This is a genomic window from Agrobacterium fabrum str. C58 (genome assembly GCF_000092025.1).
GTDB lineage: Bacteria > Pseudomonadota > Alphaproteobacteria > Rhizobiales > Rhizobiaceae > Agrobacterium > Agrobacterium fabrum.
This window is the reverse complement of sequence record NC_003062.2, coordinates 1531020-1587667: the sequence shown is the minus strand read 5'-3', so window position 1 is coordinate 1587667 and position 56648 is coordinate 1531020. Positions and strand designations below refer to the sequence as shown.

Below are 56648 nucleotides of genomic sequence, written 5' to 3'. Positions count from 1 at the left end.
CTCCAGATGTTTGGCGCCACGTTTGGTGGCTGTATCAGGAAATTCGGCAAGACCCTTCTCGCGCATGAAATGCACGTTCTTCACTTCCACATAGGCATCCGGCCGACCAGGTTCCGACAGCAGGAAATCGATGCGGGAATTGCGGCCGTATTTCTGTTCGCGGCGGATTGTCGAATAGCCGGCCAGTTCCGGGATGCGGCCATTCAGGATCGCTTCTTCCGCCAGCCGGTTCGGCATGCCGGTATTGATACCGACCACGGTGCCATCGGCCTCGACCATTTCAAACATGTGCCGGTACTTGCGGGTCGGGCTGTCATGCTCGGAGAGCCAGATACGGGAGCCCGGTGTCGTCAGCCCACGCATGGAGCCGGTATTGGGGCAGGAGCCGGTAATCGCGGTGCCGTCCTCCAGAACGGCATCGAACAGGAAACGCTTGTAGCGGGAAATCAGTGTGGCGGGAATGAGCGGAGGCGTGAAGAGCATGTGGCCTGAAAAATGAGAGTGGCGGATGAGATCAGGAAAGGACGTAGGTTCCCGGCGCGTCGCCGAGCACCGGGCGCTTGCCGTCTCCCGGCTTACGCGCCTTCACCTTCTCGGTGCTCTGGCTTTCGATCCAGTTCTGCCAGTGCATCCACCAGGAACCCTTATGGGCCGTGGCGGCCGCCTGCCAGGCCTCGAAGTCTCCTGATGGTGACGGGCCTGTCCAATATTGGTATTTCTCAAGCTGCGGCGGGTTGATGACACCGGCAATGTGGCCTGACGCGCCGAGCACGAATTCCACCGTTCCGCCGAACAGGGCAGCACCCGTGAAGACCGATTTCGCCGGCGCGATATGATCGTCGCGGGTGGCGAGATCGTAGACGGGTATCGTGATATCGCCGAGATTGATGCGCTTGCCGGCAACGCGCATCAGCCCGCGGGCGAGATTGTTCTCGAGGTAACAATTGCGCAGATAGAAGGAATGACTGGCGGCCGTCACCCGGGTCGAATCGGAATTCCAGTAGAGGAGATCGAAGGGGAGGGGCTCGGCGCCGCGCAGGTAATTATCGACCACATAGGGCCAGATGAGGTCGGAAGCGCGCAACATGTTGAAGACGGTGGCCATGATCGAGCCATCGAGATAACCGACCGCCTGCATGTGCTTGTCCAGCGCCGCCAGCTGGCCTTCATCGATGAAGACCTTGAGATCGCCGGCATGGATGAAATCGGTCTGGGCGGCGAGCAGCGTGGCGCTGCGGATACGCTCATTGCCCTGCTGCGCATGCAGCGCCAGCGCCGAGGATAACAGCGTGCCGCCGACGCAATAACCGATGGCGTTGATTTGCTTCTCGCCGGTGCGCTCCTCGATGGTGTCGAGGGCAAAATCGATGCCCTCATTGATATAATCGTCCCAGCCCTTGTTGGCGAGGCCGGCGTCCGGGTTGATCCAGGAGACCATGAACACGCTGTGGCCCTGCTCGAGGCACCAGCCGACGAAGGATTTCTGCGGGTTGAGATCGAGAATGTAGAATTTGTTGATCCAGGGCGGCACGATCAGCAGCGGCGGTTTGAAGACCTTTTCCGTCGTCGGCGCATAATGGATGATTTCGCAGAGCGGGCTTTTCGCCACGACCTTCCCAGGCGTGACGGCAATGTTCTGGCCGATGACGAATTTGCTGTAATCGGTCTGGCGCAGTTTCAGATGGCCATTGCCGGCCGCGACATCCTCGGCCAGCTGCGCCATACCCTTGACAAGATTGGCGCCACTGGAGGCCACCGTCTCGCGAAAAACCTGCGGGTTGGTGAAGACGAAATTGGCCGGCGAAAGCGCCTCCGTCACCTGCCGCATGTAGAACAGCGCCTTGGTGCGGGTATGCTCATCCAGCCCATCGGCTTCCGTCACCATCCGGTCGGCGAAACCGACGGTGGTCTGGTAGGCTTTCAGCAGGAAATCGAAGAACGGATTGGTCTGCCAGTCGGCATCGGCAAAACGCTTGCTTCTGCGCTGTGCAGGGCCGCTTTCGGCCACATTTTCCGGGGGCGAATCGGCGTCATTGGAAAATTGCGCCAGCGATTTCGTCCAAAGATCGTAATAGCTGGAGAGAAGATGGGTCTGCGCCTCCAGCGACCGCTTCGGTTCGGCCATCCAATATTCGGCGACATCCGACAGCGTCTTGACCAGATCGGTTACCGGATCGGCGCTTGCCTGTGGAATTTCGCCGCGTTCGCGCGGCGCCAACCATTCGGAGGCGGCCTTGCCGAGGTTTTCGAGCGCGCGGGCGACATTGATCGCGAAGGTTTCGGGGTCGCGGATCAGGTAGGCCTCGGCGGTACTGGCGTCGAAGCCGGGCGTTTTGCCACCCTTTTTCCCAGCCCCGCCGTCAACACCTGCCATGCACGATCCTCCACCAAATTTGTGTTTGCACATTCTGCATGAAAACGAATACAAGTTCCACCAGCAAGGGGAGGCTCGTAAAGCGCCGAACCGCAGTCGAATTCGATATCGGAAGATATCCTTACAGGCGGAACATGACGATGGGCAAGCAGATGGGCACATTCGGAACATATGCGGAAAATGCCGCGAGAATCGCTGTGCTTTCGCTATCCTGCGCCATGCTCGCCACCACGCTTGCGGCCTGCAAAGCCCCGGAGCCGATCGTCGCACCCGCCCATATGCGCCGCCCAACGACCGAAATCGTTGGCCCGCGCCCCGTCAGCGACAACGCAGTGAGCCAGAAGCGCGATACGGGCACCTATCCGACCTTTTCCCAGCCGCTGACGGCCGCAGGCAGCCAGATGGGCGATGACGAGGCCTCCAAGATGGAAAAAAGCCTTTCGAACCTTGGTGCGGCACGGCGCAACGGCCAGATTTCGGAAGCCGAATATAAGCGCCGGGTGGCCGAATTGCGGGCGCTCGTCGAAAACCAGAAGCCGGTTGCGACGCCTGCTGCTTCGCAGTGAGATTTGACTGCGCATTTTGAACGGTTCCCGGGACTGCTCCTTGCCGTCCTCCAATACCCAAAACGGACCCTTTGTCATGAGCAAGGGGCTGCATATGAAGCGAGCGGGTGCATCCTGTTTCTTCTCCCCGGCGGGGAGAAGAAACAAGCGGCGATGCCGAGCCTGCCATAGCGACATTAAAGGCTAAGGGTGCTGCCGTTCTCGGCAATCCTAACACCTTCTTTACCCTGCCTCTGAACCATCCGCTTACCCAAGATGTTAAGCGGATGGAGGCGGTTTGCCGCTTAGGATGCGGCCATAACAAACAGGCCGCTGAAACAGCGGGGCACGGGGTGAAATATCATGAAATGCATCGCCGCTTTGCTGGTTCTTGCCGGTTTTGCGCTCGCACCCGCTCAGGCGCGGGCGCCACACATCAATTTCGGGGCATCCGCACTTCAGGGGCGGTGAAAGGGCTAATTTCCTCAGTCGTTACCAGCGGCTTCGCTGAGAACGTCGAGATCCGGCACCGTGATATGGCGGTTGTTCTCGATGCGGATGGTGCCTTCCTTGCGCAGCTTAGTCATTTGCCGGCTAACGGTCTCGATGGTGAGGCCGAGGAAGTCAGCGATATCGGCGCGTGAAAGCGGCAGATCGAAGCATGACTTGTCGTCATTTTCCGGGTCGATATGGGTGGCGATCATATAAAGGAAGCTGGCAACCTTTTCCTGCGCCGATTTGCGCCCCAGCGTCAGCATCCAGTCGCGCGCCTCGTCCAGTTCCTTCAGGGACTGGCTGTGCAGCTTGCGTTCCATGTCAGGCACTTCGGTGACCATACGGTCGACGATACGGCGCGGAAAAAGGCAGATCTCCACATCGGTCGCAGCTTCCGCCGTCATCTTGCTTTCCGCCATAAACGGGCGGCCAAGAAAATCCGGGGCAAATTGCAGGCCGACGATCTGCTGGCGACCGTCCGACATCATTTTCGAAAGCTTCACCACGCCATTGAGGATGTTGCCATAGGAGGTGACGAGCTCCCCCTGGCCAAGCAGCTCATTGCCGGCTTCCAGTTTTTTGCGGCTGGAGTGACGGTTCAGGTCGCAGAGCTGCTGCGGCGTCAACGTGCTGCAGAGACCGCCGTGACGCGCCTCGCAGGAGCGGCATACGACGGGGTATTCCGAATTGTGGATGGTCTTCTGCAGCGTGTCCATAAGCCTTTTCCAATGCTGGCTTTTAGGGACGAAATGCGACCGTGGATATCAAATCCGGTCTCTTTAAGGGCGTGAGCCATGTAGCCGTCGTCCCCGCGTCTACTTTAGCAAGAACTTATGGCGCAATTTGATTGAAGTCAAAGTTGCAAACTGTCGCAGCCGCTACTGAAAGGAAGGAAATCGACATTTTCTTGATAAAAGGCAAATACGGTGATGAATACGGAACTTCTTCGCAAATATTCGGGTGCAGTGCCGCGTTACACCAGCTATCCGACCGCTCCGCATTTCCACGCGGGAATCGATGACACGACCTATCGCGGCTGGCTCGGCGCGCTCAACCACAGGAACCGGATATCGCTTTACCTGCACATTCCCTATTGTGACCGGCTCTGCTGGTTCTGTGCCTGTCACACCAAGCACACGCTGAAATACGAGCCGATTGCCGTTTATCTGGAAGCACTTAAGCAGGAGATTGCTGCCGTTGGCGCACTTGTTTCGCCCGATGCGGTGGTGAGTGCCGTGCATTTCGGCGGCGGCTCGCCCACCATGCTGAAGCCTGATGACATGGTCAGCCTGATGGACTGTCTGCGGCGCCATTTCACCTTCGGGCTAGACCCCGAAATCAGCGTTGAGATGGACCCGAACGATCTGGATGACAGCCGTTACGATGCGCTTGCCGCCGTCGGCATGTCGCGGGCAAGCCTCGGTGTGCAGGACTTCGATGACAAAGTGCAAAAAACCATCAACCGCATCCAGTCCTTCCAACAGACGAAATCCGTCGTTGATGCGGTGCGGGCGAGGGGCGTGCACTCGGTCAATTGCGACATTCTTTATGGCCTGCCGTTCCAGACCTGCGAGACATTGAAGAAGACGGTTGGTCAGATCGTCTCTCTCAATCCGGACCGGGTGGCGCTTTTCGGTTATGCCCATGTGCCGTGGATGAAAAAACACCAGTCGCTGATCCCCGAACACGCGCTGCCTGATATTGCTGAGCGTTACCGCCAGATGACGATGGCGGGCGAGATGCTGAAGCAGGCGGGATATCGCGCAGTCGGCATCGACCACTTTGCCAAGCCGGCGGATACCTTATGCCAGGCCGTCGAGGCCGGGGCCCTGCGGCGGAATTTCCAGGGCTATACCACCGATACGGCCGATGCGCTGATCGGGCTTGGTGCATCATCCGTTGGTCGGTTGCCGCAGGGCTATGTGCAGAACATGGTGGCAACGCGCGAATATCAGCGCATGGTGGGTGAAGGCGGTCTTGCCGCCGTGAAGGGTATAGAATTATCGCAGGACGATCATTTGCGCTCGCATGTCATCGAAAGGCTGATGTGCGATTTCTCTATCGATCTTTCGGACATGCAGCACCGTTTCGGCAAGGTGAGCCATTCCGTGAGGGATCAGGCGCAACAGTTTGCCGCAGGCGACAGGGATGGTGTGGTGCGTCTGGACGCCGATGTTTTTGCCGTGACCGAGGTCGGAAAACCCTTCGTGCGTCATATCGCGGCAATCTTCGACACCTATCTCGGCAATGGACGCGGCCGTCATTCGGTTGCTGTTTAGGCAACAGTTTTGGGGCAAATTTCAAAGTTACGTCACGAAACCATTGGCTTTTTTGTGCGACTTGCCTATGTGGTGCGTCAGAAAGAACAATTCATACGAACGACAATAAGGATTATGGGCGTGACAGCTACATTCGACAAGGTTGCCGACATTATCGCCGAAACCAGCGAAATCGACCGCGAAACCATTACGCCGGAGAGCCACACGATCGACGATCTGGGCATCGACAGCCTCGACTTTCTCGATATCGTTTTTGCCATCGACAAGGAATTCGGCATCAAGATTCCGCTCGAGCAGTGGACGCAGGAAGTCAACGAAGGCAAGGTTTCCACCGAAGAATACTTCGTGCTGAAGAACCTCTGCGCCAAGATCGACGAATTGCGCGCCGCCAAGGGCTGATCTGACAATGCCCGCATCGAGCGGGCATTTCTTTTTCCGGACCCGGCCCTGTTGGGCGGGTCGCAACCGACCAGAGACAGGCCGGACCGATGCTGCTTGAATATTTTCAGATGATCGACAAGGTCGAATCCGTGGATATGGCGACGCGCACGCTGAAGGCGCAGTCGGTCGTTCCGGACCATAGCCCGGTTTTCGAAGGCCACTTTCCCGGCATGCCGCTGGTTCCGGGTGTACTCCTGATCGAGACCATGGCGCAGGCTTCCGGCATGATGGTTCTGGCATTTTCCGATTTTGCGTCCATGCCGTTCCTGATGTCGGTCGATGGCGCCAAGATGCGCACCTTCGTGGAGCCGGGCGCCGTTCTCGACATCGAGGCGGTGCTGGAGCATGACGGTTCGGGCTTTGCCGTTACCAAGGCGAAGATCACCTCTGCCGGCAAGAAGGTCTGCGACGCGCAACTGAAACTGCGCACCATGCCGTTCAGCGAAATTCCGCTCGGTCCCATCGTCAAGAAGCGGGCCGAGGAAGTTGGCCTGATGGCGGCCATTGCCGCGGACGCGCAGAAATAAGCGCTTCCGCCCGTTTCAAAAGAGGGCGTTTTTTCCGTCGGCCCGGTTTCGATGCATGAAAATCGTGGGCTCGCGACGGCGGATCGGGCCTTCGCCATTGCCAATCCGCATCGCGCGCTTTATTCCGCAACGCATGAAGTGGTTGTTCGCAACCGCTGTGGATAGCCGTGACCGTTTCGGCGGGGCCGGCTGCAAAGGATGACAGACGATGAAATCTGACAATGATGTGGTGATAACAGGGGTCGGCATCGTGACCTGTCACGGCGTTGGCAGCCAGGCGCATGTGGCGCTTCTTTCTGGAGCCGCCGTGCCGGAGCCGGTTGTCGAGACCGAAAAATTCAAACCCTACCCGGTCCATCCCATGCCGGAAATCGACTGGTCGGCACAGATTGCCAAGCGCGGGGACCAGCGCCAGATGGAAAACTGGCAGCGTCTCGGCGTTTTCGCCGCCGGTCTTGCGCTTGATGATGCCGGGCTGAAGGAAAATACCGAAGCCTGCGCCACCATGGACATGATCGTTGCCGCCGGCGGCGGCGAGCGCGACATCAATGTCGACACGCTGATCGTCGATGAGGCGCTGAAGCGCAACGACCGTGAAAAGCTGCTGAACGAGAAGCTGACGACGGAACTGCGCCCGACGCTGTTTCTCGCCCAGCTTTCCAACCTGATGGCCGGCAATATCTCCATCGTGCACAAGGTCACCGGTTCGTCGCGCACCTTCATGGGCGAAGAAGCGGCCGGCATTTCCGCCGTCGAAACCGCGTTCCATCGCATTCGTTCCGGTGAATCGAGCCACGCCCTTGTCGGCGGCGCCTTCTCGGCTGAACGTCCCGACATGATCCTGCTGTTCGAAGCCATCGGCGCACATGCACAGGGCGGCTGGCAGCCGCTTTGGTCGCGTGGCGACCAGGACGGCGGCGGCATGATTTCCGGTTCGCTCGGTGCATTCCTCGTGCTGGAATCGCGCAAGCATGCCAGCGAGCGTGGCGCGCGCATCTATGCCCGCATCGACGCCATCGAGGGCGACCGTGGCAGCCGCGATGACGGCAAGATGGAAAAGCGCATGGAGCGCCTGCTTGCGCCTGCAAAGGACAGCGCTGCGACCGTCGTGTTTTCCGGCGCGAGCGGTTATGACGAGGTAACGGTTCGCGAGAAGGATATTCTCGAAAAGGTGCTGCCAAATTCGGTCATTCGTGGTTTCGGCGGTGTCACCGGTCATGGACTTGAGGCGCAGTTTCCGCTCGGGCTCGCTCTGGCGGCGTTGACGCTTGAAAGCGGCGCGAAGGTTCCTACCTTCGATGCGGCTGCGGAAAAGCCGATGGGCGAAGCGGCCACAGAGGCTGTCGTCACCACCGTCGGGCATGTGCGCGGCGAAGGTGTCGCCGTCCTGTCCCGTGACGTGTGAGGAGAAGAGACCATGACCAATTTTAAGGATCATCTCGGTCGCCCGATCGTTGCCGTGACCGGCATGGGCATCATCACCTCGCTCGGTCAGGGACTTGCCGACAACTGGGCAGCGCTGACATCAGGCAAGTCGGGTATTCACAAGATCACCCGCTTCCCGACTGAAGGGCTTTCGACCCGCATCAGCGGCACGGTGGATTTCATCGATATCCCGGTTCCCAACTCCGTCGAGCGTTCTTATGCTTTCGCGCGTGAAACCACCATCGAGGCGCTGGCGCAGGCCGGTATATCGGGTGATTTCGATGGGCCGCTGTTTCTCGCAGCGCCACCGATTGAGCCGGAATGGAGCGCCCGTTTCGAGCTTGCCGACCGGTCTCCGCCAGCCGCAAAGCCGGGTGACGCCTATGAGCGGTTCATGACGGCGTTGCGCCAGCGTCCCGATCCGGCATTCCAGGAAGCCGCATTGTTCGGCGCGATTTCCGAACGTCTTTCCGACCGTTTTGGCACGCGCGGCCTGCCGGTCACGCTGTCTACGGCCTGTGCTTCGGGTGCGACTGCGATCCAGCTCGGCGTCGAGGCGATCCGCCAGGGCCGCACGGAGCGCGCTCTGACGGTTGCGACTGACGGTTCCGTCAGCGCCGAAGCCCTGATCCGCTTCTCGCTTCTGTCTGCGCTTTCGACCCAGAACGATCCGCCCGAAAAGGCCTCCAAGCCGTTCAGCAAGGATCGCGATGGTTTCGTGATCGCTGAAGGTGCGGCGACGCTGGTGTTGGAATCGCTCGAAGCTGCCGTTGCCCGTGGCGCCAAGGTTCTCGGCATCATCAAGGGCGCCGGCGAAAAGGCCGACAGCTTCCACCGCACGCGTTCTTCGCCCGATGGCGGCCCGGCGATCGCGACGATCCGTGCGGCACTTGCCGATGCGGGCGTGGCCGAAAGCGATATCGGCTATATCAACGCTCACGGCACCTCGACGCCTGAGAATGACAAGATGGAATATGGCTCGATGCTGGCCGTCTTCGGCGAAGGCCTGAAGAATATTCCGCTGTCGTCTAACAAGTCGATGATTGGCCATACGCTGACGGCCGCAGGCGCCGTGGAAGCGGTGTTCTCGCTGCAGACCATGCTGACCGGGACCCTGCCGCCGACGATCAACTACAACAATCCCGATCCGACCATCACCCTCGACGTGGTGCCGAATGTGAAGCGGGATGCGCAGGTGGGTGCGGTTCTCTCCAACTCCTTCGGGTTTGGCGGGCAGAATGCAAGCCTTGTCATGACGCGGGAACCGGCTTAACCGGTTCCGCCACAACAGGAGCGTTTCCAAAAGCACTGCGGAAACGCTCTCGTCTCTTTGATTACGCATTCCAGCCGCAAAACCGTTACAGAGTTTTGCTGGAATGATTTTTAGATAACGCCCTCGGGCGAAGGACTGAAATATGCGCGCTCTTCAACTCGTGGACGACCGGAAGCTCGAAAAAGTGGACCTGCCTGAACCCGATGCTCCGGGTCCGGGCGAGGTGACGCTGCGCGTCAAGGCCGTGGCGCTCAACCACATCGACGTTTGGGGCTGGCGCGGCATGGCTTTCGCCAAGCGCAAGATGCCGCTCACCATCGGAGCGGAAGCCTCCGGCGTGGTCGAGGCCATTGGCCCCGGCGTTTCGAATGTGCTGCCGGGCCAGCTCGTTTCGGTCTATGGCGCGCGCACCTGCGGGCTCTGCAAGCCCTGCCGTGAAGGCCGTGACAATCTGTGCGAACATGTCCAGGGCGTACACGGTTTCCATCTCGACGGTTTCGCGCAGGAAAAGATCAATATTCCCGCCCGCCAGCTCGTGCCGGCCCCGCACGGCATTGACGCCGTTGCTGCGGCGCTCGCCCCGGTGACTTTCGGCACCGTCGAGCACATGCTGTTCGACAATGCCAAGCTTGAGCCCGGCGAAACCATCCTCATCCATGCCGGCGGTTCCGGCATCGGCACGGCGGCGATCCAGCTTGCCAAGAAGATGGGCTGCACCGTCATCACCACGGTCGGTTCCGACGACAAGATCGAACGGGCGAAGGCGCTCGGGGCCGATCATGTCATCAATTACCGGACCGATCGTTTCGAAGGCGTCGTGCGCAAGCTGACGAAAAAGAAGGGTGTCGACGTTGTCTTCGAACATGTCGGCAAGGATACCTTCGTCGCCTCGATGTTCTCGCTGAAGCGCGGTGGCCGTCTCGTCACCTGCGGCTCCACCTCGGGCGTTTCCACCGAAATCAATCTGATGATGCTGTTCCAGCAGCAGTTGAAGCTGCTCGGCTCCTTCGGCTGCCGCATGGAAAACATGGCCAATGCCATGCAGAAGATGGCGCGCGGCATCGTTCATCCCGTCATCGACACCGAAGTCACCTTCGACGATATCGACCGGGCACTGGAGCGCATGGAAACGCGCCAGGTGTTCGGCAAGATCGTCCTGCGGATGGATTGACCACCTTGAAATTATTTCTGACGCGGATCGTCCTGAAACTGGACCACTTCCGGCAGTGGCTGATCGCGACATTCGCCTTTGGCCTTCTCAACCTGCTGAAGCTTTTTCCGGCCGATGCGGGCATTCGCGCCACGGACCGGCTGGCGCGCTTGATAGGGCCGAAAACCGGCCGCCACAAGCTGATGCTCTACAATCTGGCGCGCGCCTTTCCGGAAAAAACCGAAGAGGAGCGGCTGGCGATCGCCATGGACAGCTGGGCCAATATGGGCCGGCTTGCGGCGGAATATGTGTTTCTCGACCGGCTGTTCGATTTCGACCCGGAAAAGAACGAACCCGGCCGCATCGAAGTCGAGGGTACCTCGACCTTTCTCGAATTGCGCGACAATCCGCGGCCCTTCATCGTTTTTACCGCCCATAGCGGCAATTTCGAACTGCTGCCGGTAGCAGGCTCGGCCTTTGGTCTTGATGTGACGGTGCTGTTCCGGCCGCCGAACAATCCCTATGTGGCCGACAAGGTGTTCAATTTCCGCAAGGAACGCATGGGCAATCTCGTGCCGTCGCATGCCGGCTCCTCCTTCGCGCTGGCGCGGCAACTGGAAAAGGGCGGCGGTGTGGGTGTGCTTGTCGACCAGAAGTTCGGCAAGGGGCTGACGACGAAGTTCTTCGGGCTTGAGGTTCGCACCAACCCGCTGCTTGCCAAGCTGGTGCGGCAGTTCAATTGCGATGTCTATCCCGCCCGCTGCATACGCCTTCCGGACAATCGCTACAGGCTGGAAATAGAGCCGAAGGTTGAAATTCCCCGGGATCAGAAGGGCAATGTCGATATTCAGGCGACGGCGCAGCTTCTGAACGACAAGGTGGAAAGCTGGGTGCGAGAATATCCCGGCCAATGGCTTTGGTATCATGATCGCTGGGACGTGAAGCACCAGATTTGAGGCGATTGCCGTGCGGCCGGGTCTTTTGCTATTTCACAAAAATCGACCGCGAATTCGTGCATTTCGGTATTTTTTTATATTGGTGGAACCTCATTTCTCGTTCATGGATTATCGAAATTGAAAAAATACCCGTGGATGTGATATTTTGAGCATCAATCCTCACGGCGTTCCTGCATTTCGTTACGTCATTTTTAAGCGCGCAGACGCTATAAACAGGGGTAATGGGCTAATCCGTTCGCATTGAGAGCGGGTCATATGCCCGTTCAGGGAGAGTTGGGTTGAAAGATTTGATTGAGTTGTTCTGGTTGCGTTATACGGAACTGCAATCTGCCGTTGGTAAGAACGAATCCGACAAGATTGCCGTGCTGGAGCGTGAACTGGAGCTGCTCCTCGAGCGGATTGTTGGACGCAAGACCGAAAGTTCCGAAGATATTCGCGAGCAGTTCCGTTTTGCCATCGATCTCCTCAATCATGAGGCGGAAGATCTTGGCTGCGTGCAGCGCAACTCCGAGCTGCTGCGAACTCTGGTCGATCGTTATGTCGGCATGCCGTTAAAGGCAAAGGTCGTGGGTGACGAGGACGAGGATACGCTGGCGTGGCATCACCGGCATCTGATCCTCGATGAGGACATGCTCAACGATCTGGACGAGCCGGTGGTTATCGTGTCTCCCGGTTACCGTGTTTCCTTCGCCAATGCTCTCGATGCATTTCAGCGCAACGCGCCGGAAGGGCTTATCGGCTGCCACATCGCCGAGCTGGTCGGCGTTCACCGGTTCCAGAACATTCTCAGGGAAAAGCTCGACAATTGCTTCAAGGGCGATACGTCGAAATATACCTATGCGGAAGACGAGAATGGCCGCACGGTCGTTAAGTCGCTGGAAATGTCGCCCTGCTACTCCTCCGCCTACAAGCTCGTGGGTGCGATGGTGGTGATCCGCGAAATCGCCGATCGCAGGCGCCGCGCCGCAGGCTGAGGCAGCGGGCGCCTGTCTGTTGCCTGACTGACGGAGAAAAGGCGCTCTACCATCCCTTATTTCGGGAAGATGGTTTCCCAAATCGTGGCGATCGACCAGGCGGAAGATGCATCGACAAGAAGCTTCGTCGCCATGGCGAGACAGGAAACAACAAGAAGCGGGCGGATGATCTTCGCGCCGTTTTTCATTGCGAAACGTGACCCGACCTGCGCCCCGATGAACTGGCCAAGGCCCATGGCGAGGCCGAGCTTCCACAAAACCGCTCCGCCCATCGCAAACACGACAAAACCGCCGAAATTCGAGCCGAGGTTTAGCAGCTTGGTGTGGGCGGTTGCCTTCAGCATGCCGAAACCTGCCAGCGCCACGAAGGCGAGCATGTAGAAGGAACCGGCACCGGGACCAAAAACGCCGTCATAAAAACCGATCAGCGGCGCGACCATCAAGCCGAACACGAAGGGTGTGATGCGACGGTGGCTGTCGATGTCGCTGAGCTGCGGCTTCAAGGCGAAATAGAGCGCAATCGTGATCAGCAGAAACGGCATGATGGTGCGCAGGAGATCGGCCGGTACGAAGGCGGCTGTCAGCGCGCCCAGCATTCCGCCGGCCATGGCCATCAGCCCCATCGGCAATTGCTCTTTCAGATTGACGTGACCGCGTCTGGCATAAGCAAGTGTTGCCGAGGCCGACCCGAACTGTGCCTGCAGCTTGTTGGTGCCGAGCGTATCGAGCGGCGCAATGCCCATGATCATCATCGCGGGAATGGTGATGAGGCCACCGCCGCCGGCGATGGAATCGATAAATCCGGCAAAGATGGCGACGCAGAAGAGGACGATAAAAACGTTGAGGGCGATGTCTTGCACTTGATATGTCCGGGCAGGCGGAAGGAGAGGGCTTCTTCTTTCACCGAAAGTGCGACCAAGCAATCTCTTTCTGTGCGTTTGGCTGCGGGCAGGGGGATTGCGGTGTGGCCGCTTATCGTTATGTTTCCGTGGCGCGTCGCCGGAAGAACGGATGGCGCTCGAGACATATGGATGAGGGCATTATGCATAAAGTGATATTCGATACGGACCCCGGTGTGGATGATGCCATGGCGCTTCTTTTCCTGCACCGTCACCCCGATATCGATCTGATCGGTGTCACCACGGTTTTCGGTAATGCGCCCATCGACATCACCACCCGCAATGCGCTTTTCCTCAAGCGGGAATGGCAGATGACCGCGCCTGTTGCGAAAGGCGCTGGCGTGACCTTTGATCCCGCCCGCAAGGAAGGCCACTGGCCGACCTTCATTCATGGCGAAAATGGCCTCGGTGATATCGATATTCCCGAGACCATCGACCTGCCGCTCGATCCGCGTCCCGCGCATCGCTTCATTATCGAGACCGTGAAGGCCAATCCCGGCGAGGTGACGCTGATCGCCGTTGGCCGCATGACCAATCTGGCGCTGGCATTGCGCGAGGAGCCGGATTTTGCAGCATTGGTGAAGCAGGTCATCGTCATGGGCGGCGCCTTCGATATCAACGGCAATGTTTCGCCGGCGGCCGAGGCCAATATTCACGGTGATCCGGAAGCGGCCGATCTCGTCTTCACCGCCCCGTGGCGCGTGGTGGTCGTCGGTCTCGATGTCACCACAAAAACGGTAATGACCAGCGCTTTCATGGCGGAGATGGCTGAAGCCGGCGGCAAGCCCGTACAGCTGCTTTCTGACCTGTCGCAATTCTACATCGATTTTTACAAGACCCGCACCGGCGATGGCATGGTGGTGCATGACAGCTGCGCCTGCGTCTATCTCGTGGCGCCTGAGCTGTTTACGACCCGCAGCGGCCCGGTGCGCGTCGTCTGCGGTGGCCTTGCCGATGGCGAGACGATCCAGAAGCCGGATGGCCGCGCCTTTCCACCGGGTGACTGGGATGGGCATCCAAGCCAGCTCATCTGCACGGATATCAAGCCGGAGCGCGTGCTTTCGGTCATCCGCGCGGCAATTGTGAAGGGCGAGCGCGGCTGAACGACAGGAATGGCCGTTCTTGAGCATGGCCTGCCTTGCATTTTCCCAGAATCTGGCGTTATGCAAGTTCCTTGATCCCATTACGTGATCCGCCTTGCCGAGGGGGCTGAAAAGGCTGTGCCGGAGGCACTGGCGGATGATTGTGATGCCGCGTGGGCCCGAGAAAAGCCTTGTAGGTTTTCGCGTGCTTTGCGCTACAATGAATAACGCCTGCCGGGTCGGTTCGTGTCGGCGGCGTTTAAAAACAAAAAACGAACCTTCGTTATGGGCCGGCAGAACCGGTCCATTCCCATGAGGAAAGTGATGGAAGAGTTTCATAAGGTCCGGCGTCTGCCGCAATACGTCTTCGAACAGGTCAACCGTTTGAAAGCGAGCGCGCGAGCGGCCGGGGCCGATATCATCGATCTCGGCATGGGTAATCCCGACCTTCCGACCCCCAAGGCCATCGTCGACAAGCTCTGCGAAGTCGTTCAGGACCCGCGCACCCATCGTTATTCCTCGTCCAAGGGCATTCCCGGCCTTCGCCGCGCACAGGCCGGCTATTATGCCCGCCGTTTCGGCGTGAAGCTGAACCCCGATACGCAGGTCGTCGCCACGCTTGGCTCCAAGGAAGGTTTCGCCAATATGGCGCAGGCCATCACGGCACCAGGTGACGTGATCCTGTGCCCGAACCCGACCTATCCGATCCATGCCTTCGGCTTCCTGATGGCGGGCGGCGTTATCCGTTCGATGAATGTGGAGCCGGATGAGAGCTTCTTCGGGCCTTTAGAGCGGGCGGTGCGTCACTCTATTCCAAAGCCGCTGGCGCTAATCGTCAACTATCCGTCGAACCCGACGGCGCATGTCGCATCGCTCGATTTCTACAAGGATGTGATCGCGTTTGCGAAGAAGCACGAAATCATAGTGCTCTCCGATCTTGCCTATTCGGAAATCTACTTCGACGACAACAATCCGCCGCCTTCGGTTCTCGAAGTTCCCGGCGCGATCGACGTTGCGGTGGAGTTCACCTCCATGTCGAAGACCTTCTCCATGCCCGGCTGGCGCATGGGCTTCGCTGTCGGGAACGAGCGGCTGATCGCGGCGCTGACCCGCGTGAAGTCCTACCTCGATTACGGCGCCTTCACGCCGATCCAGGTGGCGGCGACGCATGCGCTGAACGGTGACGGTTCCGACATCGCCGAAGTGCGCAGCGTCTATCGCCGCCGCCGCGATGTCATGGTCGATACGTTCGGCAAGGCCGGCTTCGAGGTTCCGCCGCCGGCAGCGACGATGTTCGCCTGGGCGAAGATCCCGGAAAAATTCCGCCATCTCGGCAGCCTGGAGTTTTCCAAGCTTCTGGTCGAGAAGGCAGATATCGCCGTTGCTCCCGGCATCGGCTTTGGCGAAATGGGCGATGATTACGTCCGTCTTGCGCTTGTGGAAAACGAGCATCGAATTCGTCAGGCAGCGCGCAATCTGAAGCGTTTCCTGTCGAGTGCTGACGAAACGATGCACAATGTCGTTTCGCTCAACGCCCACAGATAAGGGCAACCGAAGGCGGCCGGGCCTCGGCCGCCACCATCACCAGCAAATCAGGAACATACCCATGGCAGATTCATTGAGAATCGGCATAGCGGGGCTCGGCACTGTCGGCGCTTCGCTCGTGCGCATCCTCCAGCAGAGAAGCAACGAACTTGCGATTACCTGCGGACGCGCGATTGAGATTATTGCGGTGAGCGCGCGCGACCGTTCGCGCGACCGCGGCATCGATCTCAAGGGTATTACCTGGTTCGACACGCCCGAGCAGATGGCGAGCGAAGCCGATATCGATGTGTTCGTCGAACTGGTCGGCGGTGCTTCCGGACAGGCAGAAAATGCGGTGCGGGCAGCGCTTTCGCGTGGTCTCCATGTAGTGACAGCCAACAAGGCACTGCTTGCCAAGCATGGCGTCGAACTGGCGACCATTGCCGAGGACAAGGGCGCGCTGCTCAATTTCGAGGCGGCGGTGGCTGGCGGTATCCCGGTCATCAAGGCGCTGCGTGAATCCTTGACCGGCAACCATGTGTCGCGCATCTACGGCATCATGAACGGCACCTGCAACTACATCCTCACCAAGATGGAGAAGGAAGGCCTGTCGTTCGAGGTGTGCCTGAAGGAAGCGCAGCGGCTCGGTTATGCCGAAGCGGATCCGGCCTTCGATATCGAAGGCAACGACACCGCGCACAAGCTCTCGATTCTGACCACGCTTGCCTTCGGCAATAAGATCGCTGCCGACGACATCTATCTCGAAGGCATCACCAATATCTCCATCGAGGATATTCAGGCGGCTGCCGAGCTTGGTTACCGCATCAAGCTTCTCGGCGTGGCGCAGGTGACGGACTCCGGCATCGAACAGCGCGTGCACCCGACCATGGTGCCGCTCGACTCCGTTATCGCCCAGGTGGATGGCGTGACCAATGCGGTGGCGATCGAATCCGACATTCTCGGCGAATTGCTGATGGTCGGCCCGGGTGCCGGCGGCAACGCCACGGCGTCTGCCGTACTTGGTGACATCGCCGATATCGCCAAGAGCCGTCCAGGCACCCAGCAGGTGCCCGTACTCGGCCGTCCGGCCAAGTCGCTGACGGAGTACCGCCGCGCCAAGATGAAGAGCCATGAGGGCGGTTATTTCATCCGTCTGACGGTGAAGGATCAGGCGGGCGTCTTCGCCTCCATCGCCACCCGCATGGCTGACAATAACATCTCGCTGGAATCCATCGTGCAGCGCCAGCGCGTGCATGTGGAAGGCGCGCCGCAGACCATCATCCTGGTCACCCATGCGACGATGGAAGATGCGATCCGCAAGGCCGTGAAGGCGATCAAGAACGAGAAATATCTCGTCAGCGAACCGCAGGTCATCCGCATCGAGCGGACCTGAAACGCCTGACGATTTGTCCAAAGCCGAGGGCCGTGCTTCCGTAGGGATGCGCGGCCTTTTTTCATCATGAAACCTCGCGGGGATATCAAAAACTATTTAGAGGGACGATGTTACAGCTGTCATAAAATTTGAGGACATGGCTTCAGAACCGCTGGAATACGACACGATTCGGCCCTATGGTTAATCATGTTCACCAAGCGAGGGAGGCGTGGCCGTGACATCGATCATCCTGTTCAAGGACAATAAGCGCGCAGGCGTTCTGGCTACCCATCACCGGGCGCGGCCGCACACTGCCAACGACAATATTCGCAGCATGGAATTCGACATGGCCGAGCATGAGCGCAACTGGTGTTCGCTCGCTGTCTTCTCGCTGCTGCTGCTGGTCGGCGCTGTGTCGATCGTCAGCCCGTTTTTCTCGATTTTTTCGGTGTGACTCCATCAAGGCGCGTTTTTGCTTGAAAAACGCGCCTTTGCCATTTAGCCCGTTCTAACCAAGGCGCGAAACGCGCGTGACAGGATGAAGGGACAGGATGGCAATGTTGGAGCCGGCCGATACCGTGGCCCGCGCATTTCTAAGCGTGGAGCGGTCGGCGACAGAACAGCGCTGGGTGTCGCGGTTGGATCAGGCCGGGCAGAACCGCGCGCTGGCCATGTCCCAGATACATGCCATTCCCGAATTGATTGCGCGGGTGCTGGCGGGGCGCGGCGTCGGTGTCGATGACGCCCTGGCGTTCCTTGATCCGACCATTCGTTCCCTGATGCCTGATCCGCATATGCTGACCGATTGCGAAAAGGCCGCCGAGCGGCTCGTGCGCGCCATCGAGACCGGCGAGAAGGTGGCGATCTTCGGCGATTACGATGTCGACGGCGCTGCCTCTTCGGCGCTGACGTATCGCTTTCTCGCGCATTTCGGGTTGACGCCGGAGATCTATATTCCCGATCGCATTTTCGAGGGCTACGGGCCGAACCCGGCGGCGATGCAGCAGCTTGCCGCCAATGGGGCGACGCTGATCGTGACCGTGGACTGCGGCTCCACCAGCCATGAGTCGCTTCAGGCCGCGAAGGACGCCGGAACGGATGTGGTGGTGATCGATCACCATCAGGTCGGCACGGAACTGCCGCCGGCGGTGGCGCTGGTCAACCCTAACCGGGAGGACGATCTTTCGGGGCAGGGGCATCTCTGTGCCGCCGGCGTGGTATTTCTTGTGATGGTGGCCACCTTGCGGCTGTTGAAGGACAGACGCAACCGGCAGGCCTTCACGCTCGATCTGCTGTCGCTGCTTGATATCGTCGCGCTTGCGACGGTCTGCGATGTGGTGCCGCTGAAAGGGCTGAACCGCGCTTATGTGGTGAAGGGCCTGATTGCCGCGCGGCATATGAACAATGCGGGACTTGCGGCGCTGTTCAAGAAGGCGGGGCTGGGCGGGCCTGTTACCCCCTATCACTTCGGCTTCCTGATCGGGCCGCGCATCAATGCCGGCGGCCGCATTGGCGATGCAGCCCTCGGCAGCCGTCTGCTGACGATCGACGATACGACGGAGGCGGAAGTCATTGCAGAGAAGCTGGACGAGTTGAACCGCGAGCGGCAGGCCATGGAAGCGGCGATGCTGGCGGAGGCGGAAGCCGAGGCGCTGTATGAGTATGGCGACGGCTCGGGTGCGGGTGTCATCGTCACGGCGCGTGAGAACTGGCATCCGGGCATCGTCGGCCTGCTTGCCTCGCGCTTGAAGGACCGTTTCCGTCGTCCGGCTTTCGCCATTGCCTTTGATCCTTCCGGCAAGGGTACCGGTTCAGGCCGCTCGATCAACGGCTTCGACATGGGCCGCATGGTGCGCGCCGCCGTGGAGACGGGATTGCTGGTCAAGGGCGGCGGGCACGCCATGGCGGCGGGCCTGACGGTGGAGCGTGCCAATCTCGGCAAGCTCAGGACTTTCTTTGAAGAAGCGGCCGCAAAGACGGTGAATGAGCTGGTGGAAAGCAGCGTGCTGAAGATCGATGGCGCCATCGGCGCTTCGGGCGCGACATTGCAGCTTGTCGATCAGCTGGAGCAGGCCGGTCCCTATGGTTCGGGCCATTCGCAGCCGATCTTTGCCGTGCCGGCGCATCGCCTGCGCGATGTGCGGCTTGTGGGCACAGCACACGTCAAGATCACGCTGGAGGCCATGGATGGCTCGCGGCTGGACGGTATCGCCTTTCGCGCTGCCGAAGCGCCTCTGGGGCAGATGCTGTTGAATGCGCGCGGCAGGAACATCCACGTTGCAGGCACAGTGGGTGCCGATCTCTGGCAGGGCCAGAGGCGCGTCCAACTGCGCGTGCTGGATGCGGCTTTCGCGCCCTGACGGGGCTTCCAAACAGTTCTGAATTTTACTGAAACAATGCTGGATGGGCACATCAAATGTGCTCCGGCGTCTTTACGCGATGCGTGAAGATCTCGATGCAGGCTATTGATTTTCTGGGAGAAGCAAGTGGCACGCCCTAGGGGAGTCGAACCCCTCTTTTCAGAATGAAAATCTGACGTCCTAACCGATAGACGAAGGGCGCGTGCGCTTGTGGTGTGGCGCCCTTATAGTCAGGCTCCCGAAGGTCTGCAAGCGGAAAAATTGATTTTTTCCGCTTCGAGACGAGTTTTTTTATAGACGCTGAAAGGGCTGTGGAAAACTGCGGCGGACCTGGTCAAGACCTTGAAATATCGCCCCTATCGCCGTGAACCGGCAATGCGCTTGCGTCTCGTACGACACCGGGGAGGCGGCTTCCCAACCCTTAGCTGGCATCAAGCTGCAGTCCGAGACGAACAGGCGCTGTGATCGAGGTGAGGGGAAAGGCAAGCCGGTTGATTTGACCGATGGCATTTCGTCCGGCTTGCCTTCCATCGGGGGGGACTACAATCTAACGTGTCGCCCGGGAATCGGTTCCGCAGCAATGTTGACGCGCGACAAATTCGCGACGTGGAAGGTTGGGTTCAAATCTTTTAAGATGGAGGACACGAAGGCAAGTGGCACGCCCTAGGGGAGTCGAACCCCTCTTTTCAGAATGAAAATCTGACGTCCTAACCGATAGACGAAGGGCGCGTGCGCTTGTGGTGTGGCGCCCTTATAGTCAGGCTCCCGAAGGTCTGCAAGCGGAAAAATGCATGATTTGACAAAAAAATGACATGGGTGGCCGGAAGCCTTGGAAAACAAGGATTCTTGTTGCGTAACAAATGGTTAAATGGTTGGGCTGCGTTTTTTCTTTTGCAATATGGCGCGGCTTCGACCGCCTTGTGAAACATGTCGTTTCTCACGAGGGCAGCTCGCGAAAATCAAGTCAGGTATTTTCCATATATCAGCAGGCCCGAGAGTATTATTATGAGTGCATTGATCGCGTATGCTATCCACCGCACGAAATTTGATTTTGGGGGACTGCCGGATACCATGCCACTCAATACATCCCCCAGAAATACAAGCAAACTATCCATCGCAATATGTCCAAAGCAGCGATCAAGTTTTCGCCATGAATATATCAGGTTGACCAATTAGAAATTCAAGCATTGCTGCTTCGGTCAGGAATAAAATAATCAATATCTCCGTTTCTACTTTCGGCTCTCTGTTTCAGTCTCAAAAAAGAAACGGGACCGTGAGGTCCCGTTTCTGAGTTCGCAATTGAAAAACGTCCGCCCCAGACGCCTGTCTACGATCAATGCAGAATCTGGCTGAGGAACAGCCGTGTGCGCTCGTGCTGGGGATTGTCGAAGAATTCGGCGGGCGAATTCTGTTCGACGATCTGGCCCTGGTCCATGAAGATGACGCGGTTTGCGACCTGGCGGGCAAAGCCCATTTCGTGGGTCACGCACAGCATGGTCATGCCGTCTTCGGCAAGGCTGACCATGGTGTCGAGCACTTCCTTGACCATTTCCGGATCGAGCGCCGAGGTTGGTTCGTCGAACAGCATGATCTTCGGCTTCATGCAGAGCGAACGGGCGATCGCCACACGCTGCTGCTGACCGCCGGAGAGCTGGCCGGGGTACTTGTGCGCCTGCTCGGGGATCTTGACGCGCTTCAGATAGTGCATCGCCACTTCTTCGGCTTCCTTCTTGGGCATCTTGCGAACCCAGATCGGCGCCAGCGTGCAGTTTTCGAGGATCGTCAGATGCGGGAAGAGGTTGAAGTGCTGGAACACCATACCGACTTCACGACGCACTTCGTCGATCTTCTTGAGGTCGTTGGTAAGCTCGATGCCATCGACCTGGATCGAACCCGACTGGTGTTCTTCCAGCCGGTTGATGCAGCGGATCATGGTCGACTTACCCGACCCGGAAGGACCGGCGATGACGATGCGCTCGCCCTTCATGACCTTCAGGTTGATGTCGCGCAATACGTGGAAATCGCCATACCACTTGTTCATGCCGGTGATTTCGATTGCGACGTCCGTTGTCGAGACGGCCAGTTTTTTTGCTTGGTTTTCTGCCATTTTGAGCGTCCCTTATCGTTTATGCCCGGTGTCGAGGTGCCGTTCCATGAACAGCGAATAACGCGACATGCCGAAGCAGAATATCCAGAATACGAAGCCTGCGAAAATATAGCCAGTCATGGCGGTGACCGGCGTCGCCCAGTTCGCATCCGCTTGGTTGAGTGTGACAATACCGAGCAGGTCGAACATGCCGATGATCGAGACCAGCGACGTGTCCTTGAACAGCCCGATGAAGGTGTTGACGATGCCCGGAATGACGAGCTTCAGCGCCTGCGGCAGCACGATCAGCCTCGTCTTCTGCCAGTAGTTCAGGCCGAGTGAGTCAGCACCTTCATATTGCCCCTTGGGAATGGCCTGCAGACCGCCGCGGATCACCTCCGCCATATAGGCAGACGAGAACAGCGACACACCGACAAGCGCGCGCAGGAACTTGTCGAAGGTCCAGCCGTCGGGCAGGAACAACGGCAACATGATGCTGGCGAAGAACAGGACGGTGATCAGCGGGATGCCTCTGATGACTTCGATGAAGAGCACGCAGAGCATCTTGATGACAGGCAGGTTCGATCGCCGCCCGAGCGCCAGAAGAATGCCGAAGGGCAACGACACCGTGATCCCGAAGAAGGACAGGATGAGCGTCACCATGAGGCCGCCCCAGAGCTGCGTTTCAACCTTAGGCAGGCCGAAGACGCCGCCGATAAGCAGGAAAAACGCAATGAAAGGCAGGATGATGAAAAGCGCCAGCGCGTTGAGGCGCTTGAACGGCGCTTTGGGGATAAGCATGGGCACGAGCAGGATGGCAAATGTCACCATCACAAGGATGGGACGCCAGCGCTCATCGATCGGGTAGCGGCCAAAGACGAACTGCCCGAGCTTGGCGGACACGAAAGCCCAGCACGCGCCGGACTGGCCATCCGGTAGTGCGCCACCTTGCGAAACGGTCAGGCAGGCGAAACGATCGCTGCCGGTCCACACCGCATCGATGAAGAGCCACTTGATGATGGGCGGAACCAGATAGGCGAGCAGGGCAAGGGCGATCACCGTCAGGACAGTGTCCTTGGGTGTGGCGAAGAGTTTGGTGCGCAGCCAATGGCCGAAGCCGACCGCACTCGAGGGCGCGGGTCTGGCGTCCTCGATGGTCTGTCGCACGAAAGCGTGATTGCTTATTGTCATCGTTATCTCTCCACCAGGGCCATTTTCGCGTTGAACCAGTTCATGACCAGGGCCGTGAGCAGGGACAGCGAGAGATAAATGACCAGCCAGATCGCGACGACTTCAACCGCCTGACCCGTCTGGTTCAGGATCGTGCCGCCGACGGAGACGATGTCGGCGAAACCGACAGCGACTGCAAGCGAGGAGTTTTTCGTCAGGTTGAGAAACTGGCTTGTGAGTGGCGGGATGATGATGCGCATTGCCTGCGGCACGACGATCAAACGCGTCGTGGTGCTCGAGCGAAGTCCTAGCGCGTCCGCAGCCTCCGTCTGCCCCTTCGCCACGGCCTTGATGCCGCCGCGAACGATCTCGGCGATGAAGGAAGCGGTGTAGAAGGACAGGGCCAGGAACAGCGACATGAATTCCGGTGCCACGACTGAGCCGCCAGAAAGGTTGAACCGTCCGGCAATCGGGTAATCGAATGTCAGCGGTGAACCGAGCGCCAGAAATGTCGCGGCCGGAAGGCCGATGATGAGAAGTGCGGCCGTGATACCGGTGCGGAATTGCTGGCCAGTTTGTTCCTGTCGCGCCTTTGCCCAGCGATAAACGAAAAAACTGATGACGATTGCGACCAGAAAGGCGAGCGGTATCAGCCAGGTGCCTTCTCCCCAGAGTGGTTTGGGAAAAAAGAAGCCGCGATTGTTGAGATAGCTTCCAAGCGGCAGCTCCAGCGAATCGCGCGCCTGCGGCAGAACCGAGATGACGCCCTTGTACCAGAAGAAGATGACGAGCAGCGGCGGGATGTTGCGGAAGATTTCCACATAGGCCTGCGCGAGCTTCGAGATCAGCCAGTTATTGGACAACCGCGCGATACCGACGATAAAACCGATGATCGAGGCGGCGATGATGCCGAAAAATGCGACCTGGATCGTGTTGAGAATACCAACGATCAAAGCCCGGCCATAGGTCGAGTCGCTCGTATAAGCGATCAACGACTGGCCGATATCGAAACCGGCTCTTCCATCGAGGAAGCCAAAGCCGGACGAAATGTTTGACCGTTGAAGATTGGTGATCGTATTCGTCACGATGACCCAGACGAAGGCGGTCAGGATGACGACTGTCAGGACCTGATAGAAAATGCCGCGAATGCGTGGATCGTAGATAAGTGACGACGCGCTTTGCGCGCGCGATCGTTGCGAACTGACCGCGTTGCCTGCCATAGGCACCTTTCCCTTTTATATGCTCTTTGCGAGCTTATTTATATAATTCTAAAATGGAGGCCGGGCGTTGCCCAGCCTCCCGTCGTGATCTAGCCGATGATGGGGCCGATCAACGGACCGGCGGTGCGTATTGCAGGCCGCCCTTGGTCCACAGCGCGTTCTGGCCGCGCTCGATCTTCAGCGGAGAGCCTGCGCCGACGTTGCGGTCGAAGACTTCGCCGTAGTTGCCCACCAGCTTGACGATGTTGTAGGCCCAGTCATTGCCAACGCCGAGATCGGTACCGATCTTGGTGCCTTCTTCCGTGCCGAGCAGACGCTTCACGTCCGGGTTGGCGCTGGTCTTCTGTTCGTCGACGTTCTTGGAGGTGATGCCAAGTTCTTCGGCGTTGACCATGGCGTAATGAACCCAGGTCACGATGTCGAACCACTGGTCGTCACCCTGGCGGACGGCTGGGCCAAGCGGCTCCTTGGAGATGACCTCAGGCAGAACGATGTTGTCGTCAGGGTTCTTCAGCTTCAGGCGGATTGCATAGAGACCCGACTGGTCGGTGGTGTAGACGTCGCAACGACCAGAATCATAAGCAGACGTCGCGTCGGATTCCTTTTCGAAAACCACCGGATTGTACTGCAGATTGTTGGTCTTGAAATAGTCGGCGAGATTGAGTTCGGTGGTGGTGCCGGTCTGAACGCAGACGGCGGCGCCGGAAAGCTCAAGGGCGGACTTCACGTTGAGGCCCTTCTTGGCGATGAAGCCCTGGCCGTCATAATAGTTGACGGTACGGAAGTTGAAGCCGAGCGACGTGTCGCGGCTGATGGTCCAGGTGGTGTTACGGGTCAGAACGTCGACTTCACCGGACTGGAGAGCCGGGAATCGGTCCTTGCTCGAAAGAGCGACAAACTTCGCCTTGGAAGGGTCACCGAAAACCGCTGTGGCAATACCACGGCAATAGTCCACATCGATGCCGGACCATTCGCCCTTGTCATCGGGATTGGAGAATCCCGGAATGCCGGCGCTGACGCCACAGGTGACGAAACCTTTGCCCTTCACATCCTGAAGCGTCGCAGCCGAAGCGACCGAGGCTCCTCCCAAAACTGCTGCGCCGATAGCGGCCGACAGAATTGCCTTTTTCATTTTTCCCAACCTTTTGTTTGTTATCGTCGATGGAAGAGGACCGGCATGTTTTCTTTTACCCCAGCTCCCCCTTCAGCAAGACCTTTTCGATCCGCTTTTTCTATCACAATCGCAATTGGCAGCGGGGTCAAGACGTGGGGACAATAATTGTGCCTATAAAACGGAATTTTCCAAATTTTGGTCGGGAAGTGTGCAAAGGGTGAAAATATAAGCATATTTTTGCGAGAAAATGCACTTGCACGAATTTTGTATACTTCTTGTATGCTGCTCCATGATGGATCAATTTGCCCGCCTCGAGGCTCTTCGCGGGACTTGACCTTGCGGTGTGCTCTCAGCATTGTCGCACGCGTCACTGTTCCTTCGAAAGCTGATCTGAAATGACCAAGACCAATGACCTGCGTTCCGCCGCAGGTGTGAATACGCGCCTGACCCATGGCGGCAACGATCCCGCGGACTGTTTCGGTTTCGTCAATCCTCCCATCGTGCGTGGCTCGACCGTGCTTTTTCCCGATGCGGAGACGCTTTCGACCGAAGACCAGAAATACACCTATGGCACCCATGGTACGCCGACGACGGACGCGCTCTGCAATCTGGTCAACGAGCTGGAAGGTTCTTTCGGAACCATTCTCGTCCCGTCGGGCCTTGCGGCGATTACCGTGCCGTTCCTTGCCTATCTCGGTGCTGGCGATCATGCGCTGATCGTTGATTCCGTCTATTTCCCCACCCGCCGTTTCTGCAACACCATGCTGAAGAAGCTGGGCGTGGAGGTGGAGTATTACGATCCCGCGATCGGGGCTGGCATCGAGGCGCTTATCCGACCAAATACGAAGCTCGTGCATCTGGAAGCGCCGGGTTCCAACACCTTCGAGATTCAGGATGTCCGGCTGATCACTGACATCGCTCACCGGCATGATTGCGTGGTGACCATGGACAATACCTGGGCGACGCCGCTTTATTTCAAGCCGCTCGATTTCGGCGTCGATGTCTCCATTCACGCCGCCACCAAATATCCCTCGGGCCATTCCGACGTGCTGATGGGCTTCGTTTCGGCCAATGAAAAGTACTGGAAAGCGCTTTATCAGGCCAACACCAATCTCGGCATCTGCGTCACCCCCGACGATGCCTATCAGATCCTGCGCGGCATGCGCACCATGGGGATCAGGCTGGAACACCATCAGAAGAGCGCGCTGGATATCGCGCAATGGCTCGAGGGTCGCGACGACGTTGTGCGCGTGCTGCATCCGGCCTTGCCGAGCTTTGCCGGGCATGAACTCTGGAAGCGTGATTTCAAGGGCGCGAGCGGTGTCTTCTCCTTCGTATTGAAGGCGGAAGAGGGCAAATACAAACAGACGGCATCTGCCTTCCTTGATGCGCTGACGTTCTTCGGGCTCGGCTATTCCTGGGGCGGCTACGAATCGCTTGCCGTATCGGTATCGCTCGTCGACAGAACGATTGCGAAGGGCCCGTCGGAAGGACCGGTCATCCGTCTGCAGATCGGGCTCGAGGATGTCGCCGATCTCAAGAAAGACCTCGAGGCCGGTTTTTCAGCCGCGGCCGGGGTCTGAGCCCAGCCCTCAGCCCCTGGCGTGATAGCCGTAGAGCCAGTCGAAGTCCTTCAGGAAAGCTTCCGGGGGACGGGTGGAAAATACCAGGTCCCGTGCGATGCGCACCGGGCCTCTGGCATGATAGGCAAAACGATTGAGAGAGGCCCGCTTGCGGGCCTTTTCTATGCGCGGCAGGCGCAGCGCCTCGAAGGCGGCGAGGGCCTGCGGCACGGGCAGGGGCTTTTCGCCGTTACTACCTGCCATCGTTCCCGCAAGTTCGAACGCATCCTCTATTGCCATGGCCGCACCCTGGGCGGCGAAGGGCATCATGGCGTGTGCGGCATCGCCGATCAGCACCGTGTCGCGGCCATTGTGCCAGCGGCCGGGGCCGGCCTGGTAGAGCGGCCAGAAGGTCGGATTTTCAGATGAATCGAGCAATCGGACGATGTCAGGGCTGAAGTCGCGAAATTGCTCCAGCAAAAGGGCTTTCTGCCGCCCGCTTGATTCCGCCCGCCACGTCGCACCGGGATCGGCGCCGAGCGCGATGGCGACGATGTTGAAGCCACCGACTTCCTTCAGCGGATAGGCAACGATATGGCCACGGGAGCCGAGATAGGCCGTGACGGTGGTTTTGTTGAAGGCGGACGGCACCTCTTCTGCGGCGACGGTGAAGCGCCAGGCGACATTGCCCGAGAAGGTGGCGGTGGGTGCCGCCGGCACGGAGAAACGGGCCGCCGACCAGACGCCGTCGGCGCCGACGATCAGATCGTGATCACGAAACGTCGTTGCGGCAATGACATCGGCGGTGGCGTTTTCGATACGTTTGCCGAGATGCAGCCGGCAGAGGGGATTGCGTGTCACCGCCTGGAGAAGCGCGCTTTGCAGCGTCGAGCGGTGTAGCACCCCATAGGGTGCGCCCCAGCGGCTGCGGGCGACCGCGCCCATTGGCAGAGAGAGCAGCGTGGTCAGCGATTTTCCGGAGGCGAGGTCGACGCTGACCGGTTCGGTCCAGCGCGCCTCGATGTCAGGCAGGACGCCGAGCGTGGCCAGAATGCGGGCGGCATTGGGGGAAAGCTGCAGGCCGGCGCCGACTTCCGCCAGCTCGCCGGTCTGTTCGATGATGTCGCAGTCTATACCGTGCCGGGCAAAAGCAAGGGCAGCGGTGAGACCGGCAATGCCGGCACCGATAATGGCTACGGATTTTATGGGCATGATGCGCCCCGATCAGGAAGAGTGGAAGGTCAGGCGGCCTTCACATGGAAAACACAGCCCGGAGGATTGGTCTGCTCGGCCTTCAGCGACGGGTTGTAACGGTAAAGGGTGGAGCAGTAGGAACAGACCTTCTCATTGTCGTCGCCCATATCGATGAAGATATGCGGATGATCGAAGGGCACGGAAGCGCCGGTGCACATGAATTCCTTGACGCCGATCTCGATTACGCTGTGTCCGCCATCGTTCTGGAAGTGGGGAATGGAATGCCCGGCCATGTTCGTCTCCAAATGCAATATCGTTATCGAGCCGCAATCCGTCTTCTCGCATCGGCTCGTCGTTGCGGATATGTAGCCTCAAACGCATTGCATCTCCATAAAAATCGTCAGCAAAACATGTTCAATCTTGCGCTTTCCTGCCATATGGTCCGGCAAAAAGGATGTCCTTGATGAATCTCAACCTGCCGCAATTTTCCGATTTTTCCCATGACGGCCTTCGCCTTGCCTATTTCGATGAGGGCGATCCGGCGGGTGATCCGGTTCTACTGATCCACGGCTTCGCCTCCAGCGCCAATGTCAACTGGGTGCATCCCGGCTGGGTGAAGACGCTGGGAGAGGCGGGCTACCGGGTGATTGCCATCGACAATCGCGGCCATGGTGCAAGTGACAAGCCACATGATTCCGAGGCCTATTACCCGTCGGTCATGGCAGGGGATGCCGTGGCGCTGCTCAATCATCTCGGCATCGCGGAAACGCATGTGATGGGCTATTCCATGGGTGCGCGGATTTCCGCCTTTCTGGCCATGGCTCATCCGGAACGTGTGCGTTCGCTGGTGTTCGGCGGGCTCGGCATCGGCATGGTGGAAGGTGTGGGCGACTGGGATCCGATCGCGGAGGCGCTGCTTGCCCCTTCGCTCGATGTGGTCACCCATGAGCGCGGCCGCATGTTCCGCGCCTTTGCGGACCAGACCAAAAGTGACCGGCTGGCGCTTGCCGCCTGCATCGAGACATCGCGGGTTCTCGTCACGCGCGAACAGGCACAAAAGATCGATGCCCCGACGCTGATCGCGGTTGGAACGAAGGACGACATCGCCGGATCGGGTGCGGAGCTGGCCGCGATCATGCCGCATGCGCGGGCGATCGACATCCCCGGCCGCGACCATATGCTGGCCGTTGGCGACCGGGTGTTCAAGGCGGCGGTGCTGGAGTTTTACCGCTCGCTTTGATGTGGGGCATGTCCAGCAAAACCGGAGCCCGGTTTTCCGTCCACAAATGCGGCAACGCGGAGGATGGCAAGAAACGGTTTTTTATGCTGCATGAAGAAAAACTGAAGCATTGCCGTCTTTAAAGTCGTCATTCGAATCCCATTTCTAATGCGCGTCTTTTTTTGTATAAAGAACGACCAATGCAAACGAGGAGACCATTCATGGTCGCACGTACTGAGGCCCGTCAGCCTGAACAGCTGGCGATCGTTGATCCGATCTGGGGCAGCCTGCTGAATGAGGCCCGAAGCGCTGCGGCGCAGGACCCGCTGCTGTCAGCCTTTCTCTATTCGACGATCCTCAATCACCGCTCTCTCGAAGAATGTGTGATCTACCGTATCTGCGAGCTCCTTGATCATCCCGACATGCAGGCAGTTCTTCTGCGCCAGACCTTCCAGGACATGCTGGAGGACTGGCCGGAATGGGGAAGTGTGCTGCGCGTCGATATCCAGGCCGTTTACGACCGCGACCCCGCCTGCACGCGCTTCATGGAGCCGCTGCTTTATTTCAAGGGGTTCCAAGCTATCCAGACGCATCGCCTTGCCCACTGGCTGCTGCAGAAGGGCCGCAAGGATTTGGCGCTTTATCTGCAAAGCCGCTCGTCGAGCATTTTCCAGACGGATATCAATCCGGCCGCGCGCATCGGCAAGGGCATCTTCCTCGACCATGCCACCGGACTGGTGGTTGGTGAGACCGCCGTTATCGGCGACAACGTTTCGATCCTGCATGGCGTGACGCTTGGCGGCACCGGCAAGGAGGGGGCAGACCGCCATCCGAAGATCGCCAATGGGGTGATGATCGGGGCAGGCGCAAAGATTCTCGGCAATATCGAGATTGGCAGCTGCTCGCGTATTGCCGCCGGATCGGTGGTGCTGAAACCCGTTCCGCCGAAGACCACGGTTGCCGGCGTGCCGGCGCGGGTGGTGGGAGAAGCAGGGTGTTCGGAACCCTCGCGTCTGATGGACCAGCTCATCGGGGCCGATATCTGAGAGGCCGTGAATATTGCACTCGTCCATGGGAAAGACATGGGCGATGTGCCGCTTTCACTTTACTTTCGCCTTTGTCCCATGCCAAAAGCGGCCCAACCCGAACCGCACAGGAGAATAGTGGTGAAAGCCGACGAAATCAAAAAACTCGACGCCTATTTCAAGCGCACCTTCAACGAGAAGATGATCGTCAAGGCGCGTCCGCGCAAGGATGATTCCGCCGAAGTGTATCTGGGCGAAGAGTTTCTCGGCGTCGTCTACATCGATGACGAAGACGGCGACCGCTCGTACAACTTCTCCATGGCGATCCTTGACGTCGATCTCTGATCGGCACCATCCGGTGACGGATGGGTTTTCGCATTAAAACAGTCGCCCGTGGTGGTTACACCGCGGGCGATTTGTTTTGTCGCTGGGTGATTTTCATCATCAGCCGCTCCTGCGGTCGCAATGTCACCCGCATCAGCGGTTCCGCCGACGCCATGGTTCTGTTTTCGAGGTGGTTCTTCTGAAGGATGACGGCAAGGATCGCCACGGCCTCCATCATCGCGAAAGCATTGCCGATGCAGACGCGCGGCCCGGCGCCAAACGGCATATAGGCGTAGCGATGGCGCGCTTTCACCTTTTCGGGTTCGAAGCGTGACGGGTCGAAGCGTTCTGGCTCGTCCCACAGCGCCGTGTGCCGGTGAACGGCATAAATCGGAACGTACAAAACGGTTCCGGCCGGGATATCGTGTTCGCCAAGCCGGAAGTCCTGCAGCGCGGTGCGCGTGATGACGGGGGCAGGCGGGTAAAGCCGCATCGCCTCCGAAAACACCTGTCTGACGTAGGCGAGATTGGCGATATGTTCGGCCGCGACCGGCTCACCGCCGGTAACGGCCTCGATTTCCTCGACAGCTTTTCTTTCCGTTTCCGGGTTCTGCGACAGAAGGTGGAAGGTCCAGGCAAGGCCGAGCGCCGTCGTTTCATGGCCGGCGGTAATGAAAGTCAGCAGATTGTCGATGATTTCCTCATCGCTCATCATGCGGCCGGTTTCCGGGTCTTTGGCTTCCAGCAGCATGGAGACGAGATCGGGTCGGTCGGTCGGGTTTTTCCGCCGGCCGGTGATCACCGTCGCAAGGCTGGCGCGCAGATAATCGACAGCGGCGCGGGATTTTCGCCGGCCGGGATGCGGCAGCCATTCCGGCGCACCCAGCATGGCGAGCGCGAAGGTCCAGCCTGTCGGCTTCAGATAATCGGTAATGCTCTGTTCGACACGCGCAATATCGATGCCATATCCGCCGGACATCATGGTTTCGACGATGATGTCAAAGGTGGTCCGCATCATTTCATGACCGATATCGATGTCGGCGGTGGAAGACGAGCGCCAGCGTTTTTGCGTGCGCCGCGCCGTCTCGATCATGACGGGTAGCAATTCCAGCAGCTTTTCATGGCGGAAGGCGGCGGCGACGGATTGCCTTTGCCATTTCCAGTGATCGCCATCAGCCGTCAGAAGCCCCTGGCCAAGCGCGGGGCCGAGTGCCCGGCGTACATCTTCACCCTTGCCGAGGAGAGCGGCATTCTTCACCAAAGCCTCGTGGATCAGCACCGGATCGGCCAGATGAACCCGCATGACACCGCCGAGGCGGGTAAACACCGCCGGTTCGCTGAAAATCTCCGGCGGCAATGCCTTCAAAGGGTTGCGGATAAGGGAAAGGGCGAGACGTGCCGTGGCGAGTTTCGATACGGGTTGCGCCCCGGTCGTATCGGTGGACGGGGTGCGAAAGCCGATTTCGGTCATCTTCAGGTCCTTTATGCCCGTTGAACAATGGCAACTTGCTGTTAAGGTGCATACCTTATTTTGACTGATTTAAGGTGAGTACCTTAAATTTCAATAGCGGGATGCGATTTCGATAATGAGCAATGATGCGGAACGGCCGGCGCGCGCTCGATCCTCCACGCGCGACAGGATTCTGGACGCCGCTCTCGATCTCTTCAACGGGCGGGGGCCAGACCGTGTGACAACGGCGGAGATTGCCGAAGCGGTGAAGATCAACGAGGGCAATCTCTATTACCATTTCCGTACCAAGGAATTGCTGGTTCTTGCCCTGTTTGCGCGTTTCGAGGTCGATGCGGTGGCGTTGGTCGCAAGTGTCGATAGGGCGGATGAAGGGGCGGCGGAAACCTATGCCGGTTTCCTGCGGCAATGGTTCTCGCTGGTGTGGAATTACCGCTTTCTGTTTCGTGATCTCGTCGGTCTGCTTGCGCTCGCGCCGGGGCTGGTGGAGCCGGTGAGGACGATAAGTGCTGCGATGCGGCTTGCCGTCGGAGACATTATCGGGCGCATGCAGAAAGCGGGGCTCATAACTATTCCCGAAAGCGAGCGCGATGCGGTTTTGACCAATCTGTGGATCGTCTCGACCTATTGGGCCGCCTATCTCGCTCTGCAGGAAGGTGTCAGCGAATTTGGGCCGCAGCAACTGGAGTGGGGCTTGCGGCAGGTCTCAAGCCTGTTCAGGCCTTACCTCTCGGCGGACGCCATCGCCGCGCTCGAAGCGCTTGCCACAAGCGAAGCGTAATATCTCCAGTCGGAGACAGGAGACAAAAAACACCCGCGGCGAGATTGCCGCGGGTGCCTTCATTCCCTGGAAAAATTGTCGGTTATATCAGGCTGCCTTCAGCAGATCGCCATGCGGATCAAGCACGAACTTGGTGGCCGCGCCCTGATCAAAGCTTTCATATCCCTGCACGGCATCATCAAGGGCGATGATCTTGGCGTTGACGATATCGGCAATCGGCAGGCGGTCGTGCAGGATGGCCTGCATCAGCTGACGATTATATTTCAGCACCGGTGTCTGGCCGGTGTGGAAGGATTGCGCCTTCGCCCAGCCAAGGCCGAAGCGCAGCGACAGGGCGCCCTGCTTTGCCGCATTGTCAACCGCGCCGGGGTCTTCGGTGACGTAGAGACCGGGAATGCCGATGGAGCCGGCGGCGCGGGTAATCTCCATCATCTGGTTAAGAACGATGGCCGGCTGTTCGCCGCCGGAATGGCCGCGGGCTTCGAAGCCGACGGCGTCGATGGCGCTGTCCACCTCATTGGTGCCGACGATCTCAGCGATCATGTCGCCCAGCCGGTCGCCCTTGGAAAGATCGACGGGTTCAAAACCGACTCTTGCCGCATGGGCGAGACGATCCTTGTTGAAATCGCCGACCATGACAACGGCCGCACCCAGAATGCGGGCGGAGGCGGCGGCGGCAAGACCGACCGGGCCGGCGCCGGCGACATAAACCGTGGAGCCGACGCCGACGCCTGCCTTGACCGCGCCATGGAAGCCGGTCGGCAGAATGTCTGATAGCATGGTAAGGTCGCGGATCTTCGACATCGCCTTGTCGCGATCGGGGAATTTCAGAAGGTTGAAATCGGCATAAGGGATCGTGACATAACGGGCCTGTCCGCCGATCCAGCCGCCCATATCGACATAACCGTAAGCGCCGCCGGCGCGTGACGGGTTCACCGTCAGGCAGACGCCGGTATCCTGCGACTTGCAGCAGCGGCAACGGCCGCAGGCGACGTTGAACGGCACGGAGACGATGTCGCCGACCTGCAGCATTTCGACGTCGATGCCTTTTTCGATGACTTCGCCGGTGATTTCATGGCCAAGGACGAGGCCCGGCATCGCGGTGGTGCGGCCGCGCACCATGTGCTGGTCGGAGCCGCAGATATTCGTGGAAATCACCTTGAGAATGACGCCGTGCTCGATGCGGCGGCCATCCGGCGCCTCAAGCTTCGGGTCGTCGATGTCGCGGACTTCGACCTGGCCTGGTTTCAGGTAAACGACGCCTCTGTTCCTGCTCATATCCATCTCCTCCGTGGTTTGAACATCAATGCCGGCCCGCTCCTCCGCGGGCATAATTTTATCGAAATGCACTTCAACCGTTCCGACGCGAAATCCCGCGTCGAAGGATGTGCGAGATTTTGAGCTGTAAACTCAGTTACCCGGATAGCCTCTCAATCATCGCATCGCGGCCACCGAAATGTTGCGGAGGTCGGCTATCTGGCTGACAACTCCTCCTCGGCCCGTACATCGCCAACAAACCATGGGAAACGCAGTTTGTCCTTCGGAAATACGACACGCCGTGTGGTCGCAACGACACGTAATCCGACATATTCGTTCTTCACTCAGCAGACGAAAGCCTTCATGATAATTTGTCTGGATCGATGGCGAAATCGGCTACCGGCAGGAATAACCCAAAGCAGCAAAGAGGCTTGGGAAGAATGGCGGCCGCTCTTCGCATAAAATTTATATTGTAGTCGATAAATTGCACTGTGTGTTTTTGGAGTTTAATATGTCTGTATTTAAGAAAATATATTTTGCTTTATCCGCATTTATTGTTGCTCCGCATATTTTTTTACTTATGTCATCGCGGCATGATAATCCAATATTCAGAGACATAGAAGTGTGGAGCGAAAAACTTCTTGGAAAGAAGATAAGTGGGCGATCAGGCCTCGTCGCAAGTGTGGTAGAGTTGTTGTCTCTGGCGCCGGAATTTCGTAATCTTTTTTATTATCGCGTACCGCGAGCGCGTTTTTTTAAGTTCCTGTCCCGCCCTGAAAATACGCTGCACATTCACACCCGGACCATCGGCCCCGGCTTTTTTATTCAGCACGGCTTCGCCACAATTATCTCTGCGGAGTCGATCGGCGCAGATTGCTGGATTAACCAACAGGTAACGATCGGCTATGTCGACTCGACCGGGGCGCCTAAAATAGGCGACAACGTAACGATCAACGCAGGCGCGAAAGTGCTCGGGAACATCGTTATTGGCGACAACGCGAAAGTTGGTGCCAACGCTGTTGTCGTCAAAAATATCCCGGCAGACTGCGTTGTTGTCGGGGTTCCCGCCCGTATTATAAGGCGTGCCGGAGCAAGGGTCGACGAAGCGCTGTAGAGCGCCTATCTGTCGAGCGGTTTCCTGAGGCGGCCGGCGGCATCCTGGATATATTGCCATGCCACGCGACCCGAGCGCCCGCCACGGGTCGTCGCCCATTCCAGGGCTTCGTGATGGAGGGTGTCGCGGTCGAGACCCAGATCGAAATGCTCTGCATAGCTGTCGATCATCGTCAGATAGTCTTCCTGACTACATTTGTGGAAGCCGAGCCACAGGCCGAAACGATCCGACAGCGACACCTTTTCCTCGACCGCTTCCGAGGGATTGATGGCGGTTGACTGTTCGTTCTCCATCATATGGCGCGGCAGGAGGTGACGGCGGTTGGAGGTCGCATAAAAGAGGACATTGTCGGGCCGCCCTTCAATACCGCCATCAAGGGCCGCCTTCAACGATTTGTAGGCCGTGTCGTCATGATCGAAGGAAAGGTCGTCGCAAAACAGAATGACGCGCTGATCCGAGATTTTCAGTATGTCGAGCAAAGCGGGCAGGGTGTGGATGTCCTCGCGGTGCACTTCCACCAGCTTCAGGGAAACGCCGCTTGCGGCGCGCACATCTTCGTGAACGGCCTTCACCAGCGAGGATTTTCCCATGCCGCGCGCGCCCCACAGCAGCACGTTGTTGGCGGCAAAACCTTCCGCGAAACGCAACGTGTTTTCGTGGAGGATGTCACGCACATGATCGACGCCGCGAATGAGTTTCAGTGCGATGCGGTTGGGGCGGGGAACCGGCTGAAGGAAAGAGTTCAGCGGCGCCCAGACGAAACAATCCGCCGCATTCCAGTCGTTTGCAGCGGGTGCCGGTCCGGCAAGCCGCTCCACGGCGTTGGTGAGCCGGCGCAGTTCTGAAAGAAGCAGGGAGGCCGTTTCTTCTCGAATCATGGTGTTTCTTCCGCTTGTCTGGTGTTCAAAACTCTGTTTTGCGCCCGGCCTAGCATGGTGTTTCCGGCCCATAAAGGCTAAGAGGTCCGGAATCGGTACGGCGAGGGCCCTGCATCTGTTGCAATCCCGGCGTTCCCCACTATATTCCGGCGGCTTGAAAGCTGGGGCGGCATACGAGGTCGTGCCGTAATCGTTGAGGAGTTTTATATGTTTTTTAGTCAAGCTTTTGCCCAGGACGCATCGGGCGGCGCATCGGGCTTCGGTTCCGGCCTTGAGATGCTTTTCCTGTTTGCGCCGCTTATGGTCGTCTGGTATTTTTTCCTCATCCGCCCGCAGCGCGCGCAGATGAAGAAGCGCCAGGAGACGCTGACCAGCATTCGCCGTGGCGATCAGGTCGTTCTTGGCGGCGGCATCGTTGGCAAGGTGACCAAGGTCATTGACGACAATGAACTCGAAGTCGAAATCGCCGAAGGCGTGAAAATCCGTGCTGCCCGCGCTTATATTGCCGAAGTGCGTGTGAAGGGCGAAGTGGTCAAGACGGAAGCCGCTTCCTGATCCTGCCGGACAACCGGATGCCCGATTGCGAATTTTGACGGGTTGCGCTGTCCGTGCAACCCCAACCCTGACCGAGATCGAAATGCTTCATTTTTCCCGTTGGAAAACAGTCTTCATCTGGCTGCTTGTGCTGGCAAGCGTCTTCATCGCCTCTCCCAACCTGTTTTCGGAAAAACAGCTGGAGAGCATGCCTGCCTGGTACAAGGACAACAAGGTAACGCTCGGTCTCGACCTTCAGGGCGGCTCGCACATCATGCTCAAGATCGAGCGTTCCGACATCGTCAAGGAACGGCTTGAGACGATCGTCGGCGATGTGCGCACACAGCTTCGCGACGCCAACATCCGCTATTCGGGGCTCACCGGTAACGGCCAGCAAATTCAGGTTCGCATCAGCGATCCCGCGCAGATGGAAGCCGCCAAGACCGCACTTCGTGATCTGACGCAGCCGGTGTCTGCCGGAACGCTGGTCGGCGGTTCCATTACAGAAGTGACGATGAATGACGGCGGCGACAGTCTGCTGCGCCTCAACCTGACGGATGAGGGCATCGATTACCGTCTGTCATCGGCCGTTTCGCAGTCGATCGAAGTCGTGCGCCGCCGCGTTGACGAAGTCGGCACGACCGAGCCGCTCATCCAGCGGCAGGGTTCCGACCGCATCATCGTGCAGGTGCCGGGTCTTCAGGATCCGCAGCGCCTGAAATCGCTCCTCAACCAGACTGCAAAGCTGTCCTTCCGCATGGTAGACACGACCATGCCGGCGCAGGACGCCATGAACGGCCGTCCGCCCGCAACCTCGGAAGTTCTCTACTCGCAGGACGATCCGCCGGTTCCCTATCTGGTGGAGCGTCGCGCACTCGTGTCCGGCGACAATCTCGTCGATGCACAGGCAAGCTTCAACCAGCAGACCAACGAACCCGTCGTCACCTTCCGCTTCGACAGCCGCGGCGCGCAGCGCTTTGCGCAGGCGACACAGCAGAATGTCGGCAAGCCTTTCGCCATTGTGCTCGACAATCAGGTTATTTCCGCGCCTGTCATCCGCGAGCCCATCATCGGCGGTTCGGGACAGATTTCCGGTAGTTTCTCGGTGCAGGGTGCGAATGATCTCGCGGTTCTGCTGCGAGCCGGTGCACTGCCGGCCACGCTAACGGTCGTTGAAGAACGCACCGTCGGTCCGAGCCTCGGTAACGACTCCATCACCGCGGGCCTTACGGCCAGCGCCATCGGCGCCGTTGGCGTCCTCATCTTCATGTTCGTCTTCTACGGCTTCTTCGGCCTGCTGGCGAATATCGCGCTTATCGTCAACGTCGTAATGTTGATCGCGGTGTTGAGCGTCATCGGGTCAACGCTCACCTTGCCCGGTATCGCCGGTATCGTCTTGACGATCGGTATGGCGGTGGATTCCAACGTTCTGATCTATGAGCGAATACGCGAAGAGGTGAAGAGCGGCAAACCGCTGATCCAGGCGCTGGATAATGGTTTTACACGCGCCTTTGCGACCATCATCGACGCCAACCTGACGACGCTGATCGTGGCGAGCGTGCTGTTCTACATGGGCACTGGTCCGGTCAAGGGCTTCGCCGTCACGCTTGCGGTCGGTATCATTACCACCGTGTTCACGGCCTATACGCTGACGGCCTGGATGTTCGGCTACTGGGTTCGCCGCAGCCGTCCGAAACATCTGCCGAAGGGTGTACGCACGGCCATGTTCGATGGTCGCGATATTCCCTTCATGCGTTATCGCCGCGTGGTTTTCATGATCACCGGTGTGATCATGCTCGCCTGCGTCGGCGGTTTCGTCGCCAAGGGTCTGAACCTCGGCATCGATTTCCAGGGTGGCTCGGTCATCGAAGTGCGCGCCAAGCAGGGTGAGGCAGATCTTGCTGACATCCGCGAGCGTCTGAACCAGCTCAACCTCGGTGAAATCCAGGCTCAGAACTTCGGCTCGCCGCAGGATGTGCTCATCCGCATTCAGGCGCAGGACGGCGGCGAAAATGCCGAGCAGTCGGCCATCACGCTGGTTCGCGGCGAACTTGAGGACAAATACGACTTCCGTCGCGTGGAAGTCGTTGGTCCGGCCGTCTCCGGTGACCTGACCGTTACTTCCACGATCGGTGTCCTGCTCGCCATGGCGGCGATCATGGTCTACATCTGGGTTCGCTTCGAGTGGCAGTTTGCACTCGGTGCGGTCATCTCGATGGTGCATGACGTGGTCTTCACCATCGGCCTTTTCGTCTTCCTGGGTATAGAGTTCAACCTGACCAGTATCGCGGCGATCCTGACGATCATCGGTTATTCGCTGAACGACACTGTCGTCATCTACGACCGTGTCCGTGAAAACCTCCGGCGATACAAGAAGATGCCGCTTTCGATGATCATCGACGTATCGCTGAACCAGACCCTGTCGCGCACGATCCTTACCGGCCTGACCGTGCTTCTGGCACTGCTGGCACTGTATCTCTTCGGTGGCGAGGTCATCCGTTCCTTCACCTTCGCCATGTTGTTCGGCGTCGGTATCGGCGTGTTCTCCTCGGTCTATATCGCGGCTCCGGTGCTGATCGCCTTCAAGCTGCGTCCTGACAGCAAGGATGCGGAAGACGAAAAGGACGACAAGAAAGAAAACAACACCGGCGCCATTGGCGGCAAGCCTGCCGTCTGATGGCCGGCGGGATCGAAATACGCCCGGCCCACTTTCCCGGCCGGGCGCCCCTCGATGCTTATGGCAATGGCGGCTTCCGCTTTGCCGACATGTCGCATCGCGGCTCTCTTCTGCTTTTGCCCTCGGGCATTTACGGGTGGGAACCCATTGATGCGAAAGAATTGACCGTCGAGCATTTCGAAAAGGTTCTGGCGGAAGCGCAGGATATCGAAGTGCTGCTGATCGGCACGGGTGACGGCATGCGGGTCCTGCCGAAAGAATTGCGTGCGGCTTTTAAGGAGGCTGGCATTTCGATCGATCCGATGAGCACGGGTGCCGCGGTCCGGACCTATAATATCATCCTTTCGGAATCGCGCGCCGTAGCCGCGGCGCTGATTGCCGTCGAAGGCTGAGGGCGTTTCGCGCGCGGGGAACCATGGAACCCACAGAAAATCTCGACGTCTGCCTCGCGACGCTGCGCGACACCGATCGTGACCGTTATCTCGCCTGCCTTTTGTCGCCTGCCGACAAGCGCAATGCTCTGGCTGCCCTTTACGCCTTCAACGCCGAAATCGCCCGTATCCGCGATTCCGTGCGCGAGGCGCTGCCGGGTGAGGTGCGTATGCAATGGTGGCGTGACCTTGTCGACGGCAATCCGCACGGTGACAGCCAATCCCATCCGGTGGCCGCAGCGCTCCTGACGACGATCGAACACTATCGCCTGCCGCGCCCGGTGCTCGGCAATATGATCGAGGCGCGTATCTTCGATCTCTATGACGATCTGTTCGAGGATCGCAACGCGCTTGAGGGATACGCCGGCGAAACCGCCTCGGCCCTGATCCAGCTCGCAAGCCTCGTGCTTTCCGCCGAGGATGCCGCTCATAGCGCGGAAGCGGCGGGACATGCTGGTGTGGCCCAGGCCATGGCCGGCATGCTGCTGCTCATGCCGCTTCACCGGCGTCGCGGACAGGTCTATATTCCCGCTGACATGCTGGCCGCGGCTGGTCTTGATCGTGAAACCTTTCTTGCAGGTCAGGACAGGCAGCGTATCGGCATCGCCGTTGAAATTTTCGCCGCTCATGCGCTCGATCATATCGAGAAGGCAAGACGCGCGACGATCTCGAAAAACCTCTTTGCCGCCTATCTGCCCGTCGCTTTGTCCGGCCCGGTCATCGCTGCCGCCAGGAAGGCGGGGGCAGGGGTGTTCGACGGCGACCTGCAATTGTCGCAGCTTCGCCGGCAATGGTTGCTTGCGAAGGCCTCTTTCCTCAAGCGTTTCTGATCACAGGGCGCCTGTCACCAGGAGCCACACTTCACGCAAGCCTCGAGCTTTATGAATCCAGATTGGGTTCGTGTCGTTTCGAGTCGCGAATCGAAGGGTTTCGGTACTGAGGGAGCGTCCCGGATGAATTTGGCGATCTGGATTATCGTTTTCGTGCTGCTTGCGGTCTTTGCCGTTTATGCCTGGCGCATGTCGCGGGCGACCGAAGACGACAGCAGCCATGATGTGGGGCAGGCGATCATGGATTTCGCCCGTGCCTTTCCCAGTGAGGCGATCAGAAGCCTGCATATGACGGCGGATGGCGGCGCGGCTTTCGTGCGGCTGCATGATAACAAGGCCGGTTTCATGCGCAATATGGGGTCCCACTATGTCTGTGTGATGATCGATCCCGAGCGCATCCGGGTCGAAAGTCTGGAAACCGGTGATGGTTTCGTTGTCACCTTCTTCGATATGCCGAAATATAGCGGCTCATACCGCTTCAAATCTGCCGGAGAGGCGGCCGAGGTTTCGCTGTGGCTGCTTGGCAGCCTCGTGGAGGCGCAGGATCATCACGATGAAGGGCCGCTGCCCTCAGGCGTGTGAGCCCGCCTGCGTCATTGCCCTTCGAGCGGCGGGGTGGAGGCGGGCTGCTGGCGCTCGCGCCAGATGATGAACAGGCCGGATGCGACGATGATGAGGATGCCGAGCCATTTCGATGGGGTGGGGAAGTCCGAAAACAGCGCATAGCCGAGAATCGTCGCCGAGATGATCTCGAAATACTGGAATGGCGCCAGCAAAGACAGCGGTGCCAGCCGGAAGGCCCTGACGATCAGCAGGTGCATGTAGCCGGATAACGATCCCAGCAGAACCAGCAGGACAAGCGCAAAAGCGGATTGGGGAAGCGAGACAGCGAAGTCCTTGTCTCCCAGCGCATCGCCGGCAAAAAGTGCTGCCGCCATGAACAGCGTGCCGGCGATTCCGGACATGGTCTGCATGACAAGCGGGCTGTCGGCATCACCGATGGCGCGGTTCAGGAACAGATAAAGCGTATAGAAAAAGGCGCAGGCGACCGGCAGGAGCGAGGTCCAGCCGAAGATTTCGAAACTCGGCTGGATGACGATCAGCGCACCGCCAAAACCCACCACGATCGCCGTCCAGCGTTTCCAGCCCACTCTGTCGCCGAGGAAGAGGGCTGACATCATCGTCAGCATGAAAGGCTCTACGAAATAGATCGCGAAGACATCGGCAAGTGGCATGTATTTGACGGCGGCGAAGAACATCAGGCTGGCGGACGCATGCAGCACGCCGCGCAGGCAGTTCATCCATGGTCGTTTGGCGCTGAACAGCGCCCCGGGTGACACCACCAGCAGCAGCGGCAGGGTGCACAGGACCTGAAAAAAGAATCGGTAGAAAGTCACCTGCGCCGGCGACATGCCGACGCTCACCGCCATGTATTTGGCGATCGCATCCATGACCGGCAGCACCAGCATGCAGCCCGCCATGATGGTCATGCCCTTGGCGATGTCGTTGAAACCGGTCTGGCTTGTCATGGGTCAGGCTACGCTTTCGACCAGAAGGTCTAACGGGAGGGGACGTCCGCAAGGCCGCCCCCTTCCAAAGGTCAGGCGGCCTTCTGGCGCGGCAGGCTCTTCATATCAATGACGAAACGATAACGCACATCGCTTTTTATCATGCGTTCATAAGCGTCATTGATCTGATCGATATCGATCATCTCGATTTCGCCGGCGATGCCTTTTTCGGCGCAGAAATCCAGCATTTCCTGAGTCTCGGGAATACCGCCGATCATCGAGCCGGCAAAGGTCTTGCGGCCGGGGATGAGGCTGAAGGCCATCACCGAAAGTGGCTTTTCCGGCGCGCCCACCTGCACCAGCGCGCCATCGCGTTTCAGCAGCGCCAGATAGGCGTCGATGTCGTGGTCGGCGGCGACAGCATCGATGATGAGATCGAGGCTCGAGGTAGCCTTCTTCATCTGCTCCGCATCGCGGGAGATGATCACCTCGTGTGCGCCGAGTTTTTTGGCATCCTCCGCCTTGCCGGGCGAGGTGGTGATCATCACGACAGTCGCACCCATGGCATTGGCGAGCTTGACGGCCATATGGCCGAGGCCGCCCAGACCGACGACGCCGACGCGTTTGCCGGGGCCGGCATTCCAGTGGCGCAGCGGCGAGTAGGTGGTGATACCAGCGCAGAGTAGCGGTGCTGCTGCCGCCGGATCGAGCCCTTCGGGAATATTGAGCACATAGCGGTCATCCACCACCACATGGGCGGAATAGCCGCCAAGCGTATGCGCGCCGCCGCCCATCGCCTTGTCAGGGGAGTTATAGGTGCCGGTCATGCCGTTTTCGCAATATTGCTCCAGCCCTTCGGCGCAGCTTGCGCATTCGCGGCAGCTATCGACGATACAGCCGACACCGACGCGGTCACCCGTCTTGAACCGGGTGACTTGCGCGCCCACCCGACCGACACGGCCGACGATTTCGTGGCCGGGGACGCAAGGGTAGAGGGAGCCCGGCCATTCGCTGCGGGCCGTATGGATGTCCGAGTGGCAGACGCCACAGAATTCTATCTCGATTTCGACATCGCGCGGACCGGGATCGCGGCGCCTGATGGTCGCGAGCTTCATCGGCGAAGAGCCGTCATCGCAGGCATAGGCGGACGTTGTGAACATGGTCGTTCCTCCTCTTATGGTGATCGATGCATCAAACACCGGCCTGCGACAACGGTTGCGGTGGGATCAGCCGCCTGCGCCGGTTTCGGGCACTGCCGGGCCAAAAACCTCCTCAAAGGCCTCGCGCAGCAGAACGTCGACGTCGCCGATCATAACCGGCAATCCAAGATCGACAAGGCTGGTGACGCCATAGGCACTGATGCCGCAGGGAACGATGCCCGAGAAATGCGAGAGGTCGGGATCCACATTGATCGACAGTCCGTGAAAGCTCACCCATTTGCGCAGACGAATGCCGAGCGCTGCGATCTTGTCCTCTGCCATGCCGCCATCCGGCAAAAGAGGTTTTTCCGGCCGCCTGACCCAGACACCGACGCGATCCTCACGCCGCTCGCCACGGACATTCATCTTGTCGAGCGTGCGGATGATGACATCCTCCAGCGCCGCCACATAGGCGCGCACATCCTGCCGCCGCCGTTTCAGGTCGAGCATGACATAAACAACCCGCTGGCCGGGGCCGTGATAGGTATATTCGCCGCCGCGACCCGTGGCGAAGACGGGAAAACGGTCCGGCTCGATGAGGTCGGCTACATCGGCACTGGTGCCGGCGGTATAAAGCGGAGGATGCTCCAGCAGCCAGACGAGTTCGTCGGCCTCGCCGGCGGCGATAGCGGCCACCTCACGCTCCATCTCCTCGACAGCCTGCCCGTAAGCGACGAGGCCTTCCGAGATTCGCCAGCGAACGGGTGGTGATCCGGCGGCGGGGAACATATTTGTCTCGATATCCGTGCGTGTGAGCATGAAAAAGTCCTTTCCACAGCCTTCTCGCAAAATGGCGACAAGGCCGCAACCCCAGCATTTCCGGGCTTCCTGCATATAGGATGGTGCAGTGCGATTTTTAATTTCAAAAAACTGTCACGACGCTCTTGTGCACCCAAAATCCTTTTGCTACATGCACCCCCGTCGGCGCAAGTCGACGCCTACCACGATGCGGTCGTGGCGGAATTGGTAGACGCGCAGCGTTGAGGTCGCTGTGGGGCAACCCGTGGAAGTTCGAGTCTTCTCGACCGCACCAAAGAAACCCGCTTCGGCGGGTTTTTTCTTTTTTGGCCAATCGGTTAGCTTCCTGCTTTCTGGAAGCGTGCACGCTCGTTGCACTGAACTCCAAGCCACCGTCATGCCGACGAGACATTCTCCGCAGCTGTGTCGGGGCGGCAAATCATTGGGATTGCCGCCACCCCGGCCCGTCGTGGGCTAGCGTCGAATAATATTAGGTGACGTGCCGTTTTCATGATGGTTGCCATCGCCAACGCGATAAGGATCGCCGTCCATAACCTGATCCATCCGCCATCCGCTTCCGCGATATGGGCTCTCCCACGTTTGGCATCCCGTGAGAGCGACAGTCACAACCATCAATCCGAGAGCGAGAGTGGCTTGTCGCATATTGACCTCCTTTGAAATTCTTTCGCTCGATTATGTAGGAGCAGGTTTCTGACTTTGCGATATCTCTTCGAAATTTATCGGTGGTCGAACGGCCATGCGGATCAAACCGCGAATAAATTTCGGTGGATATCGATGCACGCTGCAGTAGTCGGACGGTTCCCCCTACAAAAACAAGGGGTGGAATATTAGAGGTCTGATGTTAGCTTTTGTCAGGAAAAAATGTCTGGAGGTTTTCGTGCTGGGGGACAAGACGGATTCAGACAATGCGCTCGGCTATTACATGTGGAGCATTTCCGACAACCGGCTGATCATGGATGCGGTCACCGCGGAATGTCATGGGTTTTCCCAAGAGGTTGCGTCACGCGGGGTGACGATCGAAGAGATTCTCGAGAGAATCGATTTCGAAATGCGCGATCAGGTGGCGCAGGCAATTTTTGAGAGCATCACGAGAGGGGTATTTTTCGATCAGCGTTACAAGGTTCATCTGCCTGATGGTTCGAGCCGGTGGATCGTGGCGAAGGGCAGGGCGATTTTCGATGCTGACAATACGCCGTTTCTCGGCATTGGCAGCGTCCGGGATATTACCGTCAAGAAAGCCTTTCAGTTCGAGCCCCGCCAGTAGAGATCAGGCCGGTGACGAATGCGCAAAAAAGGCGGCTTTCGCCGCCTTTCTCGTTTCGCTCCGCCGGGACATCAGAATACGGCGAGATATTTCAATAGCGAAATAATGCCGATGATGATGACGATCACCTGGGCGATCTGTTTTGCGCCGCCGCCGACCGGCAGTCGCGCGATGAGCCACAAGACGAGCACGATCACCAGGAAGGTGATCAGAATGCTGACGAGCGTAGATGTAACCATATGTCCCAGCTCCCTGTAAAATAAAGGTTCAACGGTCGTTCACCGTCGTGTGAATAAAAAGCGCCAGACGGTTTTTTGTTCCATACGGTTGGTTGCGCGCGATTAAATTTGGATTCTGTTGATGGTGGATGGTGCAAAAGTGAAATTGAGGCCGGTGGGCGCCAGGGCCAAAGTCGGACGGATTGGCCGGCCGATGATGTCGACGGTGACCGGCGGTGCTCTGGAGATCGTGACCGGTGTCTCGGAGCCGGGCTTCAACCCAATCGATCTTCTTTATTCGTCGCTTGCCGCGTGCCTTGCACTGAGCGCCCGGATTGCTGCAAGCCGGTTGGGGATGCTTGACCGCTTCGAAGGTGTTGCCGTCGACGTGTCAGGGGAAAAATCCGCAGACGAGCCGTATCGTATTCTCCGTTTCGATATCAGGATCGAGATTACGGGCGATTTCGATGAAGCGACCCGCGCCGCAATAGCTCATGCGGCGGAGGATATCTGCACCGTCAGCAACACGCTGAAGGGCAATGCGGAATTTGCACTGTCGACAACCGGCTGACGGTCACGGATTTCGGGATTTTTCCCACTTCTTCACCAGCCGGTCGCGCTTGAGCCTGGAGAGGCGCTTCAGCCAGAAGATACCGTCAAGCTGGTCGATCTCGTGCTGGATACAGATGGCGTGGAAGCCTTCGGCGGTCTCTGTCTGTTCAGCGCCAGTTATATCCTGAAACCTCACCTCGACCGTAGAAGGCCGTTCCACCTCGTCGGTGAAGCCCGGCATCGAGACGCTGCCTTCCACATGCCGCATGGTCTGCGGAGAGTGGCTGGTGATTTCAGGATTGATGTAGGTCAGGATGGTTCCCGGCGTCAGTTCAAGCACGAAGACACGTTGCAGCACGCCGATATGGGCCGCAGTGATGCCGACGCCGGGGGCAGCGCGCATCGTGTCGATCAGATCTGTTACCAGTTCCCGCAGATGATCGTCAAAAACCGTAACTGGCGCGCAGATCCCGGAAAGACCGGCATGGGGGTAGGGCAGGATCGGCCTGATTGCCAAGGAATGCTCCTTCGTTTCAAATCCGCGAGGATGAGGCGGCGAGCGCCTGTCCTTCCCCGGTCGCCTCCAGAAAGCTGCGCTGGGTACGGGCGTCGCGTTTCGTCACCCGCAGGAAGCTGGGCGACAGGCTCGTGATTTCGCGCAGAACGAGGGCATGTGCAAGCCCCAGCCGGTTGGCAATGCTGCGGCTATCGGTGGCGATGTCCTGATGGATCGCAACCAGGATTGCTGCTCCCGTCACCGTCAGCGCTGGAGACGATTGCTGGAGTTTTTCCACGGCCGCCAAAAAAGCGGCTGCGGATCGTTCCTCATCTGTCAAGCGGGCATCCGGCTCATCTGGCATCGGCGAGCAGGCGGACGGAAACCAGCACCGATTTCGATGTCGGCGTGAAGCTGCCTTCGCCGTAGCTCGACAGCGGCACCAGCACGTTCAGCTCCGGATAATACCCGCCGACGCTGCCGCGCGGGATATTATAGGGCACCAGACGGAAGTTCCTGGCGATGCGCTCCACCCCGTCGCCATATTCTCCGATGACATCCACACGCTGACGGGAATGGGCGCCAAGCGCCTCCATATCCGCAGGGTTCATGAAAATGACCTGGCGCTCGCCATAGACGCCGCGATAACGGTCATCCATGCCGTAGATCGTGGTGTTGTACTGATCGTGGCTGCGGAAGGTCTGTAGCACGAAAAGATTGTCGCGGGTCAGAGCCTGCTGGTGCTCGGTTTTCTCGGGCAGGGGGCCGCTATAGAAGGTGGCCTTTTTCGCCGGCGTGTTCCATTGCCGTTCGGCAGCAGCGTTGCGTAGATGAAAACCACGGGGAATACGGACACGCTCGTTGAAATTGTCGAAACCCGGAATGACGCGCTCGATCATGTCGCGGATGAGATCGTAGTCATCGGCGAGCGCCTTCCAGTTCACATTGACATTGCCGAGCGTGGCTTCAGCGATGCCGGCGACGATGGCGACTTCCGAGCGAAGTGCATCCGAGGCTGGCGGATTAATGCCGCCGGAACCATGCACCATGCTCATGGAATCCTCGACGGTGACGATCTGCGACCGGCCGGCCGAATTGCGGTCGATTTCCGTCCGGCCGAGGCAGGGCAGCACGAAGGAGGTTTCGCCCGGCACCAGATGCGAGTGGTTGAGCTTGGTGGTGATGTTGACGGTGAGCTTCTGCTTTTCGAACGCCTTGACGATCAGCGGACTGTCTGGGGTCGCCCGCAGGAAATTGCCGCCGAGTGCGATGAAGGTCTGAGCCTTCCCATCCAGCATGGCGGCCACGGCCTCAACGGTATTGTGGCCGGGCTTGCGCGGCATGGGAACGCCGAGTTCTTTTTCCAGTGCGTCGAGAAGCGCCGGCGGCGCTTTTTCGTCGATGCCGACGGTGCGGTCGCCCTGCACGTTGGAATGGCCGCGCACCGGGCAGAGGCCGGCGCCGGGACGGCCGACATTGCCCCGCAGCAGCATGAAGTTGGCGATTTCGCGAACGATCAGGACCGAGTGCCGGTGCTGGGTGACGCCCATCGCCCAGGTGGCGATGACAGAGCCGGCATTCATGTAGATGCCGGCTGCTTCTTCGATCTCGGCGCGGGTCAGGCCGGACTGGTCGAGGATGCTCTCCCAGCTGGTTGCATCGACCGCGGCGCGATAGGCTTCGAATTCGGCGGCATGGTCGGCAATGAAGTCGTAGTCGATAATGGCGGGCTCGCCCGCTGCCCTTGCGGCATCGTCTGCCGCGAAGACCGCCTTGCTCATGCCGCGCACCGCCGCCATGTCGCCGCCCTGGCGCGGCTGATAATAGTTGGTGGCGATCTTCGTGCTGCTGCCGGTGATCATTTCGATCTTGTCCTGCGGGTCGGCGAAGCGTTCCAGACCCTTTTCCCGGATGGGATTAAAGACGGCGATACGGGCACCGCGAAGGGCGGCGCGGCGCAGGTCGCCCAGCATGCGGGGGTGGTTGGTGCCGGGATTTTGCCCGATGACAAAAATGGCGTCCGTCTGTTCGAAATCCTCGAGCAGCACCGTGCCCTTGCCGACGCCGATCGATGCATTGAGGCCAACGCCGCTCGCCTCGTGGCACATGTTGGAGCAATCGGGGAAATTATTGGTGCCGTAAAGCCGCACCATCAATTGGTAGAGAAAGGCCGCCTCGTTGGAGGCGCGGCCGGATGTGTAGAATTCGGCCCGGTCGGGGCTGTCGAGGCTATTGAGGATACGGCCTATCTCGGCAAAGGCATCGTCCCAGGAAACGGGCAGATATGTGTCGCTCGCCCGGTCATAGCGCATCGGATGGGTGAGGCGGCCCTGTTTTTCCAGATCGTAGTCCGACCAGCTGCGCAGTTCGGAGACCGTGTGGCGGGCGAAGAAATCCGGCGGAACCCGTGCCTCCGTCGCTTCCCATGACACCGCCTTGACGCCGTTTTCGCAGAACTCGAAGGAGGAACCGTGTTCGGGGTCACCCCAGGCGCAGCCCGGGCAGTCGAACCCGTCCGGCTGGTTGGTCTTCAAAAGGGTGCGGGCGCCGGAAATCGGCGCCCCGGATTCCAGCAGGCGTTTGCCAACGCTTTTGAGTGCGCCCCAGCCGCCCGCGGCGGTCGACGCCTTGCCTATGAAATCCGTCTTGCTCATGGTTCTTTTTCCCGGAAACTGTCTTCTCGTGCCTGGCTGTCGGCGTTTGCCGTTTGTCAAAAACATCTTCAGAAGCCCCGATCCGGGCCGGCTGTCAATGTCTTAATTGTGCATTGCGGCAGAACCCTTATTCGCTGTTCGACAATTGAAATGGGAACGGCGTAAAGGGGGTGGACGTTGTCGCAAAACAAGCCGCAAAGATTGGCTAAACATGCTTGTTGCCGCCGGCTTAGGCCCTCCCGGCGGATAGGAAGAGGAATGTTGAATGGATTTTTCGCCGCAGCCGGGAAGCTTGTGTATCTGCAGCTATCCGGTTGTTGACAATATGCTTTTTAACGCCATTCTGCCTGCGCATCCGTGCACTGCGGCATTTGAATACGAAGGGACGCCAGATGACAGACCGTGACGACGATCCTGTCGCGCCCGACGACGTAAAGCCGGCAGAAGCGCTCTCCGATATTTACGCGGAAGATGGGTCCGTCCGCTCCGATTTTCTGGCGATGGTTGGCGCTGCGATCGCCGATCGCGACCTGCTTTTCCTGCGTAAGAATGTTGCGCGGCTGCATGAGTCAGAGCTCGGCGACGTGCTCGAATCCATCCTGCCGGAACAGCGCCACGCGCTGGTTAGGCTTCTGGGTTCCGATTTCGACATGACGGCGCTGACCGAGGTGGATGAGGGCATCCGTCTCGATATCGTCGACCAGATGTCGAACGAGCAGATCGCCGCCGGTATCGGCGAACTCGATTCGGACGACGCGGTCTACATTCTCGAGGACCTCGACGACGAGGACCGCGAGGATATTCTCTCGCAACTGCCGTTTACCGAACGCGTGCGGCTGATGCGGGCGCTGGATTATCCGGAAAGCTCGGCCGGCCGCCGCATGCAGACGGAATTCGTCGCCGTTCCGCCGTTCTGGACCGTGGGGCAGACCATCGACTACCTGCGCGAAGAAGAGGAACTGCCCGAATCCTTCTCGCAGATCTTCGTCATCGACCCGACCTTCAAGCTGGTCGGGGCGCTCGATCTCGACAAGGTGCTGCGCGCCAAGCGTCAGGTGAAGATCGAAACGATCATGCACGAGACCAACCACTCCATTCCAGCCGAGATGGACCAGGAAGAGGCAGCGCAGCTTTTCGAGCAATATGACCTTCTCTCCGCCGCCGTGGTCGACAATAACGGCCGGCTGGTCGGCGTTCTCACCATCGATGACGTGGTCGACGTCATTCAGGAGGAGGCGGAGGAGGACTTGCTGCGTCTCGGCGGTGTGGGTGACGAAGAACTGTCGGACAGTATCTTCAGCACCTCGCGCTCGCGCGTGCCCTGGCTTGCGGTCAACCTGCTCACCGCCTTTCTCTCCGCTTCCGTCATCAGCCTGTTCGATGCGACGATCCAGCAGATCATTGCGCTCGCAATCCTGATGCCGGCGGTGGCAGGCATGGGCGGCAATGCCGGCTCGCAGACCATGACCGTATCGGTGCGAGCACTCGCCACCAAAAGCCTCGATATTCACAATGCCGCCCGCATCATCCGGCGTGAGGCGGGGGTGGGTATCCTGAACGGCATGCTGTTCGGCTGCGCCATCGGCATCGTCGCCGGGGTGTGGTTTCAGGATATCCATATTGGCGGCATCATCGCCACGGCCATGTGTCTCAACATGCTGGCGGCGGCGCTGGCAGGCATTCTCATACCGCTGGTTCTCGACAAGTTCGGCGCTGACCCCGCCGTTTCCTCCGCGGTCTTCGTGACGGCGGTGACCGACATTGTCGGCTTTTTCGCCTTTCTGGGAATCGCGACCTGGTGGTACGGTATTTCCGGATAGGTGAAGTGGGCAAAAATTGACTTTTACGTGAAGGTCAAATAATATCTTCCGACCATGAATCGGATAGGCCTTTGGACAAGTATTATAGCATAACCGAACTGACACGCGAATTCGGTGTTTCCACCCGCACCTTGCGATTTTACGAGGACGAGGGGCTGATTCACCCTGAGCGTCGCGGGCGCACACGTCTGTTCAGGTCTGCCGACCGCCGTCTCATTCAGGAAATCCTGCGCGGCCGCCGGATCGGCTTCACCATCGCCGAGATTCGCGAGATTATTCATGTCTACAAGGAGCCGCCGGGCGAATCGGGTCAGCTCGTGTTGCTGATGAAGAAGGTCGATGAAAAGCGTGCCGATCTCAGGCAGAAACGCAAGGACATCGAAGAGACGCTGGCTGAACTCGACAATGTCGAAGAAGCCTGTCTGACGCGGCTTGCCGAAATCGGCGTGGGGACTTGAGCGAAGATTTCGTGAGATATTCGCAGTCATCGGTTAAGAATTAATATTTCTCCTCCGTCATCCTCGGGCTTGTCCCGAGGATCTGCAGCGGTATGATTTTATGCAACGTGGATAGATCCTCGGGTCAAGCCCGAGGATGACGCCGAGTCTGACGGGAACGCTCGCCGGTCTCGCAGGCCAACGGCTACTGCGCCTCAACCGTACACTGCTGCGCCACTTCGCTGACCTTCGTCTGCTGATCCGCGCTGAGCTTGCCTTCCATCATCGTGTCGAACAGATTTTCCGCCTGCAGCTTTTCCAGCGTGCAGCCGCAGAAACGCTGGCAGAGTTCCGCCCCGTTCGGCTGCTCGACGCAGCTTTTTTCGCAGCTTGATTTATAAAGCTCGACCTGATCGACCGGCGGAGGCGGGGCGACGAGGGAGAGCGTATAAACGAGGCCGATCAGCACCGGCTGGTGGATGAGGTAGAAGGCGAGGCTATGGCGGCCGGCGCTGGCGACGAGATTGCGCGGCGCGCTTGGATTGCGAAAACGATCAAGCCAACCGCGTGGCGTGACGAATTGGGAAACCGCAAGGCCGCCGAGGAAGGGTGCAAGCCAGGGCAGCAGCGGCACGTAGTCATTCGAGCGCGGCGGCATGGTGGAAAAGCCGATCCAGGCCAGCCATTTTGCGTTGAAGATATCGGACTGCAGATATTGCGGCAGGATGAACGCAATGACGGCGAAAAGCAGCGTCACGGGCGCGGGCGCCCGCAGGAACAGTAGCCCGACGAGGCTTGCGGCGGCGATATTGTGCAATATGCCGAAGAAGATGAAACTGTCCGGAAAAGCGAAATAGGTGGCGACGGTGATGAGCAGGGCTGCGCCGGCCACCATCGCAAAACGCTTACCGAAGGACTGCCAGTTCAGACCCCTGCCATGGGCGAGAAACAGGCTGAAGCCTGCAAGAAACAGGAACGAGCTGGCGATGCCGCGCGCATAAAGCTTCCAGAGACCCGTGGTTGCCGTACCGGGTTCGAGATAGCCGAAATATTCCAGATTCCATGTGAAATGGTAGGACGCCATGGCGAGGAGCGCGAGCCCCCTGAGGGTATCCAGCCCGCCGATGCGACCTTTGCGGCGGTTTTCATTTGCGGCTGCGTCTGTGTCCATGTTTTCCGCTTTTTTTCAGCTTTTCGAGGGGCCGGCATTCACTTGGATATGCTTGAAATGACGTGTGGGCTTGGCCCTTTAAGTGCGGCTATTTCAAGGCCGGTTTTCTTCCATGATGGCGCGGCGGGCCTCTGAAAAGAACTGGCGGCGCAACAGCGCCACGATGATGATGACGGTGCTGGCGATGAAGACATAGGGGCTGATGAACCAGCCGAGATAACCGATGGACAGAAAGATCGTCCGCAGGCCGTCATTGAAGTTCTTAGCAGCGATGATGTTCATCTTTATGACGTTTTCGGCCGCACGCTCTGCTGCCTCACGGTCCGTACTGACATCGTGGACCATGGGAATGGCACCGAACAGGATGGTGCAATAGTTGAACAGGCGATAGGACCAGCCGAATTTGAAGAAGGAATAACCGAACAGGCAGGTGAGCCCGATGACCTTCAGTTCAAAGGCCGTGCGCCCGGCATAATGCACGAAGGGCATGTCGCGAAACACCGATTCGACCTGGTCAGTGGCGCCCAGCAAGGCGAAACATCCGCCGATGGCGAAGATGGAGGTGGAAGCGAAAAAGGCGGTGCCGTTCTGCAGGCCGGCCATGATCTGCGTATCGATCATCTTCAGGTCGCGTTTCAGCGAATTCAGGATCCAGTCGCGACGGCGCTCGGCCATGGCCTGATTGAGGCTGGCGCGCGAAAACAGCCGCTTTCTCGTCGTGATATGGCTGTAGGTAACCCACAACAGGATGAAAACGACGATCGAAATATAGTCCATGACGGTCATCACGGGCAGGGCACCTTGCTGTTTGCGAATCTTTGAAAGCATATTGATTTGAAGGCTATGGCAAGGCAATGGCGGCGATTGCCGTCACCGGATATTCTCTTGTGGCGTTGCCGCCGCACCATTCGGATTTTCGCTAACGTCCCGGTAACCAAGTCGCTTTATCAATCACTTCGCGGACGACAGGTCTGCCGGTTCCGGGTCAGGTTTTGCGTACCGGTTCCGCGTCATTTTCCGGCACGGCCGCCCGCGATTGACAGGATGGTCTTTCGCACATAGCCTTTTATCAGGACCGGTGTTTCCGGCATCCGGGGTAATCAGGGCTTTTGATGTCCCGCATCCTGCGGGCAGGTCTTGTTTCTCCGATCCGGTATCAGCGGCAGTCCGGCATGAGCAACCGGGGGACGCCTTTTTCTACGAATCGTTCCCTTCATGGCCGTCTGTCCCTGGCTTGCGACACCGCAAAGATGCCGGTCCGCTTCATTCTTTCCTTTCAGGTTTTCCATGACAGATAAAAACCGCTCCGTTTTCATTCTTGGCGGCGCGCGCTCCGGCAAGTCGCGTTTTGCCGAAGAGCTTGCGGGAAAAGCGGGCGGACGCCTGCATTATCTCGCAACCGGCCGGGCCTGGGATGACGAGATGCGGGATCGTATCAGCCATCATCAGGAACGGCGCGGCGGGGAATGGACCACCCATGAAGCGCCGGTCGATATTGCCACCGTGCTGCAGCGGCTCGACAGCCCTGACAGTGTCATCCTCATCGACTGCCTGACATTGTGGCTCACCAATCTGATGATGGAGAATGCCGATATGGAGACGGCCTTCGCGGAACTGGAGGCGGCGATTGTATCGACGCGTGCAAAGCTGATCCTCGTCTCCAACGAGGTCGGCCTCGGCATCGTACCGGAAAACCGCATGGCGCGCGAATTCCGCGATCATGCCGGCCGTCTGCACCAGCGCGTCGCGGCGATTGCCGGTGAGGTCTATTTTGTCGCCGCCGGGCTGCCGCTGAAGATGAAGGGCTGAAAACGGGAGCCGGCCCCGAGCCTAACCTTTTCAGGAGCTGTTCGGTTTGTGTCCACTAGGGCCTGAAATTATCGGTCATTTCCGATGGCGGCTCCTCAGGCGGTTGTGGACCTGACTTTGTTTTTCCGGGAGAGGTGCCGCTCATCGTCGCGAATTCGATCCCGTTTTGCTCAAAGGCATCCTTCAGCATCGAATAGGCTTTTCGGCGGATGATCGATTGCTGACCGTTTGGTTTCACCATCATGCCGAAACCGAGCGTCATGCCGTAGTCTCCGAACTGTTCGACACCCTTGAGCTTGACCGTCTCGATGAGCATCGGCCCGAATTCCGGGTCATCCTTCAATGCCTTGCCGATTTCGCGGGTAATCGATTTCACTTTTGTGAGGTCGGTATCAAAGGCAACGGTGACGAGAAACTTGTCGATCGACCAGTCGCGGCTCATGTTTTCGACAGCGCCGAGCGATCCGAAGGGCACGGTATAGATCGGTCCGCGATGGTGGCGCAGTTTCACCGAGCGAATGCTGAAGGACTCCACGGTTCCCTTGTATGAACCGCTCTGAATATATTCACCCACGCGGAAAGCATCGTCGATCATGTAGAAGACACCGCTGATGATGTCCTTTACCAGCGTCTGCGAACCGAACCCGATGGCGATCCCGAAAATCCCGGCGGAGGCGAGCAGGGGGCCTATGTCGACCCCAAGTTCGGAGAGAACCGTCATGACGCTGACGGCGCTGATCAGGATTCCCAGCATGTTGCGCAGGATCGGCAGGATTGTCTGCAATCTGTCGTCCGAGGCAGGCACGCCATGCTCGCTCGCCGCCGGGGCATTCATTTCCAGCCGCCGCGAAATCACCGTCTTGATCGCCACCCAGAAGAGGTCGGCAAAGAGCAGGACCAGAATACCATGCAGCAAGCCCGTGAACATCGCGCTCACGGTCGATCCGCCCGGAAGCGCGCCCGGATGGTTTCGAATGAGGAACAGGAGCCATATGACCGCGGCGCCCAGCACCAGCAGCCGGACACTGCGTTGCGCGAGAACCGGGCGGAAGTCCGTTTCGGAATAGCCGCCCATCGCGGTCGCGGTTTTTCGCGCCGCTATTCCCAGCGTGCCGACGGCACCGGGAAGAACCAGCGCAAAAAATCCCAGCCAGAAAAATACGCCGGCACCCGCGATCCAGACGGCAAACAGGATGAACAGGTAAAAGGTGAAGGCCACATCCAGCGACCGCCGGCGTTCGGTATTCGCGTCCGCCTGCGGCTGGCGCCAGATAAAATAGATGCCAAGGGCAAAGAGTGCCGCGATCATCGCATAGGAGATGAGTTTGACTGCGGCAGCCGTCACCCCGAGGCTGACAAGCATGCGCAGCGCGGCCCAGCACACCATCGCCACTGCCAGGAGATCGAGAGAGCGTGTGAGCCAGAATTGGCGCCGTGAATTCAGACCGTCATTGATGACCCGTTTCAACAGATCGACGACCGCTTTCACGAGCGGAAGGCCGACGCTGACCGCAAGCCACGGAAGCAGCACCGCGCTCAGGAGCGGCGGCAACGGAATGGTGAAAAACATGATCGTCGCCGAAAGGCCATATCCCACCACGGGCAGCAGGCGTCTCGAGGCTGTCGCCAGCGCAAATTCGGCGACATTGCCGGGCAGGGCGCTTGCGGTGCGGGCGGCGGTTATCCAGTAGGTCGCGATCCCGGCCGTGATGCCCACTCCGAAAAGCAGCGCGACATGGGCGAGGAAGCGGAGAAGACCATAAGCCTCGATTTCGTTGACGAGTGTTGTTACCGCCTTCGACAATTCCCCGGGAATCGCCGGGGCATCACCGGCGAGCCGTGCCAGATGTTCGCGCCGCTTGCTTGCCCATTGGTCGAGCACGCTCATGTTGCCGTCATCAGGGGCGGCCACGTCAGACGTATCGGACAGCCGTTGCGCCAGAAGGCTGCGAACATCGTCCTGCCCCATGAGGTTGAGGAGCTGGTCGACTTTCTGTTCCGTGGTCTGATTTGCCGGATTTGCGGGCGTGGGAGTCTGGGCGAAGACGGTGGAGGAAGAAAACAGGCACAAGGCCAGCCAGAGAGCCGGCAAGCGGGCGCAGAACCTCAAAAGGCGGGATAAAACATTCATTCCTCAACCCCACACCAGCCCGGAAGATGCCGGGCCTCCCGTGATTTGGCCAGTTTCATCGCTTCGGCCA

Annotated in this window: 54 protein-coding genes and 3 tRNA genes (2 of these 57 cut by a window edge); 31 read left to right on the top strand and 26 right to left on the bottom strand. The window is 58.9% G+C overall.

The genetic code is table 11. The annotated features are described in order from the left end of the window. Together sfsA and ATU_RS07875 are read right to left on the bottom strand one after the other, a co-directional pair. Positions 1–483, bottom strand: partial view of a DNA/RNA nuclease SfsA gene (gene sfsA, locus ATU_RS07880; protein WP_006316347.1) — the 5' portion only. 237 nt of this gene lie to the left of the window's left edge; only the first 483 of its 720 coding nucleotides appear in the window; the start codon lies at positions 481–483; its stop codon lies off the left edge, out of view. Positions 484–514: 31 nt separating this feature from the next. Continuing rightward, entirely contained in the window at positions 515–2374 is a 1860-nt protein-coding gene (locus tag ATU_RS07875; RefSeq protein ID WP_010971735.1) for a PHA/PHB synthase family protein, read from the bottom strand. A gap of 140 nt (positions 2375–2514) precedes the next feature. On the opposite strand from ATU_RS07875, the gene ATU_RS07870 reads away from it, so the two are divergent. Beyond that, a complete protein-coding gene (locus ATU_RS07870) occupies positions 2515–2940 on the top strand; it encodes a hypothetical protein (protein ID WP_162991885.1) in 426 nt (141 codons plus the stop codon). 464 nt (positions 2941–3404) lie between these two features. On the opposite strand, the gene fnrN is transcribed toward ATU_RS07870, so the two are convergent. Next, positions 3405–4130: a transcriptional regulator FnrN gene (gene fnrN, locus ATU_RS07865; protein WP_010971734.1), complete on the bottom strand. Its 726-nt coding sequence runs from the start codon at positions 4128–4130 to the stop codon at positions 3405–3407. Between the two features lie 213 nt (positions 4131–4343). Between fnrN and hemN the strand changes: the two genes are divergently transcribed. The 8 genes from hemN to ATU_RS07825 all read left to right on the top strand — a co-directional run bounded on the left by hemN (position 4344) and on the right by ATU_RS07825 (position 12439). After that, positions 4344–5693, top strand: coding sequence for an oxygen-independent coproporphyrinogen III oxidase (hemN, locus tag ATU_RS07860; RefSeq protein WP_010971733.1), 1350 nt, complete (start codon positions 4344–4346; stop codon positions 5691–5693). A 114-nt stretch (positions 5694–5807) separates the two neighbouring features. Next, on the top strand, positions 5808–6092 hold the full coding sequence (locus ATU_RS07855) for an acyl carrier protein (RefSeq protein WP_003495848.1): 285 nt from the start codon (positions 5808–5810) through the stop codon (positions 6090–6092). 89 nt (positions 6093–6181) lie between these two features. Further along, positions 6182–6661: a 3-hydroxyacyl-ACP dehydratase FabZ family protein gene (locus ATU_RS07850; RefSeq protein ID WP_006316342.1), complete on the top strand. Its 480-nt coding sequence runs from the start codon at positions 6182–6184 to the stop codon at positions 6659–6661. A gap of 208 nt (positions 6662–6869) precedes the next feature. Beyond that, complete coding sequence (locus tag ATU_RS07845; RefSeq protein WP_010971732.1) at positions 6870–8066, top strand: beta-ketoacyl-ACP synthase; 1197 nt, start codon at positions 6870–6872, stop codon at positions 8064–8066. A gap of 12 nt (positions 8067–8078) precedes the next feature. Further along, positions 8079–9359 carry a beta-ketoacyl-ACP synthase gene (locus tag ATU_RS07840; protein WP_006316338.1) on the top strand — a complete coding sequence of 427 codons (1281 nt, stop codon included), beginning with the start codon at positions 8079–8081 and terminating at the stop codon, positions 9357–9359. 142 nt (positions 9360–9501) lie between these two features. Next, on the top strand, positions 9502–10530 hold the full coding sequence (locus tag ATU_RS07835; RefSeq protein WP_006316337.1) for a zinc-binding dehydrogenase: 1029 nt from the start codon (positions 9502–9504) through the stop codon (positions 10528–10530). Positions 10531–10535: 5 nt separating this feature from the next. Beyond that, complete coding sequence (locus tag ATU_RS07830; RefSeq protein ID WP_035216790.1) at positions 10536–11465, top strand: lipid A biosynthesis lauroyl acyltransferase; 930 nt, start codon at positions 10536–10538, stop codon at positions 11463–11465. A 278-nt stretch (positions 11466–11743) separates the two neighbouring features. Further along, positions 11744–12439, top strand: coding sequence for a PAS domain-containing protein (locus ATU_RS07825; protein WP_006316334.1), 696 nt, complete (start codon positions 11744–11746; stop codon positions 12437–12439). A 56-nt stretch (positions 12440–12495) separates the two neighbouring features. Here the strand turns inward: ATU_RS07825 and ATU_RS07820 are convergent, their stop codons facing one another. Beyond that, positions 12496–13299, bottom strand: coding sequence for a TSUP family transporter (locus tag ATU_RS07820; protein ID WP_010971731.1), 804 nt, complete (start codon positions 13297–13299; stop codon positions 12496–12498). 182 nt (positions 13300–13481) lie between these two features. Between ATU_RS07820 and ATU_RS07815 the strand changes: the two genes are divergently transcribed. The 5 genes from ATU_RS07815 to recJ all read left to right on the top strand — a co-directional run bounded on the left by ATU_RS07815 (position 13482) and on the right by recJ (position 19676). Beyond that, the gene (locus tag ATU_RS07815; RefSeq protein ID WP_010971730.1) at positions 13482–14441 is read left to right on the top strand and encodes a nucleoside hydrolase; all 960 of its coding nucleotides are present in this window, start codon (positions 13482–13484) and stop codon (positions 14439–14441) included. Between the two features lie 303 nt (positions 14442–14744). Further along, positions 14745–15965, top strand: a complete 1221-nt coding sequence (locus tag ATU_RS07810; protein WP_003515379.1) for an LL-diaminopimelate aminotransferase — start codon at positions 14745–14747, stop codon at positions 15963–15965. A gap of 61 nt (positions 15966–16026) precedes the next feature. Further along, a complete protein-coding gene (locus ATU_RS07805) occupies positions 16027–17337 on the top strand; it encodes a homoserine dehydrogenase (protein WP_010971729.1) in 1311 nt (436 codons plus the stop codon). A gap of 208 nt (positions 17338–17545) precedes the next feature. Beyond that, the gene (locus tag ATU_RS07800; RefSeq protein WP_035258570.1) at positions 17546–17770 is read left to right on the top strand and encodes a hypothetical protein; all 225 of its coding nucleotides are present in this window, start codon (positions 17546–17548) and stop codon (positions 17768–17770) included. Between the two features lie 97 nt (positions 17771–17867). Further along, entirely contained in the window at positions 17868–19676 is a 1809-nt protein-coding gene (recJ, locus tag ATU_RS07795) for a single-stranded-DNA-specific exonuclease RecJ (RefSeq protein ID WP_010971727.1), read from the top strand. Positions 19677–19803: 127 nt separating this feature from the next. Here recJ and ATU_RS07790 read toward each other — a convergent pair. From ATU_RS07790 to ATU_RS07765, 6 genes are all read right to left on the bottom strand, one after another. Next, a tRNA-Glu gene (locus tag ATU_RS07790) sits at positions 19804–19878 on the bottom strand. 452 nt (positions 19879–20330) lie between these two features. Then, positions 20331–20405, bottom strand: a tRNA-Glu gene (locus ATU_RS07785). Between the two features lie 604 nt (positions 20406–21009). Beyond that, positions 21010–21783, bottom strand: a complete 774-nt coding sequence (locus ATU_RS07780; protein WP_006316326.1) for an amino acid ABC transporter ATP-binding protein — start codon at positions 21781–21783, stop codon at positions 21010–21012. A gap of 12 nt (positions 21784–21795) precedes the next feature. Next, a complete protein-coding gene (locus tag ATU_RS07775) occupies positions 21796–22953 on the bottom strand; it encodes an amino acid ABC transporter permease (protein WP_006316325.1) in 1158 nt (385 codons plus the stop codon). A 2-nt stretch (positions 22954–22955) separates the two neighbouring features. Beyond that, the gene (locus tag ATU_RS07770) at positions 22956–24152 is read right to left on the bottom strand and encodes an amino acid ABC transporter permease (RefSeq protein WP_006316324.1); all 1197 of its coding nucleotides are present in this window, start codon (positions 24150–24152) and stop codon (positions 22956–22958) included. Positions 24153–24261: 109 nt separating this feature from the next. Beyond that, positions 24262–25284 (bottom strand): amino acid ABC transporter substrate-binding protein, encoded by a 1023-nt coding sequence (locus ATU_RS07765; RefSeq protein ID WP_035216729.1) that lies wholly within the window; start codon positions 25282–25284, stop codon positions 24262–24264. Between the two features lie 377 nt (positions 25285–25661). Between ATU_RS07765 and ATU_RS07760 the strand changes: the two genes are divergently transcribed. After that, the gene (locus ATU_RS07760; RefSeq protein ID WP_010971723.1) at positions 25662–26849 is read left to right on the top strand and encodes a cystathionine beta-lyase; all 1188 of its coding nucleotides are present in this window, start codon (positions 25662–25664) and stop codon (positions 26847–26849) included. Positions 26850–26858: 9 nt separating this feature from the next. On the opposite strand, the gene ATU_RS07755 is transcribed toward ATU_RS07760, so the two are convergent. Continuing rightward, complete coding sequence (locus tag ATU_RS07755; RefSeq protein WP_010971722.1) at positions 26859–28040, bottom strand: FAD-dependent monooxygenase; 1182 nt, start codon at positions 28038–28040, stop codon at positions 26859–26861. Between the two features lie 29 nt (positions 28041–28069). Continuing rightward, positions 28070–28315 carry a zinc-finger domain-containing protein gene (locus tag ATU_RS07750; RefSeq protein ID WP_003495891.1) on the bottom strand — a complete coding sequence of 82 codons (246 nt, stop codon included), beginning with the start codon at positions 28313–28315 and terminating at the stop codon, positions 28070–28072. Between the two features lie 170 nt (positions 28316–28485). Between ATU_RS07750 and ATU_RS07745 the strand changes: the two genes are divergently transcribed. The 3 genes from ATU_RS07745 (at position 28486) to ATU_RS07735 (ending at position 30611) form a co-directional block, all read left to right on the top strand. Further along, a complete protein-coding gene (locus ATU_RS07745) occupies positions 28486–29262 on the top strand; it encodes an alpha/beta fold hydrolase (protein WP_010971721.1) in 777 nt (258 codons plus the stop codon). Positions 29263–29462: 200 nt separating this feature from the next. Continuing rightward, positions 29463–30287 carry a serine O-acetyltransferase gene (gene cysE / locus ATU_RS07740; RefSeq protein ID WP_006316316.1) on the top strand — a complete coding sequence of 275 codons (825 nt, stop codon included), beginning with the start codon at positions 29463–29465 and terminating at the stop codon, positions 30285–30287. A 120-nt stretch (positions 30288–30407) separates the two neighbouring features. After that, positions 30408–30611 (top strand): DUF3126 family protein, encoded by a 204-nt coding sequence (locus ATU_RS07735; protein ID WP_003502851.1) that lies wholly within the window; start codon positions 30408–30410, stop codon positions 30609–30611. Positions 30612–30666: 55 nt separating this feature from the next. On the opposite strand, the gene ATU_RS07730 is transcribed toward ATU_RS07735, so the two are convergent. Continuing rightward, positions 30667–32061: a cytochrome P450 gene (locus ATU_RS07730; RefSeq protein WP_010971719.1), complete on the bottom strand. Its 1395-nt coding sequence runs from the start codon at positions 32059–32061 to the stop codon at positions 30667–30669. A gap of 115 nt (positions 32062–32176) precedes the next feature. On the opposite strand from ATU_RS07730, the gene ATU_RS07725 reads away from it, so the two are divergent. Next, a complete protein-coding gene (locus ATU_RS07725; RefSeq protein ID WP_010971718.1) occupies positions 32177–32839 on the top strand; it encodes a TetR/AcrR family transcriptional regulator in 663 nt (220 codons plus the stop codon). Positions 32840–32926: 87 nt separating this feature from the next. Here the strand turns inward: ATU_RS07725 and fdhA are convergent, their stop codons facing one another. After that, entirely contained in the window at positions 32927–34117 is a 1191-nt protein-coding gene (gene fdhA, locus ATU_RS07720) for a formaldehyde dehydrogenase, glutathione-independent (protein ID WP_035216779.1), read from the bottom strand. Between the two features lie 490 nt (positions 34118–34607). Between fdhA and ATU_RS07715 the strand changes: the two genes are divergently transcribed. Then, the gene (locus tag ATU_RS07715) at positions 34608–35210 is read left to right on the top strand and encodes a serine O-acetyltransferase (protein WP_010971715.1); all 603 of its coding nucleotides are present in this window, start codon (positions 34608–34610) and stop codon (positions 35208–35210) included. A gap of 5 nt (positions 35211–35215) precedes the next feature. Here the strand turns inward: ATU_RS07715 and ATU_RS07710 are convergent, their stop codons facing one another. Next, entirely contained in the window at positions 35216–36088 is an 873-nt protein-coding gene (locus ATU_RS07710) for an ATP-binding protein (protein ID WP_006316309.1), read from the bottom strand. Between the two features lie 207 nt (positions 36089–36295). Here ATU_RS07710 and yajC point away from each other — a divergent pair, with 207 nt between their 5' ends. The 5 genes from yajC (at position 36296) to ATU_RS07685 (ending at position 41142) form a co-directional block, all read left to right on the top strand. Next, positions 36296–36643: a preprotein translocase subunit YajC gene (gene yajC, locus ATU_RS07705; RefSeq protein WP_006316308.1), complete on the top strand. Its 348-nt coding sequence runs from the start codon at positions 36296–36298 to the stop codon at positions 36641–36643. Between the two features lie 82 nt (positions 36644–36725). Beyond that, entirely contained in the window at positions 36726–39299 is a 2574-nt protein-coding gene (gene secDF, locus ATU_RS07700) for a protein translocase subunit SecDF (protein ID WP_010971714.1), read from the top strand. After that, positions 39299–39691, top strand: coding sequence for an Mth938-like domain-containing protein (locus tag ATU_RS07695; protein ID WP_010971713.1), 393 nt, complete (start codon positions 39299–39301; stop codon positions 39689–39691). Before secDF ends, ATU_RS07695 begins: the two co-directional genes overlap by 1 nt. A 23-nt stretch (positions 39692–39714) precedes the next feature. After that, a complete protein-coding gene (locus ATU_RS07690) occupies positions 39715–40560 on the top strand; it encodes a phytoene/squalene synthase family protein (protein WP_010971712.1) in 846 nt (281 codons plus the stop codon). Between the two features lie 123 nt (positions 40561–40683). Continuing rightward, complete coding sequence (locus ATU_RS07685) at positions 40684–41142, top strand: hypothetical protein (protein ID WP_010971711.1); 459 nt, start codon at positions 40684–40686, stop codon at positions 41140–41142. 11 nt (positions 41143–41153) lie between these two features. On the opposite strand, the gene ATU_RS07680 is transcribed toward ATU_RS07685, so the two are convergent. The 3 genes from ATU_RS07680 to lipB form a co-directional block, all read right to left on the bottom strand. Beyond that, on the bottom strand, positions 41154–42089 hold the full coding sequence (locus ATU_RS07680) for a DMT family transporter (RefSeq protein ID WP_035258811.1): 936 nt from the start codon (positions 42087–42089) through the stop codon (positions 41154–41156). Between the two features lie 71 nt (positions 42090–42160). After that, on the bottom strand, positions 42161–43228 hold the full coding sequence (locus ATU_RS07675) for an NAD(P)-dependent alcohol dehydrogenase (protein ID WP_010971709.1): 1068 nt from the start codon (positions 43226–43228) through the stop codon (positions 42161–42163). A 66-nt stretch (positions 43229–43294) separates the two neighbouring features. Then, a complete protein-coding gene (lipB, locus tag ATU_RS07670; protein WP_035258843.1) occupies positions 43295–44026 on the bottom strand; it encodes a lipoyl(octanoyl) transferase LipB in 732 nt (243 codons plus the stop codon). Positions 44027–44215: 189 nt separating this feature from the next. On the opposite strand from lipB, the gene ATU_RS07665 reads away from it, so the two are divergent. Further along, a tRNA-Leu gene (locus tag ATU_RS07665) sits at positions 44216–44300 on the top strand. Positions 44301–44864: 564 nt separating this feature from the next. Then, positions 44865–45290: a PAS domain-containing protein gene (locus ATU_RS07660; protein WP_010971706.1), complete on the top strand. Its 426-nt coding sequence runs from the start codon at positions 44865–44867 to the stop codon at positions 45288–45290. A gap of 71 nt (positions 45291–45361) precedes the next feature. Here ATU_RS07660 and ATU_RS26545 read toward each other — a convergent pair whose 3' ends face one another. Continuing rightward, a complete protein-coding gene (locus ATU_RS26545) occupies positions 45362–45529 on the bottom strand; it encodes a Thivi_2564 family membrane protein (RefSeq protein ID WP_003502827.1) in 168 nt (55 codons plus the stop codon). 121 nt (positions 45530–45650) lie between these two features. Between ATU_RS26545 and ATU_RS07655 the strand changes: the two genes are divergently transcribed. Next, the gene (locus tag ATU_RS07655; protein ID WP_006316299.1) at positions 45651–46079 is read left to right on the top strand and encodes an OsmC family protein; all 429 of its coding nucleotides are present in this window, start codon (positions 45651–45653) and stop codon (positions 46077–46079) included. Between the two features lie 3 nt (positions 46080–46082). Here the strand turns inward: ATU_RS07655 and ATU_RS07650 are convergent, their stop codons facing one another. The 3 genes from ATU_RS07650 to ATU_RS07640 are packed head-to-tail and all read right to left on the bottom strand — an operon-like array spanning position 46083 to position 49210. After that, positions 46083–46577: a peptide deformylase gene (locus ATU_RS07650; protein WP_010971705.1), complete on the bottom strand. Its 495-nt coding sequence runs from the start codon at positions 46575–46577 to the stop codon at positions 46083–46085. A gap of 16 nt (positions 46578–46593) precedes the next feature. Then, on the bottom strand, positions 46594–46920 hold the full coding sequence (locus tag ATU_RS07645; protein ID WP_010971704.1) for a hypothetical protein: 327 nt from the start codon (positions 46918–46920) through the stop codon (positions 46594–46596). Next, entirely contained in the window at positions 46910–49210 is a 2301-nt protein-coding gene (locus tag ATU_RS07640) for an FdhF/YdeP family oxidoreductase (RefSeq protein WP_035258814.1), read from the bottom strand. The genes ATU_RS07645 and ATU_RS07640 overlap by 11 nt, the downstream gene beginning before the upstream one ends. Positions 49211–49602: 392 nt before the next feature. On the opposite strand from ATU_RS07640, the gene mgtE reads away from it, so the two are divergent. Together mgtE and ATU_RS07630 are read left to right on the top strand one after the other, a co-directional pair. Continuing rightward, the gene (gene mgtE, locus ATU_RS07635) at positions 49603–51030 is read left to right on the top strand and encodes a magnesium transporter (protein WP_010971702.1); all 1428 of its coding nucleotides are present in this window, start codon (positions 49603–49605) and stop codon (positions 51028–51030) included. 71 nt (positions 51031–51101) lie between these two features. After that, positions 51102–51488 (top strand): MerR family transcriptional regulator, encoded by a 387-nt coding sequence (locus ATU_RS07630; RefSeq protein ID WP_003515319.1) that lies wholly within the window; start codon positions 51102–51104, stop codon positions 51486–51488. A 184-nt stretch (positions 51489–51672) separates the two neighbouring features. Here ATU_RS07630 and ATU_RS07625 read toward each other — a convergent pair whose 3' ends face one another. Both ATU_RS07625 and ATU_RS07620 read right to left on the bottom strand, forming a co-directional pair. Further along, entirely contained in the window at positions 51673–52638 is a 966-nt protein-coding gene (locus tag ATU_RS07625; RefSeq protein ID WP_010971701.1) for a heparan-alpha-glucosaminide N-acetyltransferase, read from the bottom strand. A gap of 93 nt (positions 52639–52731) precedes the next feature. Next, on the bottom strand, positions 52732–53424 hold the full coding sequence (locus ATU_RS07620) for a DUF599 domain-containing protein (RefSeq protein ID WP_010971700.1): 693 nt from the start codon (positions 53422–53424) through the stop codon (positions 52732–52734). Between the two features lie 501 nt (positions 53425–53925). Here ATU_RS07620 and cobU point away from each other — a divergent pair. Next, positions 53926–54447, top strand: a complete 522-nt coding sequence (gene cobU / locus ATU_RS07610) for a bifunctional adenosylcobinamide kinase/adenosylcobinamide-phosphate guanylyltransferase (RefSeq protein WP_006316292.1) — start codon at positions 53926–53928, stop codon at positions 54445–54447. A gap of 55 nt (positions 54448–54502) precedes the next feature. On the opposite strand, the gene ATU_RS07605 is transcribed toward cobU, so the two are convergent. Both ATU_RS07605 and ATU_RS07600 read right to left on the bottom strand, forming a co-directional pair. Next, positions 54503–56578 carry a mechanosensitive ion channel family protein gene (locus ATU_RS07605; protein WP_010971699.1) on the bottom strand — a complete coding sequence of 692 codons (2076 nt, stop codon included), beginning with the start codon at positions 56576–56578 and terminating at the stop codon, positions 54503–54505. Continuing rightward, a protein-coding gene (locus ATU_RS07600; RefSeq protein WP_010971698.1) for a ParB-like protein crosses the window boundary here: on the bottom strand, positions 56575–56648 show its final stretch. It continues 544 nt past the right edge of the window; only the last 74 of its 618 coding nucleotides appear in the window; the start codon falls outside the window, past its right edge; its stop codon occupies positions 56575–56577. The genes ATU_RS07605 and ATU_RS07600 overlap by 4 nt, the downstream gene beginning before the upstream one ends.

Excerpts from the sequence above, each read along its gene's own strand:
- ATU_RS07875 (WP_010971735.1), bottom strand. The coding sequence starts at position 2,374 with ATGGCAGGTGTTGACGGCGGGGCTGGGAAAAAGGGTGGCAAAACGCCC.
- ATU_RS07870 (WP_162991885.1), top strand. The coding sequence starts at position 2,515 with ATGGGCAAGCAGATGGGCACATTCGGAACATATGCGGAAAATGCCGCG.
- fnrN (WP_010971734.1), bottom strand. The coding sequence starts at position 4,130 with ATGGACACGCTGCAGAAGACCATCCACAATTCGGAATACCCCGTCGTA.
- hemN (WP_010971733.1), top strand. The coding sequence starts at position 4,344 with ATGAATACGGAACTTCTTCGCAAATATTCGGGTGCAGTGCCGCGTTAC.
- ATU_RS07855 (WP_003495848.1), top strand. The coding sequence starts at position 5,808 with ATGGGCGTGACAGCTACATTCGACAAGGTTGCCGACATTATCGCCGAA.
- ATU_RS07850 (WP_006316342.1), top strand. The coding sequence starts at position 6,182 with ATGCTGCTTGAATATTTTCAGATGATCGACAAGGTCGAATCCGTGGAT.
- ATU_RS07845 (WP_010971732.1), top strand. The coding sequence starts at position 6,870 with ATGAAATCTGACAATGATGTGGTGATAACAGGGGTCGGCATCGTGACC.
- ATU_RS07840 (WP_006316338.1), top strand. The coding sequence starts at position 8,079 with ATGACCAATTTTAAGGATCATCTCGGTCGCCCGATCGTTGCCGTGACC.
- ATU_RS07835 (WP_006316337.1), top strand. The coding sequence starts at position 9,502 with ATGCGCGCTCTTCAACTCGTGGACGACCGGAAGCTCGAAAAAGTGGAC.
- ATU_RS07815 (WP_010971730.1), top strand. The coding sequence starts at position 13,482 with ATGCATAAAGTGATATTCGATACGGACCCCGGTGTGGATGATGCCATG.
- ATU_RS07810 (WP_003515379.1), top strand. The coding sequence starts at position 14,745 with ATGGAAGAGTTTCATAAGGTCCGGCGTCTGCCGCAATACGTCTTCGAA.
- ATU_RS07805 (WP_010971729.1), top strand. The coding sequence starts at position 16,027 with ATGGCAGATTCATTGAGAATCGGCATAGCGGGGCTCGGCACTGTCGGC.
- recJ (WP_010971727.1), top strand. The coding sequence starts at position 17,868 with ATGGCAATGTTGGAGCCGGCCGATACCGTGGCCCGCGCATTTCTAAGC.
- ATU_RS07780 (WP_006316326.1), bottom strand. The coding sequence starts at position 21,783 with ATGGCAGAAAACCAAGCAAAAAAACTGGCCGTCTCGACAACGGACGTC.
- ATU_RS07775 (WP_006316325.1), bottom strand. The coding sequence starts at position 22,953 with ATGACAATAAGCAATCACGCTTTCGTGCGACAGACCATCGAGGACGCC.
- ATU_RS07770 (WP_006316324.1), bottom strand. The coding sequence starts at position 24,152 with ATGGCAGGCAACGCGGTCAGTTCGCAACGATCGCGCGCGCAAAGCGCG.
- ATU_RS07765 (WP_035216729.1), bottom strand. The coding sequence starts at position 25,284 with ATGAAAAAGGCAATTCTGTCGGCCGCTATCGGCGCAGCAGTTTTGGGA.
- ATU_RS07760 (WP_010971723.1), top strand. The coding sequence starts at position 25,662 with ATGACCAAGACCAATGACCTGCGTTCCGCCGCAGGTGTGAATACGCGC.
- ATU_RS07755 (WP_010971722.1), bottom strand. The coding sequence starts at position 28,040 with ATGCCCATAAAATCCGTAGCCATTATCGGTGCCGGCATTGCCGGTCTC.
- ATU_RS07750 (WP_003495891.1), bottom strand. The coding sequence starts at position 28,315 with ATGGCCGGGCATTCCATTCCCCACTTCCAGAACGATGGCGGACACAGC.
- ATU_RS07745 (WP_010971721.1), top strand. The coding sequence starts at position 28,486 with ATGAATCTCAACCTGCCGCAATTTTCCGATTTTTCCCATGACGGCCTT.
- cysE (WP_006316316.1), top strand. The coding sequence starts at position 29,463 with ATGGTCGCACGTACTGAGGCCCGTCAGCCTGAACAGCTGGCGATCGTT.
- ATU_RS07730 (WP_010971719.1), bottom strand. The coding sequence starts at position 32,061 with ATGACCGAAATCGGCTTTCGCACCCCGTCCACCGATACGACCGGGGCG.
- ATU_RS07725 (WP_010971718.1), top strand. The coding sequence starts at position 32,177 with ATGAGCAATGATGCGGAACGGCCGGCGCGCGCTCGATCCTCCACGCGC.
- fdhA (WP_035216779.1), bottom strand. The coding sequence starts at position 34,117 with ATGAGCAGGAACAGAGGCGTCGTTTACCTGAAACCAGGCCAGGTCGAA.
- ATU_RS07715 (WP_010971715.1), top strand. The coding sequence starts at position 34,608 with ATGTCTGTATTTAAGAAAATATATTTTGCTTTATCCGCATTTATTGTT.
- ATU_RS07710 (WP_006316309.1), bottom strand. The coding sequence starts at position 36,088 with ATGATTCGAGAAGAAACGGCCTCCCTGCTTCTTTCAGAACTGCGCCGG.
- yajC (WP_006316308.1), top strand. The coding sequence starts at position 36,296 with ATGTTTTTTAGTCAAGCTTTTGCCCAGGACGCATCGGGCGGCGCATCG.
- secDF (WP_010971714.1), top strand. The coding sequence starts at position 36,726 with ATGCTTCATTTTTCCCGTTGGAAAACAGTCTTCATCTGGCTGCTTGTG.
- ATU_RS07695 (WP_010971713.1), top strand. The coding sequence starts at position 39,299 with ATGGCCGGCGGGATCGAAATACGCCCGGCCCACTTTCCCGGCCGGGCG.
- ATU_RS07690 (WP_010971712.1), top strand. The coding sequence starts at position 39,715 with ATGGAACCCACAGAAAATCTCGACGTCTGCCTCGCGACGCTGCGCGAC.
- ATU_RS07685 (WP_010971711.1), top strand. The coding sequence starts at position 40,684 with ATGAATTTGGCGATCTGGATTATCGTTTTCGTGCTGCTTGCGGTCTTT.
- ATU_RS07680 (WP_035258811.1), bottom strand. The coding sequence starts at position 42,089 with ATGACAAGCCAGACCGGTTTCAACGACATCGCCAAGGGCATGACCATC.
- ATU_RS07675 (WP_010971709.1), bottom strand. The coding sequence starts at position 43,228 with ATGTTCACAACGTCCGCCTATGCCTGCGATGACGGCTCTTCGCCGATG.
- lipB (WP_035258843.1), bottom strand. The coding sequence starts at position 44,026 with ATGCTCACACGCACGGATATCGAGACAAATATGTTCCCCGCCGCCGGA.
- ATU_RS07660 (WP_010971706.1), top strand. The coding sequence starts at position 44,865 with ATGTTAGCTTTTGTCAGGAAAAAATGTCTGGAGGTTTTCGTGCTGGGG.
- ATU_RS26545 (WP_003502827.1), bottom strand. The coding sequence starts at position 45,529 with ATGGTTACATCTACGCTCGTCAGCATTCTGATCACCTTCCTGGTGATC.
- ATU_RS07655 (WP_006316299.1), top strand. The coding sequence starts at position 45,651 with ATGGTGGATGGTGCAAAAGTGAAATTGAGGCCGGTGGGCGCCAGGGCC.
- ATU_RS07645 (WP_010971704.1), bottom strand. The coding sequence starts at position 46,920 with ATGCCAGATGAGCCGGATGCCCGCTTGACAGATGAGGAACGATCCGCA.
- ATU_RS07640 (WP_035258814.1), bottom strand. The coding sequence starts at position 49,210 with ATGAGCAAGACGGATTTCATAGGCAAGGCGTCGACCGCCGCGGGCGGC.
- mgtE (WP_010971702.1), top strand. The coding sequence starts at position 49,603 with ATGACAGACCGTGACGACGATCCTGTCGCGCCCGACGACGTAAAGCCG.
- ATU_RS07625 (WP_010971701.1), bottom strand. The coding sequence starts at position 52,638 with ATGGACACAGACGCAGCCGCAAATGAAAACCGCCGCAAAGGTCGCATC.
- ATU_RS07620 (WP_010971700.1), bottom strand. The coding sequence starts at position 53,424 with ATGACCGTCATGGACTATATTTCGATCGTCGTTTTCATCCTGTTGTGG.
- cobU (WP_006316292.1), top strand. The coding sequence starts at position 53,926 with ATGACAGATAAAAACCGCTCCGTTTTCATTCTTGGCGGCGCGCGCTCC.
- ATU_RS07605 (WP_010971699.1), bottom strand. The coding sequence starts at position 56,578 with ATGAATGTTTTATCCCGCCTTTTGAGGTTCTGCGCCCGCTTGCCGGCT.